The organism is Singulisphaera rosea (assembly GCF_054877945.1).
On sequence record NZ_JBTYIP020000033.1, the window covers coordinates 57672 to 113823 of the forward strand.

The 56152-nt window shown below is 64.9% G+C and carries 34 protein-coding genes (1 of these 34 running past the window's edge); 18 read left to right on the forward strand and 16 right to left on the reverse strand.

Features of this window, described 5'->3' with window-relative positions:
• The 3 genes from ACYOEI_RS34985 to ACYOEI_RS34995 all read left to right on the forward strand — a co-directional run.
• Positions 1-173, forward strand: the 3' portion of a protein-coding gene (locus ACYOEI_RS34985) for a fatty acid desaturase family protein (RefSeq protein ID WP_462854887.1). It extends 916 nt beyond the left edge of the window; the window shows 173 of its 1089 coding nt (coding positions 917-1089); the start codon falls outside the window, past its left edge; the stop codon is at positions 171-173.
• A 726-nt stretch (positions 174-899) separates the two neighbouring features.
• Positions 900-1415 (forward strand): type II secretion system protein, encoded by a 516-nt coding sequence (locus ACYOEI_RS34990; RefSeq protein ID WP_462854889.1) that lies wholly within the window; start codon positions 900-902, stop codon positions 1413-1415.
• 44 nt (positions 1416-1459) lie between these two features.
• Positions 1460-2086, forward strand: coding sequence for a hypothetical protein (locus ACYOEI_RS34995; protein ID WP_462854890.1), 627 nt, complete (start codon positions 1460-1462; stop codon positions 2084-2086).
• Between the two features lie 76 nt (positions 2087-2162).
• On the opposite strand, the gene ACYOEI_RS35000 is transcribed toward ACYOEI_RS34995, so the two are convergent.
• The 3 genes from ACYOEI_RS35000 to ACYOEI_RS35010 form a co-directional block, all read right to left on the reverse strand.
• The gene (locus ACYOEI_RS35000; RefSeq protein ID WP_462854891.1) at positions 2163-3461 is read right to left on the reverse strand and encodes an ExbD/TolR family protein; all 1299 of its coding nucleotides are present in this window, start codon (positions 3459-3461) and stop codon (positions 2163-2165) included.
• Between the two features lie 53 nt (positions 3462-3514).
• Positions 3515-3946 (reverse strand): ExbD/TolR family protein, encoded by a 432-nt coding sequence (locus tag ACYOEI_RS35005; RefSeq protein ID WP_462854893.1) that lies wholly within the window; start codon positions 3944-3946, stop codon positions 3515-3517.
• 134 nt (positions 3947-4080) lie between these two features.
• Positions 4081-4779 (reverse strand): MotA/TolQ/ExbB proton channel family protein, encoded by a 699-nt coding sequence (locus tag ACYOEI_RS35010; protein ID WP_462854894.1) that lies wholly within the window; start codon positions 4777-4779, stop codon positions 4081-4083.
• Between the two features lie 245 nt (positions 4780-5024).
• Between ACYOEI_RS35010 and ACYOEI_RS35015 the strand changes: the two genes are divergently transcribed.
• The gene (locus tag ACYOEI_RS35015) at positions 5025-5864 is read left to right on the forward strand and encodes a response regulator (RefSeq protein WP_462854895.1); all 840 of its coding nucleotides are present in this window, start codon (positions 5025-5027) and stop codon (positions 5862-5864) included.
• A 253-nt stretch (positions 5865-6117) separates the two neighbouring features.
• Here the strand turns inward: ACYOEI_RS35015 and eno are convergent, their stop codons facing one another.
• From eno to ACYOEI_RS35035, 4 genes are all read right to left on the reverse strand, one after another.
• Positions 6118-7392, reverse strand: a complete 1275-nt coding sequence (gene eno / locus ACYOEI_RS35020) for a phosphopyruvate hydratase (RefSeq protein WP_462854897.1) — start codon at positions 7390-7392, stop codon at positions 6118-6120.
• Between the two features lie 652 nt (positions 7393-8044).
• A complete protein-coding gene (locus ACYOEI_RS35025) occupies positions 8045-8845 on the reverse strand; it encodes a serine aminopeptidase domain-containing protein (RefSeq protein ID WP_462854898.1) in 801 nt (266 codons plus the stop codon).
• Positions 8846-8947: 102 nt separating this feature from the next.
• Complete coding sequence (locus ACYOEI_RS35030) at positions 8948-9898, reverse strand: DNA integrity scanning protein DisA nucleotide-binding domain protein (protein WP_462854899.1); 951 nt, start codon at positions 9896-9898, stop codon at positions 8948-8950.
• A 253-nt stretch (positions 9899-10151) separates the two neighbouring features.
• Complete coding sequence (locus ACYOEI_RS35035) at positions 10152-10991, reverse strand: hypothetical protein (protein ID WP_462854900.1); 840 nt, start codon at positions 10989-10991, stop codon at positions 10152-10154.
• 489 nt (positions 10992-11480) lie between these two features.
• Here ACYOEI_RS35035 and ACYOEI_RS35040 point away from each other — a divergent pair, with 489 nt between their 5' ends.
• Positions 11481-12452, forward strand: coding sequence for an aldo/keto reductase (locus tag ACYOEI_RS35040; protein ID WP_462854901.1), 972 nt, complete (start codon positions 11481-11483; stop codon positions 12450-12452).
• Positions 12453-12607: 155 nt separating this feature from the next.
• Here the strand turns inward: ACYOEI_RS35040 and ACYOEI_RS35045 are convergent, their stop codons facing one another.
• The 9 genes from ACYOEI_RS35045 to ACYOEI_RS35085 form a co-directional block, all read right to left on the reverse strand.
• A complete protein-coding gene (locus ACYOEI_RS35045) occupies positions 12608-13597 on the reverse strand; it encodes a M20/M25/M40 family metallo-hydrolase (RefSeq protein WP_462854902.1) in 990 nt (329 codons plus the stop codon).
• A 285-nt stretch (positions 13598-13882) separates the two neighbouring features.
• A complete protein-coding gene (locus ACYOEI_RS35050; RefSeq protein WP_462854904.1) occupies positions 13883-16714 on the reverse strand; it encodes a sigma-70 family RNA polymerase sigma factor in 2832 nt (943 codons plus the stop codon).
• Positions 16715-17018: 304 nt separating this feature from the next.
• The gene (locus ACYOEI_RS35055; protein ID WP_462854905.1) at positions 17019-20306 is read right to left on the reverse strand and encodes a serine/threonine-protein kinase; all 3288 of its coding nucleotides are present in this window, start codon (positions 20304-20306) and stop codon (positions 17019-17021) included.
• Positions 20307-20483: 177 nt separating this feature from the next.
• Positions 20484-21479, reverse strand: a complete 996-nt coding sequence (locus ACYOEI_RS35060) for an HAD family hydrolase (RefSeq protein WP_462854907.1) — start codon at positions 21477-21479, stop codon at positions 20484-20486.
• 97 nt (positions 21480-21576) lie between these two features.
• Positions 21577-23376, reverse strand: coding sequence for an arylsulfatase (locus tag ACYOEI_RS35065; protein WP_462854908.1), 1800 nt, complete (start codon positions 23374-23376; stop codon positions 21577-21579).
• A gap of 7 nt (positions 23377-23383) precedes the next feature.
• Positions 23384-24448: a formylglycine-generating enzyme family protein gene (locus ACYOEI_RS35070; protein WP_462854909.1), complete on the reverse strand. Its 1065-nt coding sequence runs from the start codon at positions 24446-24448 to the stop codon at positions 23384-23386.
• Positions 24449-24624: 176 nt separating this feature from the next.
• On the reverse strand, positions 24625-26451 hold the full coding sequence (locus ACYOEI_RS35075) for an ABC transporter permease subunit (protein ID WP_462854911.1): 1827 nt from the start codon (positions 26449-26451) through the stop codon (positions 24625-24627).
• 178 nt (positions 26452-26629) lie between these two features.
• Positions 26630-27763 (reverse strand): hypothetical protein, encoded by a 1134-nt coding sequence (locus tag ACYOEI_RS35080; protein ID WP_462854912.1) that lies wholly within the window; start codon positions 27761-27763, stop codon positions 26630-26632.
• 142 nt (positions 27764-27905) lie between these two features.
• Positions 27906-29762 carry a tetratricopeptide repeat protein gene (locus ACYOEI_RS35085; protein ID WP_462854914.1) on the reverse strand — a complete coding sequence of 619 codons (1857 nt, stop codon included), beginning with the start codon at positions 29760-29762 and terminating at the stop codon, positions 27906-27908.
• A 1580-nt stretch (positions 29763-31342) separates the two neighbouring features.
• Between ACYOEI_RS35085 and ACYOEI_RS35090 the strand changes: the two genes are divergently transcribed.
• The 13 genes from ACYOEI_RS35090 (at position 31343) to ACYOEI_RS35150 (ending at position 55982) form a co-directional block, all read left to right on the forward strand.
• A complete protein-coding gene (locus ACYOEI_RS35090; protein ID WP_462854916.1) occupies positions 31343-42193 on the forward strand; it encodes a putative Ig domain-containing protein in 10851 nt (3616 codons plus the stop codon).
• A 92-nt stretch (positions 42194-42285) separates the two neighbouring features.
• Positions 42286-42444: a transposase gene (locus ACYOEI_RS35095; RefSeq protein ID WP_462854917.1), complete on the forward strand. Its 159-nt coding sequence runs from the start codon at positions 42286-42288 to the stop codon at positions 42442-42444.
• Positions 42445-43116: 672 nt separating this feature from the next.
• Entirely contained in the window at positions 43117-44022 is a 906-nt protein-coding gene (locus ACYOEI_RS35100) for a hypothetical protein (RefSeq protein ID WP_462854918.1), read from the forward strand.
• A gap of 134 nt (positions 44023-44156) precedes the next feature.
• On the forward strand, positions 44157-45191 hold the full coding sequence (locus tag ACYOEI_RS35105; protein ID WP_462854920.1) for a transposase: 1035 nt from the start codon (positions 44157-44159) through the stop codon (positions 45189-45191).
• A 218-nt stretch (positions 45192-45409) separates the two neighbouring features.
• Positions 45410-45739 carry a hypothetical protein gene (locus ACYOEI_RS35110; protein ID WP_462854922.1) on the forward strand — a complete coding sequence of 110 codons (330 nt, stop codon included), beginning with the start codon at positions 45410-45412 and terminating at the stop codon, positions 45737-45739.
• Between the two features lie 119 nt (positions 45740-45858).
• The gene (locus ACYOEI_RS35115) at positions 45859-46077 is read left to right on the forward strand and encodes a hypothetical protein (RefSeq protein ID WP_462854923.1); all 219 of its coding nucleotides are present in this window, start codon (positions 45859-45861) and stop codon (positions 46075-46077) included.
• A gap of 819 nt (positions 46078-46896) precedes the next feature.
• Positions 46897-47412 (forward strand): hypothetical protein, encoded by a 516-nt coding sequence (locus tag ACYOEI_RS35120; RefSeq protein ID WP_462854925.1) that lies wholly within the window; start codon positions 46897-46899, stop codon positions 47410-47412.
• A gap of 1343 nt (positions 47413-48755) precedes the next feature.
• Positions 48756-49307 (forward strand): hypothetical protein, encoded by a 552-nt coding sequence (locus tag ACYOEI_RS35125; RefSeq protein WP_462854926.1) that lies wholly within the window; start codon positions 48756-48758, stop codon positions 49305-49307.
• Positions 49308-49425: 118 nt separating this feature from the next.
• A complete protein-coding gene (locus tag ACYOEI_RS35130; protein ID WP_462854928.1) occupies positions 49426-49683 on the forward strand; it encodes a hypothetical protein in 258 nt (85 codons plus the stop codon).
• 338 nt (positions 49684-50021) lie between these two features.
• A complete protein-coding gene (locus ACYOEI_RS35135; protein ID WP_462854930.1) occupies positions 50022-51185 on the forward strand; it encodes a DUF1559 family PulG-like putative transporter in 1164 nt (387 codons plus the stop codon).
• A gap of 241 nt (positions 51186-51426) precedes the next feature.
• A complete protein-coding gene (locus tag ACYOEI_RS35140; RefSeq protein WP_462854935.1) occupies positions 51427-52497 on the forward strand; it encodes a tetratricopeptide repeat protein in 1071 nt (356 codons plus the stop codon).
• A complete protein-coding gene (locus ACYOEI_RS35145) occupies positions 52494-53810 on the forward strand; it encodes a tetratricopeptide repeat protein (RefSeq protein WP_462854932.1) in 1317 nt (438 codons plus the stop codon). Before ACYOEI_RS35140 ends, ACYOEI_RS35145 begins: the two co-directional genes overlap by 4 nt.
• Before the next feature lie 87 nt (positions 53811-53897).
• Positions 53898-55982, forward strand: a complete 2085-nt coding sequence (locus ACYOEI_RS35150) for an RNA polymerase sigma factor (RefSeq protein WP_462854934.1) — start codon at positions 53898-53900, stop codon at positions 55980-55982.
• Positions 55983-56152: the final 170 nt, after the last annotated feature.

Here is a 56152-nt window from a genome sequence, read left to right on the forward strand (position 1 = left end):
TCTTCCCGAAGGTCTGCCACGTCCACTACCCGGCGCTCTCGCCGATCGTCGAGGAGACCTGCCGGGAGTTCGGCATCCCCTATCAGACCCACCCGACCGTCGCCCGCGCGGTAGTCTCCCACGTCCGTTGGCTCCGCCGGCTCGGCCGCCCGGAACCGGCCCTGGTCTCCTGACTACGTAGCCGACGACGACGTCGGCTGTTTCCTTGATTCATTCGGATTCGGGAGCCCCGCCACCAGGCTGGGTTCCCGAACGTCGAGTGGTTGGGGTCGAAGATGTCCCGGAGCCTCTCCTTATCGCCGTCCCTCACCTCGATGCCTCTGCAGGCGTAGCCCTTCTCTTAACAGTCGTTCACATTATCGATTTGATTTGCTTCCCGTAGCAATGCCGAGACGAAGGCGCAAGGTCGACGCGCGGGGTTCGCTTCGGCGAAACCGCCTGGAGCGGCTCGCGGTCGACTTGCACGGCCCGCATTCGGGTCCGAATCTCGAGGCCGACACCGATTGAGAAATGCTCGAACCTCGGCCGGGACACGGTCCTATGCCGATGTCGGGGGCTTTTCGCTATGGTCGCGGAGGACGCCGAAAAAAGCGGTTCCATCCTTGCGATGAAAGTTGGGACATCCGACACCGTAATGACGCTACTGTGAGGAGTGGGGTGAACGAGGCCGTTGCCCCGGCAACAGGGCTCGACTGGACGCCGTTCACCGACCGGCACCGACTTCGCAATGGTTGAGAGACCGGCCGGGATGGTCCCTGGCCCGGATTCGCCTCGACATGAGCCCGCCAAGGATTTCGTCCTTTGGCGGCCGGCACCACGACCTACCGTCATTGACGCGATTCTTTCGCACCCAACCCGCCGCCTTGCGCGACGGGCCTTCGTTAGGGGAGTGCCTTGATATGCGCACGCCGGACCTGGGACGCCGCCCGCGGCTGGGATTCACGCTCATCGAACTCTTGGTGGTGATCTCGATCATCGGCCTGCTCGTGGCCCTCCTGCTGCCGGCCGTGCAGAACGTCCGGGCGGCGGCGAACCGGACGCAGTGCCTCTCGCAGATGAAGCAGATCGGCCTGGCGCTCAATATGTACATGGATCTCAACAGCGATTACCTCCCGTATGCGGCCCAGATGCCGTCACTCACCCCGACCTATCCCAGCCTGAATACGGCGATCGGCCCGTTCATCGAGAGGAACGAGGGGGTCTTCCGTTGTCCGGTCGATAACAAGTATTTTCCTACCGAACGCATCAGCTATGAGTATCAGACGAGGCTTTACGGCAAGACTCGGGTGAGGCTCACGCGGAGGCGCCCCAGCTCGAACGTGCTCATCCTGTTCGACTACGACCCCTTCCACGGGCCGAACGGCGCCAAGTCGCGGAACGCGCTCTACCTCGATGGCCATGCCGTGCCGTACTGATCATCCCACCCCAAAACCAACCTTCGCCACCAGGAGATCAAGCGATGACGACCAGCACCAAACGCCGCCTGCAGGCCGTCGGCGTCTCCTCGGCCACCCTGTTCGGCCTCTTCTTCCTGTATCAGGCCCTCTTCGCCTCGACCAACGTCGACCAGGCCCGCCTCTTGGCCGAGCAGGTCCGCGACCTGGCCCCCGGTGAGGGCAAGGAGATCCGGGACCAGTTGAAGGCCAAGCTCGAGTCGCTCTCGCCATCGGAGCGCCGGCAGGTCTTCCAGGCGGGTCATAAGAAGATGCTGGAAGAATACTTCAAGCTCTCGCCCAAAGAGCAGATCGCCTACCTCGACAAGATGATCAAGAACGAGCGGGAGCGGCGGAAGAACTTCGCGAGGGCCCGAGCGGCCAACGCGAAGAAAGCCAATACGAAGACCGCCAACACCAAGAAGGCCAACACCAAGGGGGGGAACAACAACCTGGCCGGGAATAATGGCTTCGGTCGGGGGAACGGCGGGCCTGGCGGTGGCGGCCCGGGCGGCCGAGGAGGCAACATGTCGCCTGAACAGCGGGGGCAACAGCAGCGCAACCGGCTCGACCAGTCGTCTGCCACCGATCGCGGCCAAGAATCGGCGTTCCGGACCGCCATGCGTGACCGGCGGAGGCAGCTCGGGCTCTAACTTCCCAGAGAGAGTCGGGAAGGATTCACCACAAAGTGTGGTGAATCCTTCCCGACTTTTGCCGTCGTGGGTTGTCTCAACCCGGAGCGGCTTTCTTCGGGGCGGCGGCCGGGGCTTTCGCCGGCTCGTCGCCCGAGGGGCGGGCGATGGCGATGCCCAGGCCGATCTCGTTGGCCGCGTCGTAGGCGAGCACGGCGCTGCGGTGCGGGGTCACGAAGTCGGCGGTAAGCAGCATCGACTTGCGATGGGTCGCCTCGCGTGCGGAGCGAAGGCGCTCGACGATCTTGTCCATCTCGGCGGCGACCGGTTCGCGGTCGATCTTCATGGCGCCGGCGGGGTCGATCTCGACGAGGATGTAGTCGTCCTTCAACTCGTCGATGGTCTTCGACCGTCCCTGTGTGGCGGCTGCCGCGGGGCTGTCGGGGTTCGGCTTGGGGACCTCGAGGCTCTTGTAGAGCACGCTCGTCGCCGTGACGAGGAAGAAGAGCACGAGTTGGAAGGCGACGTCGACCATCGCCGCGAGGTCGAGCTCCTCGATGGTCTCGGCCGACCTCCGCGAGAGGGTGAACTCGGCCGCTTCCTCGTCTTCTTCCTGGGGATCGTACTCGTCCTCGGCGTCGTCCTCGGATTCGTCGTCCCCGAGGAGGATCGGCTCGTCGTCCTCGGGGAGGTCGCGGATAATCGGGAATCCCTCTTCCTCTTCATCCTCCTCGTCGAAGGCGTCGGGGAACGACGGTGGCTCGAAGTCCTCGATCGTGGGAGCGAGGTAGAGCGGCGGGGGAGGAGGTGCCTGCGGAGGAGATTTCGCGGCCGGGGGCGGGACTGGGGCTCGAGAGGGTTGAACCGGAGGCGTTTGCGAGGTGGGCCGAGGGTTTGGCGCCGGAGTCGGGGGCAGTGGAGACGCCCAGGACGGTAGCTCCTGGGACGGCGGCGCGGAGGGGAAGAGCGGCGGGGCAATCGGCTCCGGCTCCGCCAGTGGGGGCAGGGGCGACGCCCACGACGGCAGTTCCTGAGATGGCGGTGCGGAGAGAGGGGGCGTCGGAGGAGTCGGCTCCGGCTCCGCCAGTGGTGGCAGGGGCGATGCCCACGACGGCAGTTCCTGAGACGACTCGAAGGGCTGGGGCGGCGGAGGCGGTGCGGAGACCCGAGGTGGCGGAGGCGGCGTTGGCGCGCTCGGCTCGGGCTCGGGCACGGGTTCCGTGTCGAAGAGGGCCGGGAAGTCGCCGATCCGGGTCCAGGGGGTGGCGGTGCCGGCGGGCCGGATCAGGTCGTCGTCGTTGAGGTCCCCCTGGTCGAGGGCCGCTCGGACGTCGTCGGTGCTCAGAGATCGCTCGACTTCCAGGCGATCGGCGTGGAATACGTCCCAGGTGGCCAAAGTCTCGCCTCCGCGATCTTCTTGCCTCGGTCGGTCGGTCGGTCGGTCGAGTTTTAGTGAGGCGCCTCTTGGACGCCGATGTGGAGGGTGACGCCCTCGATCTCGGTCACCGTCGCGGCCAATTTCAGGACCTCGCCGTGAGCGACGCCGCCGTCGGCCTGGAGGACGACCTTGCGGCGCCCTTCCTTGATCCCATCGGCCACGGCCTTGCGGATCTGGTCGGGGCTCGCGGGGGGGCCGTCGCCGTTGCCGATCACCACCCGAGGCTCGCCGCCGGGCGCCTGGGGCTTCAGCATCGTCAGGAAGGTCGCGGCCGACTCCTCCACGCCGACCCCGTGTCGCGCCGGGGGGATGTCGACCTTCTCGCCCCCCGTCATCTGGACCGAGAAGAGCATGAAGGTCATGAGCTGGAAGACCACGTCGACCATCGGGGTCATGTCGATGTGCTCGTCGCGCTCTTCATTCGCTTGCCGGCGGAGGAGCATGGTCGAGGGTCCAGGGGCGGTTCGAGTCGTCCGGGCAGGCCCGACGGCGATTATATGCTCGGATGAGCATTAGCGAAATTCGCGTGATTTTGAGGGGCCGTGGTCTCGCGGCCCGCCGATTCGCGGGCGGGGCGTCAGCGGGGCAGGACGGCCCGATGGGTGCCGGAGCGGGAGCCGGGGCCGGAGCGTCGGGCCGGATCCTCGGTGGACTCGAGGATCTCGAGGAAGTCCTGGAGTTGGCGTTCGGTCCGGTCGCGGAGTCGACGGAGCTTGGCGTGGATGTCGTTTCCCGCGATCATCATCGGGGTGGCGATGAGGAGCCCGGCGCCGGTGGCCCAGAGCGCGAGGCTGATGTCGTTGGCCAGGGCGTTCGCGTTGACCTTCTCCGAGCCGCCGATCCGGCCGAACGCTCCGATCATGCTCGCCACCGTGCCGAGGAGGCCGAGCAGGGGGCCCATCCGCACGATCGTCGAGATCGAGGCGAGGCGGTTCTCCATCCCCGCGATGACCTCGGTATGGAACTCCATGACGAGGATTTGCTTGATCTTGGGAATCCCTTTGTCGCGATTCTTGAGCGCGACGGCCACGAGCTGCGCGAGCGCCGTGTGCCAGTAAGGGGGGCCCTGGGCGACCGCGGCGGCGGCATCGGATTTGCCCGCCTTTAAGAGCTCGCGGACTTGATCGAGGAAGTTCGGCGCACGCTGGCCGATTGACTTCTTGGCGAGGCTGCGGTACAGCAAGATCGCGTTGTAGACGCCCCAGACGGCGAGCAAGGCCAGGGCCGCGTAGATGACGTAGCCGAAGGCCTCGATGATCTTGATGGTCAGATCCATGGAAGGGTTCCAGGCGAACGACTCCGCGGAGCCGCACGGAAGTCCGGGGGACGAAGGGGAGGCCTGATCGTCCCCGAACGGGGCGAAGCCGAGAGTCATTATTTCGTGCCCGAGCCCCGTCTCGCAAGGGAGTCTTGGCCTAGGGCCGTCCAATGCCTTGCCAGGTGCCCGTCGGCGCGCGACAATGCGATAAAAGGGGCCGCCGGACGCGAACCGAATCGCCGTCACCCTCCGAGTCCTTGCCCATGCCGCGTACCGTGCTGATCGTCGACGATGAGCGCGACACCAATGAGATCCTGGCCACGCTGGTCCAGGCTCGCGACTTCGAGCCGATCCAGCTCTATACGGGCTCACAGGTCGCCGCCGCCGTCCGAGAGCATGCGCCTAGCGTGATCCTGCTCGACCTCATGCTGCCGGACATCGACGGGTTCGCGGTCTGCGACCAGCTCAAGCGCGATCGCGAGACCAACCTGATCCCGGTCATCATGGTCACGGCCTTGCATGACGCGAGCCATCGCGCCGCCGGCGTCCGCGTCGGGGCGAACGGCTACCTCACCAAGCCTTTTACCCCCGACCAGCTCTTCAAGGCGATCGACACCGCCCTGGCCTGGCGGCACGAACACGAAACCCTCGGCACCCACGGCGAGATCCGCTTCGATGTCCGGAGCGAGGCGGGCTACCTCCAGCAGGTCAACGACCTCCTGGCCGACCTCTACGCGCACACCCCCCTGACCGAGCGCCAGGTCAAGGACCTGAGGCAGGCCGTCATGGAGATGGGGGGCAACGCCATCGAGTGGGGTCACCGGAAGAACGCCGAGTTGGTCCTCCAGATCACCTATCGGATCGACCCCGACGCCGTGACCCTGATCATTCGCGACCAGGGGCCCGGCTTCAACCCCGGCAAGATCCCCCACGCCGCCTCCGAAGACGACCCCATCGGCCACCTCGACGTCCGCAACGAACTCGGCATTCGCGAAGGGGGCTTCGGCATCATGCTCGCCAAGGGCCTCGTCGACGAGTTCCACTACAACGACGTCGGGAACGAAGTCACGCTCATCAAGCGGTTTGAAAAGAAGATGGACTGAGGGGCCGTCCCGAGACCCGGTTTTTTCTGGAACCGGGTTTCTGACGCTTTCGAGCCGACAACCCCTCTCCGGATGTCGACGTGCTCACGTGTCATCTTGAAGGGTGGGCACCGCGCGAGCGGGGCAGGAGAGCCCCACCCACCGGGGGAGGGGTGGGAACGGTCCGGTGCGGATGTGGATCTCATCCAGGACCGTGGAAGAGACGCGGTCGAGCCGGTCGGGTGGGACCGGCTCGGCACTGCGTGGGTGGGGATTACTTGCCGTAGCGGGCGTTGGAGCCGAGCTCTTCCTCGATGCGGAGGAGCTGGTTGTACTTGGCGATGCGGTCCGAACGCGAGGCGCTGCCGGTCTTGATCTGGCCGGCGTTGGTGGCGACGGCGATGTCGGCGATCGTCGAGTCCTCGGTCTCGCCCGACCGGTGGCTGATGATGGCCGTGTAGCGGTTCCGCTGCGCGAGCTCGATCGCCTCGAAGGTTTCGGTCAGCGAGCCGATCTGGTTGACCTTCACGAGGATGCTGTTGCCGATCCCGCCGTCGATGCCGAGCTGGAGCCGTTTGGTGTTGGTGACGAACAGGTCGTCGCCGACGAGCTGCACGGTGTCGCCGATGGCCTCGGTCAGGAGCTTCCAGCCCTTCCAGTCGTCCTCGGCGCAGCCGTCCTCGATCGAGCGGATCGGGTACTGGCGGGCCCACGAGGCGAGGAACTCGACCATCTGCTCGGGGGTCTTCTTGGGCTGCTTCTCGTTCTCGAGGGTGTAGACGCCGTCCTTGAAGAACTCGGTGGAGGCGACGTCGAGCGCGAGGAAGACGTCCTTGCCGGCGCCATAGCCGGCCTTGTCGATCGCCTGGAGGATGACCTCGATGGCCTCCTCGTTGCTCTTGAGGTTGGGGGCGAAGCCCCCCTCGTCGCCGACGGATGTGTTCAGGCCTTTGGCCTTGAGCACCGCCTTGAGGTTGTGGAAGATCTCGGCGCCGCAGCGAAGAGCCTCGCGGAAGCTGGGGGCTCCGGAGGGGACGATCATGAACTCCTGAACATCGACGTTATTGTCGGCGTGGGCGCCGCCGTTGAGGATGTTCATGAGGGGCACGGGAAGGACCCGGGCGTTGGCGCCGCCGAGGTAGCGGTAGAGCGGGAGCTTGTGCGAGGCGGCGGCCGCCTTGGCGGCGGCGAGCGAGACGCCGAGGATCGCGTTGGCGCCGAGCTTGCCCTTGTTCTCGGTCCCGTCGGCGGCGAGCAGGGCGGCGTCGAGGCCGACCTGGTCGCTCGGGTCGCGGTCGATCGCGGCCTTGGCCAGGGCGGTGTTCACGTTCTGGACGGCCTGGGTCACGCCCTTGCCGAGATAGCGCTTCTTGTCGCCGTCGCGGAGCTCGACCGCCTCGTGGGCGCCGGTGCTGGCACCGGAGGGGACGGCCGCTCGGCCGATCGTCCCGTCGGCGAGGACGACATCGACCTCGACGGTCGGGTTGCCTCGGCTGTCCAGGATCTCTCGGCCTCGGACTGCGGCGATCGGGGCGGGGTGCGTACTCATCGTTGCGTCACGACTCCTCTCATCTCGGAGAGCGTATAAAGTAGAAGCCCAGGGTTTGTTCCGATCCGCAGGAGGGGCGGGTAAGCCCTCCCGAAGGATGGGAATTGCCGGCGGTCGCCTCCGGCGTTCGGTGTCGTACTCGGGCGCCGGCCCACGAAGAAGGGGGGGGAGGGGCCGCGGCTCACGACCTCCGTCGCCTTCGGATTCTCGGCAGCACCTCGACCTCCGGAGGATCCATCGATCCCGAAGGCTTTCGACGCGACGCCGGAGCGACGATTCGCCCCTTGTCCTATCAGTTTCCCGGTGCCGAGGTCAAGCCGGCAGGGGAGTGGTCTCGTCGAGTCGGCGAGAGGGACTCAAGCGCGAGGCGGTCCCGCCCCTCGGTGTTGGGGGGCAGGGTTAGTTGGCAGGCTCCTTGGAAAAGGGCGGAGACCGCCGCGCGTTGAAGCCTCACGGTGCCAGTTCTCGTGTCCACTCGGCCGAAACGGGAGAGCGGACGGGCCGGGGCCCTTCGACCGGGCCTCGGCCCATACGCTCTCAAGTCCCTGACCATGTCTTCAGGATGAGGAACCGGCCGTGATGGGCCGGATCTTGCTCTCGGGTGGTAGCCGGGGGTGTTTGCGTTGTCTTGGACACCGCTCACCCCGGGCCATTAGGTTATCGGCGCCTCGCGCGGCCAGCTTGACATCGAGCCCGATTCAACATCGGGAGGGTCGATGACCCGCAGGACCGGCACGACGTATTTCCTCAGGAAGGCCGGGATGTCCGGCCCGACGTGACCGCCGAGATAGCCGGTGCTTGCCATCTCCGTCCGCCATCGGACCTGCCGGAGTTTGGCATAACGGGCCCGCCCGGCGTCGTCGAGGTTGGGAGGCGGCCGGAAGCCGACCAGCCCCGCGCTGACGCTCTTGATCCGGTCGATCGTCCCGAAGACCTTCGTCCCCACCCCCAGGACGATGAGGTCCAGCGGGGACCAGAAGACGACCATCTCGCGGCGGACGGCGCCGAGGGCCCGCGACAGGTCGTAGCCCGGTGAAAGGGCCGGCGAGAGGAGGACCACGGCTTCGACCGTGTCTTCGGGTAAGAGCTCGAGGGCCTTGGCGACGACTCCCGTTCCGCCGGACTTGCCGACGAGGAAGACGGGGTCGCCAGGCCTCGACTCGCGGAATGCGGTCGCCGCCTCGGCGATCTGCCGGGCACGGCGGTCGCGGTTCTCGGTATTCGTCAGGTCGGCGTGCCAGTGGCCGAGCCCGTGCCCCCACGAGACGACCCGAACGGCGTACGGCACCTTCAGGGCGCCCATCACGTACCGGAGCCCCGTCCCGCAAAGGTCTAGCCCACCCACGCCGTCGGCCACCAGCACGAGCCCTCGCCCGTCACGCTCGGCCGAGAGGTCGGGCGGCTCACCGTAGAGGGACTGGAAGACACGCTTCACCAGCCAGGAGTAGAGCATGGGAATTCGACTTCGCTCGCGAGGATCGCGGTGGAGACGATCGACACGTGTCAATTCTAGGACGGAGCCCGGCAACTTCGAAGGGCCGTGCCCGCCTGAGGCTCAAGATCCCTTCTCCTGGCGATACGGCGCGGGCTCGCTCTCGGAGTCGTGCCATTTCATGGCGCGTGCGTGGCGCATCGGGGCGATCCGGAGGATGATCTCGCCCTTCTGAAACAGGCGGACGGTGCCGGTCGACTGGCTGACGACGACGGCCAGGGCGTTCGTGACGTTCGTGATCGCGGCGGCGGCCCAGTGGCGGGTGCCGAGTCCCTTGGGGAGGGTCAGCCCGGTATTCGGGGCGTCGATGATCCGGCAGGCGGCCTCGACGGTGCCGTCGCGGGCGACGACGAAGGCGCCGTCCATCTGGGCGATCTCCTTGATCGCCTCCCGGACGCGGGTGTCGCGGAGGTTGCGCTCCTTGCGCCGGTACCCCTTGAACGGGTCGAAGCCGAGGGCCCTGGCCTTGGCGAGGACGTTGCGGACGTCGCCGACGACGATCAGGGTGCCGACTGTTTTCCCCTCGCGCCCTTCTCGTCCGATCTCGACGGCGACGTCGACGACGGCCTTCAAGGTCTCGAACGGGACGGAGGTCTCCAGCGCCCGCAAGTCGCGCGAGCTGAGCCTTTCGAGGTGTTCGCCGAGCCGGACGACGGTCAACGAGTCGAGCGCCTCGGCCTCGAATCCGGCGTAGGCCACGATGACCCGGGCCCCCGCCGCGAGTTGGTCGTTGGCGACGGCCTCGATGAGCGCAAGCGTGATCCGCTCGGTGATGGCGGCGTCGGTGTCCTCGACCTCGATGGAGATCAGGCCCGCCTCGCGGATCGAGGCGAGCTGTCTATCGGAGGAGGCCGCGACCAGGATCCTGACGCCGTCGGCCAGGGAGGCGACCGATTCCCAGTCCATCGGCCCTTCGGGGAGGATCAGGACTCCCGTCGTCCCCAAACGTTCCGCAGCCTCGCAGGCCAATGCCAGGAGGGTCGTCGTCGCCTTGGTCAAGACGGTCGGCGTCACGGAGGGGGGCCTCGTTCGTCAGGGCGGTCGGCGGGGAGACGTGATCGGCCGGGAGCGTCGGCGTCTCGTCCGCGCACCCGACTCCCTTTGGCGATCGGCAGGACAACACTGTATGGGACGCGGCCGGGACGGGCAACGCCTGCTCGAAAATCTCGGAGGACCCCAGACGAAGCCGCCCCCATCCGAACGCTTCGGGCCAGGCGGTCCGGGGCGGTCGGGGGGGCGGATGTGAGTCGACGATCCCTCGGGCGGATTACTTCGGGGCGTCGGCCTTGGGCTCTTCCTTCGGGGCGTCAGCCTTGGGGGCATCGGCCTTGGGCTCTTCCTTCGGGGCGTCAGCCTTCGGGGCGTCGGCCTTGGGGGCGTCGGCCTTGGGCGCTTCGGGCTTGGCCTCTTCCTTCTTGGGCTCTTCCTTGGGCGCTTCGGGCTTGGCTTCTTCCTTCTTGGGCTCTTCCTTGGGCGCTTCGGGCTTCGGTTCTTCCTTCTTGGGCTCTTCCTTCTTGGGCTCTTCCTTCTTCATCTCCTCCTTCTTGGGCTCTTCCTTGGGCTTCACGGCGGGCGCCTTGGCATCGCGGACGGCCTTGATGTGGCGGGCCAGGATGCTCTTGCGCTCGTCGTAGAGGGCCTTGAGGCCGTTCGAGGGCGGGATGATGCGGACGTCCTTCTGCGGGACGATGTCGGCGAGCGTGCCGTGGTCGGTGAACCAGGCGCCGAAGACTTCGGGGCTGACGCCGGTGCGGGCCTTCAGGGCTTGCTCATCGTTGGCATACCCGAAGACCAGGATGTCGAGGATCGGCGGCGGGTCGATCGTGCTGTGGACGAGCCCGGCGTCCTGGGCGGCGACGATCGCCTCGGCGACGGCGTGTCGGGCGGCCTCGAGCTTGGCCTGGACTTCCGGCGGGATCGTCGGCGGGGCCGTGTCCGCCTTCGCCGGCTCGGCGGCCTTCGGGGCGTCGGCCTTGGGAGCCTCGGTCTTCGGGGCGTCGGCCTTGGCGGGCTCGGCCTTCGCCGCGTCCTGGGCATACATCTGGGTCGTCGCGGTCAGGCCGAGCAACGTCGACAGCGACAAGGCGATCATGGCGAAACGGCGCACCAGAGAATCTCCTTCCTCATTCGGGACGAATTCGCGAGGCTCGAACCTCGGATCCGTGGTCAAGGTTCGGGATTCGACGAGTCTAACGGCCGCCCGCCCCCCGTGCTAGTGTGCCTGCCGTCAAGTCCCGGCCGAAATTTCCGCGAAACGACGGAATCACCAGGAACGTTCGACCATCGATCTCGCTTCGCGACCTCAAGCGGCCGGGGGCGATGGTTGACTCGGTCGGCTCCTGTTAGACTCCTTGTTTGAAGGGTCGAACGCGAGGGGAGATTCCCGCTATTGCAGCGGACGAAGGGAGATGGACCTGGGATTCCACTGCGTCGCGGAGTCTCGTCGGGCCGGGAGGTCTCACGCCCGTTGGACCGCAAAATATGCCTTGCCATCCCCTGTCCCTATTTTTCTTCGTAACGACCCTGGCCTTGTCGTGGGAGCATCACCGGATTCCCACTGTGCTCCGCTCCCCGACCTGAATCGCGAGGACCGATCATGGATTTCTCCAGGCGACAGTTCCTCCAGGTGGCGGCCGCGGGGGCCGCGGTCGTCCCGGCGCTGGGGGCTGCGGACGGCGGGAAACTGCCGATGCGCAAGCTCGGCAAGACCGGTATCGAGGTCTCGATCCTTGGGTTCGGGTCCGGGAGCCGGTTCCTGATGTACAAGGAGGAGGACAAGGCTCTCGAGGCCCTGTCGAAGGCCCTGGACCTTGGCATCACGTACATCGACACCGCCCACTCGTACGGTGACGGCAAGAGCGAGGAGCGGATCGGCCGGCTCATGCCGGAGCGTCGTGAGCAGATCACCCTGGCGACGAAGCTCTCGGCGAGGACGGCCGACGACGCCAAACGGCAGATCGAGCTGAGCCTGAAGCGGTTGCAGACCGACCACCTCGACGTTCTCCACATCCACGCCCTGGCGGGCCTCGACGACCTGGCCGCCATCGAGAAGCCCGAGGGCATCCTCAAGGCGATTTACGAGGCCCGGGATCAGAAGGTCACGCGCGCCATCGGCATCACCTGCCACGCGTCCCCCGAGGCCCTGAAGGCGGCCCTCGAGCGGCACGACTTCGACTGCACGCAGATGGCCCTCAACGCCGCGATGGCCCGCATGGTCGACGGCCGAGGCGGGATGAAGGCGACCCCCATGGCCTCGGGAGGGTTCGAGGAGCTGGCCTTGCCGGTCGCCGTCCGGAAGGGGATGGGCGTGATCGCCATGAAGGTCTTCGGCCAGGATCAGATCATCGGCGCGGCCGCGATCGAGAAGCTCATCACGTATTCCCTGTCGCTGCCCGTCAGCCTGGCGAGCCTGGGCATGCCGAAGCCCGAGTTCATCGAGCGGAACATCGCCGTCGCCCGCGCCTTCTCCCCGATGTCCGATGCCGAACGCCGGCGGCTCTCCGACTCCATCGGGGCCGAGCCCAAGGTGTCTCTCGCCGAGTTCTTCCGGGATCACCAGGACGCCTGAGTTTCGTCGATCTCTGATCGGGCGGACTCTTCACCACAAAGGCACAAAGGGGAGAAACCCGAGAGAAAGAATTTGCACTCGGACCTTCTCCCGAATTCCTTTGTGGCTTTGTCGTGAATTTTGATTGTTGATTTATTTGTGATTTGTTGCAATGATTATGGGTTGTTGGTGGTCTTATTGGTCCGAGGGTGATAAGTCGGCCGGGGCATGACGAGCAGTCGGTTGAGGACGGCTTGGCTGAAGTCGACGACGGTCGCGAGGCCTTCGAAGTTGATCTTGTCGGCGGTGTCGGCCGGGGTGTGGCGATCGTCGTGTCCGCCGGTGCAGAGGTAGAGGACGGGGATGCCGGCCTTGAGGAACGGGGCGTGGTCGCTGTCGTCGGGGAGTTCGTCCCCGCCCAGGCGGAGGGTGACGTAGGGCTTCGCGTTGGCGAGGGCGAGGAGTTCGTCGAACTCGCGGGCGGTCTTGTTGCCGGCGACGCCGAGCTCGCCGCCGCGGAGTCGGCCGACCATGTCGAAGTTGAGCATGGCGACCGTGTCCCTGATCGGGAAGAGGGGGGCCGTCGAGGCGTAGTATCGGCTCCCGACGAGGCCGGCCTCCTCTTCGCCGAAGGCGATGAAGACGAGGCGACGGCGAGGGGATGGGCCCCGGCTCGAGGCGAAGCGGCGGGCGAGCTCGAGCATCGCCGACGTGCCCGACGCGTTGTCGTCGGCGCCTCGGTGGATTTGCCCTCGCCGAGATTCGCCACCCTGGTTGCCGCGGGGGCCGTAGCCGAGGTGGTCGTAGTGCGCGCCGACGATGATGGTCTCGTGCGCGAGGTCGCCCGAGCCTTCGACGACACCGACCACGTTGGACGCGGTGGTCCCGGCCGCCGGGAACGGCTGATCGTAACCGCCGCCCTGGCCGCCTCCTTTCAGCCCGATGCGGGAGAACTCCGTGCGCACATGCTGGGCCGCGAGCGCGAGGCCGGGCGTGGCGATCCCTCGACCTTCGAGCGTGTCCGACGCGAGGTAATAGACGTCGGCCTTCAGGCGCTCGACGGTGGCTTTGCCGGCGGGCGGCTCCGTGGCGAGGGCGTGCCCGACGAACGCGAGCCCGAGGCATGCGGCCGAGCCCAGGCCGATGGCAGCGACGATCCGATTCATGGTGACAACCGTCTCCGACGGCGGATGTGCAGGTCTTTCCCCGGGCGGACTCCGATCCGCCCGGACGACCCCGACGGGTCCCGATCCTACACTCGATCTCGGATGGAGGATATATCGGGGTGTCCGTCGGGGTTTGGTCAGACACTCAGAACCGGTCCCGAAACCTGTTTTTTCCTTAAAAAACGGGTTTCTGACGCGCTCGGCGCTGACAATCCTTGCGGGACGTCGGCGTCTACTCCCACGGAAACCCGTATTTTAAGAAAAAACAGATTTCGAGCCAGACACTCAACGAGAGGGAGCGTCGAGGACCCTTTCGAGAGCCTGCTCATAGAGCCGGACGACGATCCGGCCCATCTTCTCCTCGTCGATCGTCTTCTCGTCGAGGCCCAGGTCTTTCATGGCCGCCTGGGTGGCGGGGACGATGCTCGGGTCATTGGTCTTGAAGGCGACCTTGCCCTCGCGGTCGATGATCATGGCCGTGGGGTAGGGCCGAACGCCATAACGCTCGGCGGTCGCGCCGTCGAACTCGTCTCCAATTCCTTCGCCCTTGCGGTTGCGGTCGAGGGCGAAGACGAGAGAGGCATGGTTCAGCTCGAGGATCTTGCGGATGGTCGTTTCGTCCTCGGCGGGGGTGTGGATCGTGAGGAAGACGACGCCTCGGGCTTCGTACTTGGCCCGGACCGTCTCGAGGGCGGGGAGGGCCTTGACGCAGGGGCGGCACCAGACGCCCCAGAAGTCGAGGAAGACGACTTTGCCTCGGTAGTCGGCGAGAGCCCGAGGTCGGCCGTCGGACCAGGACTTCGTGTCCCAATCGGGCGCCATGGACCCGAGCGGGAGGGATTTGAGTCGAGGTCTGGTCGCTGCTGTCTCCTCGGCCGTCTTCGGCGTAGGGGCGGGGATCGGGTGGAGCTTGATCGAAAGCGGGCCGGAGTCGCGAAAGACCAGGTATTTGCCGCCGGCCACGAGCTTGCCGTAGCTGAAGTGGAAGGAGACCATCCCTACGGCCAAGTCGCGTACGGTGAATTGCCCCTTGGCGTCGGTCTTCGTGAACTGGCTCCGGCTCGCGTACGAACCGCCGGGCTCAACCCAGGCTCCGGGTAGGGGTTTCCCCTCAAGATCCACGACGGTCCCTTTGACCGTGATTCCGGGCGCGAGCTTGATCGGGCCGACGATGTGGGGTTCGTTGGCCGAAGGGGGCTTGAACGGGACCTGGGGCGTGTCGACCCCGGCGAACCCCTCCTTCGTCACCGCGAGCAGGATCGCGGGCGTCTTCCCGGTGGCTGTCGTTCGGAGGATCGAGCGGAGCCGGAATCGGCCCTGGGCGTCGGTAGTGGCCGAGTGCCTTGCGTCGCTCGACATCATGCTTCCCCCGTTCTCGCTTCCCCAGATCAGGGCGATCCTGGCCCCGTCGATCGGCTTGCCGGAAGTGTCGACGACCTGTCCGACAAGGTCGCCGACCGTGCTCGGGTCGTGTGCGGGGAGCTCGGCCCGGATGGTGAGTTTGCCTCCGTCGACGACGGGGCGAACTCGCCCTTTCTTCGGTTTCGAGAGGGTGGCCGTTTTCCCCTCGGTGTCGGTGAGGCGATACTGGGCCGAGGTGGGGGCGAGTTCTTCGACCGACTTCACGGAGTCGGTGCGGAACCCCGCCTCCCACTCGAGGAGAACCTGCACCCGTCCCATCTCTTCGGTCAGCTCCTCTCCGACGATGGCCGTCACCTTGCCCTTCTCGGTCGGCAGGGTGAGGTGGATTCGGTCGGAGTCGTCGGTCGTGCCCCGGAACTGGCCGGCCTCCGAGTACCCCAGGACGACGCCTCGGAACGGCTCCGGCTGATTGTCGCGATGGATGCGGAAGTTCCAGACGGTCCCCGGCCTGAGGACGTAGTCTTTGCGGAAGACCGGCGCACTATCGGAGACGGCGAACGACTCGATGGGGTCGAGGTCGCGGGGGGCCCAGTAGCCGGCGGGCGGCCTCAAGGTCCAGGCGCGGGCGTGGCCCGGCGGGAGGTCGATCCGGAACCGGCCATCTTCTCCGGAACGGACGGGCTGGAAGTTGGCGCGATAGTCGCGGTCCGAGTCCGCGAGCATGACGTCGAAGGTCGCTCCGCCGACCGGCCTGCCCGTCCGCTCCTCCGTCACGCTCCCCTCCATCCGGAAAGGTCGGGGTGTCTCCACCTTCGGCTCCTGCTCCTGGGCCGGGACGGCCGCCACCTGGCGGACCCGGGGGACTTGGGCGTTGGGTTCCTCGGCGAAGACCGACGCCCGCCAGGCCCAGAGCCCGGCCCCGATGGAGAGGGATGCCAATGTCACCACGACCAAATTTAGTTTATGTATCAACATGGATTTCAAGACCTCTCGTGTGAGTGGTTCGACGGTTGCCGAGGCCGCCCCGGCGGCGGCCAACGTGCCCGAGGCCGATCGGGTTGCGGTCCGAACCGTGGACGCCACGAGGGCCGCCGAGACCGCCGACCGAGGCGCGTGGCCCGCGACGAACAGTCCGGCCGGCTCCGCGAGCCCCCGGCGGGTTAGTCGGGACTGGAGCCGCTCTCGGGCGCGTTTCAGGCGGATGCTGAGCGTCCCCAGGGGGCAACCCAGCCGTTGCGCGGCGGCCTCGTAGGTCAGGCCCTGGAGGTAGCAGAGGATGACGGGGTCGCGATACTTGGCGGGCAGCTTCTCGACCTCGTCGATCAGCGCCGAGAGTCCGTCCGTCCCTTCGGACGGCCCGGTCTGGGTTGTTTTCAACTCCGCGGCCCTCCGCTCCAAGGTCCGACGCCTGGCGGCGTCGGCCCGCGCCCGGGCGGCGACGCGCCTCGCGACCCCGAACAACCAGCTCGCCAGCGAGTCTCGCCGACGCACCGACCTTGCCTTACGGGCCAGGACCAGGAAGGTGGCCTGGAACGCATCCTCCACGTCGTGACTCGCCCCCAGGGTGCCTCGGCAGACGTCGAGCACCAAGGGGCCGTGTCGGACCACCAGCGCCCCGAACGCCTGCTCGGATACCTCGCCGGGCTGCTCGAGGAACCGGTCGAGGAGCTGGGCGTCGGTCAAGCTCGTGGTCGACCCTCCTTCGAAAAGGGCCTGGATCGACCGAACGAAACTGTCATGGAGCCCACTCGTCATCCCGACGCCCTCCTCCTCACCCCGCCGATCGGTTGAGAATAGTGCCGAGAGCCGGGCCGGCGCTTTCATTCATTCCCGAAACCCAATCATTTCTTCAAAGCCGAGGTGGCTCATGACGTGAAATTGGTTTTGAAGATCTGTGCATGGGTGCCACGGGTTCCGTCTTCGGACCCCGTGTGGACCAGGCCCGGCCCAACGCCTCGATCCACGGGAGAGGCTCTAATGGACGCTCGGAAGTCTCGAATCGACGAGCCTTGCGAGCACCTCTATTTCGGGGCGGACACTCGGATCGGCGTGGGCCGTCTTACGGGCCGACCTGCTTGGGGTCGGCCCCGACGGCGCGGCCGGCGGTCTCCTCGGCGGCGAAATCGGAGGGGCGTGAGGTCGTTGAGAGGGCCGTCAGGTCGGTCATGAAACGGAGGGGAGGGGGGATGGGGTCGGTCTCGGCGCCGACCTTCGACCAGGACGCGAGATTGGTCGGCGCGTCGGGGAGCTCCGGCCCGCCTTCGCGCGAGGAGAGCACGAGCCAGGACTTGCCGCGCACGTCGTACTGGTTCCCCATGCCCGACCAGGCGAGGGCCTTGCGGTCGGGGGCGGATTCGGGAGGTTGGGACTCCCATGCGAGCAGGGTGTCGGCCATCGCGGCACACCCCCGGATCTCGACCTTGCAGGGGGCCTGGGGGGTGAAGTCGACCAGGTCGACGACGCCTTGGCCGTGGATCGTGCAGCGGTCCATCAGGAGGCGACGTCCGCCCCCGGAGGGGCCCCCCGGCAGGTGCCGGACCCGTAAGGCCCAGCCGGCGAGCAAGCCGTCGGGGCGGGGACGAACCATCATGCATTGCCGGACGGTTGTGGTCGAGCCGCCGAACGCCCCGATGTCCATGGCCTTGTCGAAGCCCTCGAACCAGCAGCCGGTCGCGGAGAACGTCCCCCCTTCGGCCACGATGGCCCGCGAGCCGGGCGCGTCGCCTGTTGCGAGGAAGGCGCAACGCTCGAGTCGAACGCTCGCCCCGGCGACGATGACCGGGGGGGCCTCCTTGTCCTTGGCCTGTCCCGCGTAGTGGGCCGCGAAGGTCACGCCGACCAGGGTCACCGGGGTCTCGGCCCCCGTCGAGAGGAAGGGGACGGTCCCCTTGATCTCGACCTCCAGGACCGGCCGGGTCCCCGGCTCGGCACGGATGTAGAGCGGCCCGCCGGAGGCTCGGAGCATCGCATCGGCGCCGGTGAGGCGGATCGGCTCCCGGTTGTTGAGGAGGACGTGGCCCTTGCTGCCGATCGCGCGTTGAATCGCGGCCTTAAGGCCGGGCTCGGTCGTGATCGTGCCGTCGGGGGCCTTGACCGAGAACGCCGGACCCTTGGGAACCTCGGGAGTGGCCACCACGTCGGCCTTTGCGGCGAGCTCCGTCCCTTCTTTGGTCGATGCGACGGCTGGGGCCTCACCCTCGCCATTTTCCGTGGCCTTCGGGTCGACTTCTCGCGTCGTCGAGGTGGCGTCGACGTCGGGCGGGGGCGTCGCGGACACCATGCGAGTCGGGAGGAACCTGGTCAGGACGCCGCTGGCGAAGAGCCCGCCCGCCACCAGGACGAGGCCGATGACGGAGCCGCCGAGGAGGACGCCACGGTTGAGCCCTTTGCGGGGACGCTCGGCCGCTGGCGAGGCCGAGGCCCTGGCGGTCGTAGGCGCGGCCTTGGGGGCGGTCTTCTTGGGCGAAACACCGGAGAGGGGTGGCTCGGGGCCGAAGTTGAGCGAGAGGCCGAGGCCCGAAACGTCGTCGGGAGCGGACGCCTCCTCGCCGATCGCCGTGAAATCGAGCGGAGAGGGCGCAGGGTCGGGGGAGGCTTGGGGCTTCGAAGGCGCAGGGGCCGTCGCGGGCACGGTGGGCTTCGGTTTGGCCTTCGGCTCCGAGGCCTCGAGGCGGGGCTTGGGCGCGGGCGAGGGCGCGGGCGGCGTCGCTTTGGGGCCGAGATTGATGGCGAGGCCGAGCCCGGACAGGTCTTCGCCCGACGAGGGCTCCTCCCCGAGATGCGAGAGGTCGGGGGCCTTCTCCGTTGTGAGTGCCGAGGCGGCGATCGGAGGGGGGGAAGTCGCCGGGGGCTTCGGGGGCGCCTTGGCTCTGGTGGGAGTAGTGGACGCCGGGGATACGTCGGCGACCGGGTTGGGCTTCGGCCGACTCGGACTGACCTTGGGCGAGGGCTCCGGAACTTCGGGGGACGGGACTTGGGAGGGCGGGGCCTTGGGGCCGGTGTCGATCGAGAGCTCGAAGCCGAGGCTGGGCAGATCCTCGCCCGAGGAGGCCTCGACGCCGATCCTGGAAAAGTCGGGGATGTCGCCCGGAAGCGAGTCCGGATTCGGTGCGAGATCGGGAGCGGCCGGGGGAGGGGATGCGGCGGCCTTCGCGTATGTTGGCGTCGCGGTGGAGGGGGACTGGGCTGCGAGGGTGACCGCCGATGTCGACGAGGTGGCCGCGGATTCGGCGGCGGGGACCGGGGTCATCGAACCGGACGTTACCGACCGCAGGTTCGAATCCGGGATGGTCGGCAACTCGAGCTTCGTGAGGTACGCCGCCGCCCGGTCATCGATGTAAGGCTCCAGCGCCTCGGCGAGCGCCAGGGGGTTCGGGTATCGGTCGTCCGGATCCTTGCGCATCATCGTCCGGACGACTTCGGCCAGGCCCTCGGGGACCGTCGGCACGATCGCCGTGATCGCCTCGGGCTCGAGCGACTGGTGGCCGTAGAGCTTCTCGGGGAGGCTGGGGTTCGGGAACGGCACTTGGCCGGCGAGCATGTGGTAGAAGGTGCAGCCGAGCGAGTAGATGTCGCTCCGGGTGTCCACCGAGTGCGAGTGCCGCGCCTGCTCGGGAGAGACGTAGTCGAAGGTGCCGACGGTGGCGCCGTCGCGGGTGACGTGGATGTCTTCCGCAAGGTCGATCGCCAGCCCGAGGTCGGTGAGCTTGGCCACCCCTTCGCCGGTCACGAGGATGTTGTAAGGGTTGACGTCGCGGTGGATCAGCCCTTTCTGCTGCGCGTGCTCGAGGCCGAGGGCGATCTGGCGGACCATCCTGGCGGCGAAGCTCGGCGCGATCGGCCCTTGCTCGGCGATCATCGCCCCGATGGTCCTCCCTTCGATGTACTCCATCACGAGGTAGCACTTGCCGTTCGAATCGCCCTCGTCGTAGATCCGTACGAGGTTCTCGTGCTGGAGCTGGGCGCCGACCCTTGCTTCTCGCTGGAAGCGGGTGATTGCGCGGGGGTTGTTCACCCGCTCTGGCGAGAGGATCTTGACCGCCACCCGGCGGTTCAGGCGCGAATCCTTGGCGAGATAGACGCGCCCCATCCCACCCTGGCCGATCAGGTCGAGGAGGACGTAGCGGTCGATCTTGAAGCCCGCCGAGCGGCCCGAGAGGAGCTGTTGCGCCTGCCAGAGGGTGACGAGGTTCGACTGGATGGCCTGCCGGGCGAGCCGGCGGTCGAGTTGGTCGAACCCCCGCTTCTCGGCGGGCAAGGCGTCCCAGCAGGCCTGCAACCCCTGGACGTCCATCAGCCCGCTCTGGAGCGCCACCCGCCAGAACCGTGACGCCTGGGGATCCACCATAGAGGCACCCTGGGGCTCGACTCGATCCGCTTCGGCCGGGTCCGGGCGGTCGGGCCGGTATGGAGGGGAGACGCGTTCATCCTATCACGGGCGCGGACGTGCGAACAAGCCCCGGACTTATTCCATGATAATGACACGTCTTCACGTGAATCTCGTCCCGCTCCGGGGCGATCCCGCTCACTCGCGTGCGGGGAAGATCGTCTTCCAGTCCCGTTTCATGTCGACGACGACCCAGCCCCGTCCGGGGGCCTCGGTGAGCGCGCGGTCGAGCCGGCCGAACGGAGACTTGCGGTCGTAGGCGAACTCACGGTCGGCGTCGGTGTGGTGGACGATCAGGCCCAGGCGAGGGCCGGGAGCGGTGCTCGTCCACTCGAGCATCTCGAAGTCGCCGTCGGAGTTGCCGAACGCCAGCAGCGGGCGTCGGCCGACCGCCTGGTGGATGCCGACGGGCTTGCCGGCATGGTCGTCGATGAAGTTGAGCTCGGGCAGGCGGACCAGGGCCGGCTTGCCGTCGCGGAGCTCGTACCGGGTCTTGATGCTGCTGCCGATCACCTGCTCGGGGGAGATGCCATAGACCTCCTTCGAGAGCGGGCGCATCAACTCGACCCCGCCCGCCGAGGCGATGTATGTTTTGAAGCCGTTGGCCCTCAGGTAGGCCATGAGCTCGATCATGGGCTGGTAGATGCATTCGGTGTAGGGCCGCCCGAGCTTCGGATGCTTCGCGGTCGACAGCCAGCCCTTGACGACGGCCGAGAACTCGTCGGTGGTCATGCCGGCGTGGGTGGCCATCACCAGCTCGAGCAGTCCCTTCTCGCCGGACGCGACGAGCCCCTTGAGGTCCCCCTCGAGGACGGACTTGAACGGGGCTCTCGTCTTCCATTCGGGATGCTTCGGGGCCAGGGCCTTCACGCGGTCGAGGGCGAAGGCGAGCTGCGTATACATCGGCTGCTCGACCCAGAGGGTGCCGTCGTTGTCGAAGACGGCGACTCGGTCCTCGGCCGGCACGAAGTCGGGCCCCCCTTCCCGGACGACCTTGGCGACGAAGCCGAGGAGGGACTGCTTGGTCTGGCCCTCGTTCCACGACGGCAAGGGGTCGTCGGCCCCCCTCGCGGCGGTGACGCCGAGCCCCGCGGCGCAGGCGACGGCGGCAAGCCAAGGGGCACGTAGGATCATGGTCGAATCCTCAAGAAGTCGGAGCAATCGGGCCGCCGCCGGACGAACCGGACCGGGCCGGGCCGGGCCGGGCCGGCGGCGGCCACGAGGGGGCGGGTTACTTGACGAGGCCCTGCCTGAGCTTCTCCATCGCCTGGTCGATGGTGAAGCTGGCCGCCCGCTGTCGGGGCGGGAACTCCTTGAACGACATCAGGAAGCTGCCCATGACGTCGGTCATCGGATAAAGAATGAATGCGTGATCGAGCATCCAGTCGTAATACGTGTTCGACGTGATGTCCGCCCGCTCGTACGGGTCGGCGTGCAGGTCGTAGAACAGGGGGAGGCGGAGCTTCGTGAACGGCTCGGCCCAGACCCGGAGGGTGCCGGGGGCACGCTGCTCGAGGAAGACGAACTTCCAGTTCAGGTAGCGGGCGGCGACGAGGTCGCCGTCGTCGTTGAAGTAGTAGAATCCCTTCCTCGCACTCCGCGGCTGCTCGCCCGTCAGGTAGGCCAGTTGGTTGACCCCGTCGAGGTGGACCTTGAAGTGCTTGCCGTCGGCGTCGTGACCCTTGAGCAGCTTCGCCTTGATGTCGGGCTCGCCGGCCACGGCGACCAAGGTGGGGAGCCAGTCCTGGCCGCTGAAGAGCTCGTTGGAGATCGTCCCGGGCTTGATCTTGCCCGGCCAGCGGATCATCGCCGGGACGCGGAAGGCACCCTCCCAGTTCGTGTTCTTCTCGCTCCGGAACGGCGTCATCGCCCCGTCCGGCCACGTGTTCATGTGCGGGCCGTTATCGGTCGTGTAGACCAGGAGGGTGTTGTCCGCGATCCCCAGGTCGTCGAGCGCCTTGAGGATGGCGCCGACGTGCCCGTCGTGTTCGACCATGCCGTCGGCGTATTCGGTCCGAGCGGTCAGCCCGGCCGGGCTCCGGCGGTCGGCCTTCACGTGCGTCCGCAGGTGCATCCGGGTGCTGTTGTACCAGCAGAAGAAAGGCGTGCCGGCCTTGGACTGGCGCGTGATGTAGTCGATGGCCGCCGCCGAAGTCTCGTCGTCGATCGTCTCCATCCGCTTCTTCGAGAGCGGGCCGGTGTCCTCGATCGTCTGCTTGCCGACCCGGCCAAATCGGGGGTCGACGGTCGCGTCGTCGCGGTCCGTCGCCTTGCACTTGAGCACCCCGCGCGGGCCGTACTTCTTGAGGAACTCGGGGTCTTTGGGGTAGTTCCTGAGCTCGGGCTCTTCCTCCGCGTTCAGGTGGTAGAGGTTCCCGAAGAACTCGTCGAACCCGTGGACGGTCGGCAGGTACTCGTTGCGGTCCCCCAGGTGGTTCTTGCCGAAGTGGCCCGTCGCGTAACCGAGCGGCTTGAGCAGTTCGGCGATCGTCGGGTCTTCCTTCTGGAGCCCGACCGTGGCGGCGGGCATGCCGACCTTGCTCAGGCCGGTGCGGAAGGTGCACTGCCCGGTGATGAACGTCGAGCGGCCGGCGGTGCAGCTCTGCTCGGCGTAGTAATCGGTGAAGATCATCCCTTCCCGGGCGATCCGGTCGATGTTAGGTGTGCGATACCCCATCACGCCCAGCGAGTAGGCGCTGACGTTCGTCTGGCCGATGTCGTCGCCGAAGATGACGAGGATGTTCGGCTTCTTCCCCTCGCGCGCGGACTCCGCCGCGACCGCCTCGTTGCGGGCCGCCAGGGCCAGGAGCGATCGCCTCGAGATGCCGGGCGGGGTACACTCCGTCGCGGTCGAGGCCGGCGTGTTCGTCCGCACCGAAGCCGGGGCCGGCGCAGGGGCCGCGACGGGGCGGTTGGGGGACGTCGCCCCGTTCGCGGGGCGGACCGTGCCCCGAGAGGCCGCCATCACCCCGAGAATTGCACCCAGGGCGATCATCGCCATCGACTTTATCCAGGGGCTCTTCGCGCTCATACTTCGCTCACCTCGCGGAATTCGTCGGGGAAAGGGCACAGCGAAATCCGACGTGCGACATGCCGGTGTCCGGGTTGCAGCCGTGGCGGGCGCTCGGGCGATACCGCGTGCAATACTCGTCGCTGCAGAGGAACGAACCGCCTCGCTGCACCCTCAGGGACCCGAACGGTCGGGCCGGGTCGACGCCCGAGTCCGGGCCCGAGGTGTTGATGACGATACCTTCGCCGGCGCGTCGGCGATAGAGGTCGGGCCGATACCAGTCGGCGCACCATTCCCAGACGTTCCCGGACATGTCGCGGAGCCCGTAGCCGTTGGCCGGGAACGAGCCCGTCGGCGCGGTGCGGGGATACCCATCGGCGGATGAACCGTTGTAGGGGAATTCCCCTTGCCAGATGTTTGCCTGCCAGTTTCCCTTGGATCCGGGCGGCGTGTCGCCCCAGGTGTAGGGCTTCTCGGCCAACCCCCCGCGGGCGGCGAACTCCCACTCGGCCTCGGTCGGCAACCGCTTCCCGGCCCACGTGGCATAGGCGGTCGCGTCGTCCCAGGAGACCTGCACGACCGGATGATCGTCGCGACCGTCGAGGCGGCTCCCCGGCCCCTCGGGATGCTTCCAGTCGGCGCCCGGGATCCACTGCCACCACCTCGAGAGGTCGTCGAGCGGCACCCGGCCCGTCGGCGGGGTGAAGACGAGCGAGCCGGCCACGAGGTTCTCCTTCGGCGGAGGCGGCGAGCCGGGGGGGAGCTGCGCCATGACCTCCTCGAGACTTGGCGCCTTCTCGGCGGTGGTCACGTAGCCGGTGGCCTCGACGAACGCGCGAAACTGGGCGTTGGTCACCTCGGCACGGTCCATCCAGAATCCGTCGACGAAGACCCGATGCGACGGCGTCTCCTCGGGCCGGGCGACCTCCGCGTCCGACCCCATCCGGAACTCACCCCCGGGGACCCAGGCCATGCCCGGCGGACCCTCCGGCGAGTGCCCGCGGTCCCCGTATCGTTTCCCCGCGTAGGCGACCGCGAAGGCGGCCACGCCCACGCCCAGCAGGAGGAGTCGTTGTCTCAGGGCCGTCGTCATTTTCTCGAGCTCGCGGACGACTGAGTTTGGTGTCCGCCCATTCTACAGAGATTTGAGTTTGGAGGCGGGGAGGATTCACCACAAAGGCACAAAGGGAAAACCTAATAAAGATCAAAATTGGATTCTAATCCTTTGTGTCCTTCGTGCCTTTGTGGTGAATCGTTTTGTAGTTCGATTCAGGACGGGGAGGGGAGCTGGGCTTCGGCCAGGCGGATCGCCGGCTTGGCGTTCGCTCGGGGGCGGTCGACGGCCCGGTCGAACGATCGGATCGCCGTCCAGGTCAGCAGGGCCGCGGCCGAGGCGTAGAGGATCAGGGAGTTGGAGTAGAGCAAAAGGACGTCGCGCGTGTTGCGTTGCCAATCGGTCCCGGCCCCGCCGTCGGGGGCGTTCCAGAGGAGCGCGACGTCGCGTCCCGAGAGTTGGGCCGCCCAGATGACCCTCGGCGTCGAGCCGGCCCAGAGCCAGACCGCGCCCTGGGCGGGCCCGATGAAGAAGAGGTAGCCGATGTTCAGGATGAGCAGGATGACGATCGTCCAGACGAGGGCGCGTGAGGTGCTCTTCGCCCGGAGCGAGAGGACGAGCCCGAGGGCGGCCACGAACCACGAGAAGACCGCGGTCGCCAGGAGCAGGGCGAGCCAGCCGACCGGGTGGATCGCGCCGGCGAGGAGGCCGACCGTCCACATCACGAAGAGTGCGAAGGCCAGTCGCCTCGGGCCCCAGAGGGCGCCCACGAGTTTGGCCCGGACGATCTCGGGGCCGGTCAGGAGCGTCGTCGTCAGGTTGGTCCAGGTGTCCTGCTCCCGCTCGCCCGAGATCGCCACCGCCCCGGCGCTCGCCACCCCGAGGATCCAGAGCACATAGACCAGGGTGCTCGACTCACGCAGGGCGTCGTTCAGGACCATTTGCGCGTTCGTCTGGCCCCAAGGGGGGGCCCACTGCGCGAACGCGGGCCAGGACGTGTCGAAGAGGTAGCAGCCCAGGAGCGTGCCGAGCACGAGGATCATCGGCTGGCTCGAGAGCCAGCTCAGGCCTCCGCCGGGGCTCGTGTATCGCTCCTTCCAGAGCATCGGGTCGTCGCCGATCTCCGGGCGCACCGGCGCGGACCTCGCTACCAGGACGACCGGTCGGCGGCGACGACGGCCCGCCCCGCTTCGCAGCGGCCTGAGGGCCGCGACCGCCGCGAGGAGGAAGAGCAGGCCCAGGATCGACTGGGTGATGATGATCGCGAATACGGTCTCTTCATTCGACTTCGTCTGCGCCGCGATCCAGGGCACCATCGCCGCGTACGGTTGATATCGGGTGATGTCGACCGAGTTCGTCATGAGCTGCCAGACGTGGAGGGGGTTGGTCATCAGCGCGTTGTCGTTGACCGGCTTGACCCAGGCCATCGGCCCCCCCATATACCCGGCGATGGGCTCGACCATGACGGGCCCGAAGAGCCAGACGGCGATCAGGCCATATGCCGTCAGGAGGGCCTCGCGCGGGCGGGGGACCAGGACCGAGACCAGGGTCGAAAGGCCGGCGACGAAAAGCGAAGTCGAGGCGGTTGCACCGTAAACGAAGAGGACGCTCTTCATGTCCAGCCCGCCGAAGAGCCCGATCATGCTGACGATCGGCAGGCCCGTCGCGATGAAGACGCCGACGTGCAGCAGTTGGGCCCCGAGCTTGCCCAGCACGATCCCAGAGCTCGACAGGCCGCTGGCGAGCATGTCGCGCAAGGTCTTCCGCTGGTGCGCCTCGGCGATCATCCCCGCCAGCAAGGCCGGGATCAGGCAGGTTAGCGCCAGCCCCTGGGCCGTCGCGAACGCGAGGAAGGTCGACTCCGCGAACCGGCCCATCTCGTGGAGCGATTGCAGCCGATATCCCCATTGCGCCTGTCGGACCTCATACTCGCGCCAGAGGGCGAGGAGCAGGAAGACCCCGAAGACGAATCGGGCCACGTAATAACGCGGCCGACGGGCCGTCGCGATCCGCTCGAAGTGGAAGACCGGTCCGAAGATCATGGTTGGCCGTCGCCCGAATTTGGAAATAGTCCGACGTCTGTCCGAAGACGTCAGGCTATCCGATCGGGCGATGGTGGGCAAGCGGGCTCGGCCGGAGATGGAGGCAACCGGAGCGAGCAGACGACCGGCCACGCCGAGGCCGCTCTTATTCTGGATCCCCGGACTTCGCGACGGACACTTATCGCAAGGTCCGGGTGTCTCGGAGGGCTTGCTTCGATTCGCCGACGTCCTCGACAATCCCGGTGACGGTCCGCCAACGCGGAGACTCGAGGTCGACCCAGCGAGTGGAGGCCGGGATCCGGCCTTCCCGACGAGAGGTGATGAGGTCCGCGAGCGCGGCGCTCAATTCGAGGGCCCCTCGGCGGTTGAGGTGGGTCGGGTCGAGGAAGGCCGAGCGGTCGTAGCCCGCGCGTCGGCCGTCGACCACCGTCACGTTCGGGTAGCGTTCCGAAATCGACCGGACGAAGCGGGTGAACGGCTCGTCGACCCCCAGGCGTTCTCGCCGGAGTTGCCAGTCGGGATCGGTCGGCGGGATCAGCCAGTAGATGGAGACCCCCTTCGCCGACGCCAGGTCGAAGAAGCGACGGAGGTAGGCGACGTTGACCGGGCGGGGGGACCATTTGCCGGGGGCGGTCGGCGAAGTCTCGACCGGAGGCGCTTCACGAGGGGCCTTGGCGACCACGTAGGCCCCGGAGTTCTTCCGCCAGTTGCGTCGGAGGGCCCGGCGTTCTTCCATCTCGGGCCGGTCCTCGCCCCGGAGTGCCGCGAGGACCTCGCCTCGGATCTCCAACCGGCCTTTATATGACGGGAGGAGCCACGCCAGGGTCGTCTTGACGACCAGGCCGAAGTCACACGTATTCCAGGCGAGGTCGAGGCCGTCGCGCGGGTCGACGAGGTCGGCCCAGTAGGGGGCACTCGACCGTGGCGCGGCCGCCAAAAGGTTCGAATGGAAGTCGACGATCACGGCGCCGGGCTTTCCCCCCGACTCGAGGACGCGCCTCAGGAGGAAGTAGCTGCTCGGTGCCTGGCCGCCGAAGACCGCGAGGTTGTACGCCGATCGCCCGGTCTGCCGCTCGAGGACGCGCGGGAGGATGCCGAGCTTGACCATGCTGTCGCCGAAGCAGACGACATCCGACCGGCCCGCCCAACCCCTCGCGGCGCGGTCGCCGAACCGCCACGAGTACGACATGTAGTCGGAATACTCGAGGGGATTGCGGGCGATGAATCCCTCGATGAGCACGACCAGCGCGATCATGCCGAGGAACGCCGAGGGAATTCGCCCCTGGCCCGGTTTCTGGGAATCACCGACCACAGGGCTGCCCTCCTTGGCCGGCCCGAGCTGACGCGAAGTGGCGGCCGTACAGGCGCCTTCGGGTCGCGCTTCTTCCTCGCTTCGATCCCCAATGGGACCTTTCCCGTTATCGGCCCGGCGGGTCCCGGTCGGCCAGGAAATGTCAGGGGCGGGCAGTCGAGGTCGAGGTCGAGGTCGAGACGTCCCGGCGGATGCGGATGTGGTGGTCGGTGAATGCGGAACGGGGGACCGCGTCCGTCACCCTCGGCATGTGGCAGTCCAGACAGCCCTTCTTCGAGTCGACGGGGCAGGAAGATCGGGCGGCCCTGTTTGCGGCCGCCGACGCCTTGGCATCGGCGGGGTGGCAGTTCAGGCATTTCGCCTCATACGCCTTCGGCCCGCTCTCGGCGTCGCGGTGAGGGTTATGGCAGGTCACGCAACTGAACGTGCCGTCCCCTTCGGTGTAGCAACGACTCCGAACGAAGCTCGGGGCCTGGAATCGGATGGAGCCCGGCGAATCGGGGGACGACGTCCCCGGCGCCTTGTGGCACTCGGCGCAGAGGGCGACGAGCTCGGACCCTTGGGCGAGTTTCGGCCGAGCGATGGCGAGTTCGGAGAAGGACCCGGCGATCGCGGCGAGGTGGTTCCCGCCGGGGCCATGGCAACGCTCGCAACCGATGCCCCGGTCGGCCGCCTCGGCGCGTCCCGCCGGCTCCTGCACGGCCCGGAAGTTGGTGGCGTGGCAATGCAAGCAGGCGCGGGTCGCCTCCGAGGAGATCGGCCGACCGACATAGCCAAGGTCGTCGGGAGGATGCTCAGGGTGCTCGATCGTCCGGTCCCAGTGCGGGGCGCCGGGGTATCGAGAGATCCGGAGCTCGCGCACCTGCCCGCGGTCATCCTTCGCCAGGAACGTCTGCCCCTGGTGGTTGGACCCGAGTGCGTAGGCCACCAACGCGTGATAGGCCCGGTCGCCGACGGTCGTGGTGACGTCGACGGCGTCGCCCTGCTTATGAAAGGTGTGGTGGACCCGAGTGTCGGCGGGGTCGGCGACCGTCTCGGACGGCCAGGGGAGGCTCCCCAACTCCGAGGTCTTCACCAGCGTCCGAGCGTGATGCCCCGACTGCTCCTGATACTCGGCCTTGTGGCACTCGGCGCATCGTGCCGAGCCGACGTAGGGGGAAGACTCGTGGAGCAGGGGAGTCTCCCGGCCGAATCCCCCGGCCGACTTGAGCACGGCCTCTGCCTCGGAAGTCTTGCCCTCTTGCAGGAACGCTCGACTCAAGAGCCAACGGCCTTCGAGGTCGGAAGCTTCGGCCGATCCCTGGAGCAAGGCCCTTGCCTCGGCCGGTTCACCGGCCTCGAGCCGGCAGCGTGCGAGGAGCCGACGGGCCGCCTCGGGCGACATCGCCGCGCCCGTGAGTCGGGGGTCGCGTCCCAGGGCTTCGGCGAGGGCCCTGGCCGCCCCCGCAGGGTCGAGGAGGTCGTGGCGGAGCCTCCCGAGCCGGACGGCGCCCCGGACCTCCCACCCCGGCCGTTTCGCCAGCCTCTCGGCCGCGGCGGTCGCCTCGAGGAGAGAACCGGTCTCCGTCCAGTACCTCGAGAGCTCGTCAAGCGTCTCGGCATGATCCGGGTCGGCGTCCCTGGCCGCCCCCAGCGCCGCGAGCGCCGGCCCGGTCTGCCCTCGGCGGAGCAGCCCTCGGCCCAGCAAGAACAGGTCCTCCGGCTCCAGGGCCGAGGCCCCCAGGCGTCGGTAGATCGACTCGGTCGACTCGTCTCGCCCTCGACGTGCCGAGGTCCTCGCGAGCAGCCGAAGTGCCTCGCGGTCGCCCGGGCTGCCCTTCAGCCTCGCGTGCGCCGCGTCGGCCGCCCCCTTCCAGTCGCCGCGTCCATACGCCTCGATCCCGCTCGCCAGCGGGTCCCGTCCGAAGCCTCGAAGCGCGAACAGTCCCGCGCCCGCCCCCACTCCCAACAGGGCGAGGACGAACCCGATTGTCCAGAACCTTCGGCCCCGATTCCCCACGGTGCGTGCCCCCGGCCGAGGGGGCGCATCGACATCTCGCTCGCCCTCCCAGGCGATCCATAGATAACCCAGTCATTGACCACACGGATAGGAAAAAATGATTTTTCGGAGTCGCGCGGCGTAGTAAAGCCTGTCTTTGCTGGGAGATGAATTCCGAGCCGGCTATGTCAGGCCAACGAAATTAAGGAAAATTTGCAAATTAGGTTTGAAAACAGTTCGTCGACCAATTAGCGTGCAACCGCCCGATCAAGATGCACCGGGAATTGAAACCGAGCGACGTCATGCTCTAAGGTTGCAGTCAGCGGCGAGCACGAGCAGACTTATCGGCATTCTTTCCCGAATCATCAAGAAGCCTTCTCGCCCAAGGATTTGGCCGGCACTCGAATCGTAGGCTTCTCACCTGACACCCGTATTCGGGACATGGGTGAGTAGGCTGGGGGTATAGTATATCCCAAAATTGCCTCTTTATATGAGGGAATTGCGGTCGGGCGAGGACAATCCCGACTGTATGAGAAATGAACGGAATCTTTGATCGGTCTGGACGACTAGAAGTATCCTGAGATTCACCATAGTTGGAAATAATATCGATGCGACGCCAAGGAATCCGCTCCGGTGCCGTGCCTCATCCGAGGAACTTCCGTGCATTTCGGCCGATCATGGAGGTCCAGGAGCGTCGCATCCTGCTCTCATCGGGTGACACGTTCGATCCTGCGCGTATCCCGTTGCATGATGGGCCACAGTCCGACAAGCCTCTGCCCCTCGGCCATAAACTTCTGGAAACGTCCTTCGAGCGGACTCTTAACGCGATCGAAAGCTCGCGGTTTACACTCACAAACATCACCGCAGCACGGCACAACTCGCTCGTGTCGGCTGAACGGAACCACGCGCATCAGACGGCGGTCTTCTGGGCCTCCTCGCACACTTCGATCTCCGAGATCGATTGGCTCCTGCGGATGGAGAGGCACGCGGGCCACAAGATGCCGATGCATCACCGGGGACATCGGGGCCAGCGGCCGGAACGATTTCCGTGGGGCGCTTGGACGGGCGTGGTGACTACTGACCCGGCGATGACCAGTCCATTATCCTCAAAACCTGGACTCGATTCGCATCCGTCGGCCGTCGTCTCTGGTGGGCCGAATACGGGGTCAGAAAATCTGTCTGGGGTAAAAGCCGAAAGCGTTGACGATTCGCTTACGGTAACTGGTGTTTCGATTGATATGACCGAGGGCCAAGGATTCTCCGGTACCGTTGGTACCATTTCCGGTATCTTGAATGCTTTCTCTAGTGCTGCTGCAGTCGAGATCCTTTGGGGCGACGGCTCAGTGAGTTCTCAGAGGGTCACGGACTTCACACCCGATGGCAATGGCCACGACGTTTACAATAGTGCCGTGATCACGTCTAGCCACGCTTATGCCGAGGCGGGCGCCTACACCATTTCCCTCTCAGTTACTCCCTATCGCGGACAAGCGACAGGTCCTTGGACAGGCACCAGTCTGGCCAATGTCGCCGACGCACCATTAATCGTCACGAGCACGCACGCGGACTTTTCCCTGAACGAAGAGCAATCGGTCTCTGGGACGTTGGCCACGTTCCAGGATCTTGCCGAGGTCCAGCCCACCGTTGACCCGCTCGATGTGAATGAGTATTCGGCGACGATCGACTGGGGCGATGGCACGATGACCGCCGGGACCCTCTCGCTCTCGGCGGGTGGGTATGTCACGATCTCGGGGACCTACAGTCACGGCTATGAGCCCGGGCGCTTTCGGATCACGGTGACGCTCCATGATGACGACGGGAGCACGGCGAGCGCCGTCATCGTGGCGGTGGTGACCGATCCGGCCGGCCCGGAGTTGGTCGTGCCGACCGGGATCATCAACGAGGTCGAAGGGCAACCCTTCAACGCCGCGCTGGCCTCGTTCCAGTTCACGCCTCCACTCGATCCCGATGACGGCCTGTACATTTCCAGCATCGACTGGGGCGACGGGACGCGATGGGGTGGTAATGGGGCCAGGTTGAACGACGATAGTAACTACATTTATCACGGGCAGCATACGTACGTAGAAGACGGCACCTATACGGTGACCCTGAAAGTGCAGACGGCGTCCGATGACGGGGAAGACGCTGGCGATTTGGATACCTATTACTATGTGACTGATACGATCATCGTCGCCGAGCCGACGCTGGGGCTGATCGGGGCCGGTACGTTGAACGCCGTCGAAGGCCAGTCCTTCACCGGCACGGTCGCCACGGTCGCCAATTCCGTCTTGTTGGGCCAGGATCCGGATTGCTCGGTCACCATCAACTGGGGAGACGGGAAGACGTCGCCGGGCTCGATCTCGGGGACGAGCATCGTCGGGACGCACACCTACGCCGAAGAAGCGACCTACGCGCCCAAGGTGACCGTCACCGACGACGGGCAGAGCGCCAGCGCGAGCGATACGATGGTCGTTACCGAACCGACCCTCACGCTCGTCGTGGGCGGGGGGAATGTCGGCACGATCAATGCAGGGATCGAGACCGCGTTCCCCGTCGCCACGCTCGTCGGCGCGACGCTCGACCCGTCCGTGCCCGACCCCGACATGACCGCGAAGATCCAGTGGGACGACGGTACGACGTCGGCGGGCCTCATCGTCGGGAACACCGTCTATGCTTGGGGGAACGTCCCCAACCTGTCCGCCGGTCCCCACACCATCACGGTGAGCATCTTCGACGACGGCGGCGGCCCGACGGCGACGTGGCCGTTTCCCGGCCCACCGGAGACTCCTCAACCGCCTCCTCCGGGATCGCTCAGCGGATCCGTCTTCGACAAGTTCATCGGGGCCGCGGGGGCGGGCGATTCGGGCCCGGCCGCGGTCGGGGTCGGCGGGGTGTCCGTCTCGCTCGTCAACCAGACGACCCTGGCGGTCGTCGCGACGACGACGACCGATTCCAAGGGCCTCTACACGTTCAATAACGTGGCCGCGGGGTCCTACCGGATTGTCGAGACTCATCCCACGGGATACCTCGATGAGAAGGCGGTCGTCGGGTCGGCAGGCGGGATGGCGGGATTCGGGCAGATCACCAACGTGACCCTGACCGGGTCGCCTCCTCCGGGCGCCTCGGGCTATAACTTCGCCGTGGATCGGCCTCCCACGATCACCTCGACGCCGGCCGTTACGACTCCCAGCAACAAGACCTATACCTACAATCCGACCGTCATCGATCCGGAGAATGACCCACTCCATTTCAAGCTCGTGACCGGCCCCAGTTGGATGTCCTTTGACCCGGGGTCGGGCCGGATGTCCGGAACCCCCACGAGCGGGGATGTCGGCAGCCAGAACGTCCAGTTCCAGGTTGACGACGGCCGGGGCGGCGTCGTGACCCAGTCGTTCACCCTGACGGTGGTCTCGACACCGCCCAACCAACCTCCGCTGTTCGTCTCGATTCCTGTCGTCGACGCCTACATCGGCACCCCCTACACGTATCAAGCGATCGCCACGGATCCCAACGGCGACGCCTTGACCTACACGATCACCACCGGTCCCGCTGGGTTGGCGATCCCCGACTCGGCCTCGGGCCTGGTCCAGTGGAACCCGACGCTCGCGCAGCTCGGGAACCAGCAGGTCACCGTGAAGGTCGACGACGGCAATGGGGGGACCGCCACGCAGACCTATACGGTCGTCGTCCACCCTACAGCCGGGGACCACCCGCCCGCGATCACTAGCGCCGCGATCACCTCCGTCGTCTCCGGGCAGCCCTACGAATACGACGTCACCGCCGTCGACCCGGACAACGACTCCCTGAGTTACTCCCTGACCACTTTCCCAACGGGCATGACGATCGATAGGATCGGGGGACAGATCACCTGGAGTACATCGGGCGTCGCCCTGGGGGCGTACAACGTCACGGTCCGGGTCGATGACGGTCACGGCCTCTTTGGTACGCAAAGCTTCGTTATCGCCGTCACCAACACGAACGAGATCCATGGCCACGTCTCCGCGGTCGTCGTCACGAACAACGGGGTGACGGCCCATACCTGGCAACCCCTGGTCCCCGGGCAGGTGAGCCTCTCGCCGATCAACACCGGGCTCTCCCAGCCGACCGGTATTGCCTATGACGAGAGCCTTAATTCGCTGATCGTCTCGGTCAACTCCAACACCGACGGTACGCCGAACAACTTCGCCCGGATTGCCAGCGATGGTTCGGCGTCTACCTTCTCGGACGTTCACGGGCTGACCGACGAGATCGAGATCGCCTCGGCGCGGTCGGGGAACCTCGGCGGCTTTACTCCGGGCGACCTCTTCACGGGGAATGGCGCCGACGGCCAGGTCTCGCGGATCACCGACAACGGCCAGACCCTCATCAAAGACTGGGTGACTCTCCCCGGCGAGGCCGGCTTGCTCCGTGGCGACCTCACGTTTGACACCACCGGCCTCTTCGGCTACCAGCTTATTGTCGTGACCACAACCGGCGGGATCTGGGAGGTCACCGCCCAGGGGACCGCCACCCATCTGGCGGACGTGGGCCACTTCCTCGAAGGTGTCGCCGTCCTCCCCAACGACCCCAACCGCTACGGGCCGCTTGCCGGTAAAATCGTCGCCACCGCCGAAATGCAGAAGGGGGTCTGGTCGATCGACACCCTGGGACATACCACCTACTACGACCTGGGGATCAGCGACCTCGAGACCCTCGATCTCATCCCCGCCAACTCGAACTTCTACGGCGTCAATCAGGGAAGTAACCTCTTCGGCGCCCCGGCTTCCGATTTCACGTCCATGGTCGGCGACATCCTCTTGGTCCAGGAGGATCGAAACGATTCGGGGGACGTCGAGAACAACAGCAGCGGAACTCCGCAGTCGCCGTCGGCCCTCTATCGCCTCTCGTGGGACGGCACGAAGTTGCGGACCGAGCCCATCATCCTCGCGAGCGGCTCGGCCCAGACCGGCCACTGGGAACACGTCACTTTCGCCCCCATGGGCCTGGGGCCGATCGACGACGCGCGTACCCCGTCGGTGCGCTGGAAGATGTATCTCGACCTGAACAACAACGGCCTGCTCGACACCAACGAGCCTACGGCAAGCTCCGATCGCAACGGGAATTACGTTTTCCGCAACGTCGCCTCCGGGACTTACACGCTGGCCGAACTCTCCCAGCCCGGGTGGAGCCTGGTCAAGCCCGTCCCGAGCACCTACACCATAACGCTGACGGGAGGGCAGGTCCGCACCGGCTACGATTTCCTCAACAGCCAGAACAACCCCCTCGGCGTCGACCAACTCCCCGCCTTCACGACGACCGCGCCGGCCACCGCGAATGTGGGCACCGCCTATATCTATACGAGCTATGCGGGTGACCTCGACCACGAGGCCATGAATTACAGCCTCACCGTCAAACCGGACGGGATGGAGGTCAATCCGCTCACGGGTGTTGTCACCTGGACGCCCACCCGAGATCAAATCGGAACCAATCAGGTGATTCTGCGCGTGGACGATGGCCGCGGAGGCGATGCTGTCCAGTCCTTCCAGATCACCGTCACCGACGAAAATTATCCTCCCACGATTACCACACTCCCCAGCAAAATCATCGTGGCTAATGGTGCGTATCAATATGCTGCCCATGCGACCGACCCGAATGGCGATTCTCTCACCTATACCTTCGATTCCTATCCTTCAGGAATGACGATCGATCATTCGACAGGGCTGATCACGTGGACCGCGACCACGTCACATGGCGTGATCCTCCGTGTTACAGACACCCATGGCGGCTATACTCTCCAGACGTTCTTCATCACAGTCGTTCCCGTCGACGAGCATCCCCCGGTCATCACTTCAAATAACCCGAGGACTTCGCTCCAGATCGGACGAACCTACGCATATCAGGTGCTGGCCTCCGACCCTGACGGCGATCCCCTCACCTACACGCTCGATACCCAACCGGCCGGGATGTCGATCAGCAGTACGGGCCTGATCACTTGGACCCCGACCGTCGCACAGTTCGGCGCGAATGCGGTGAGCCTGCACGTCTCCGATGGTCGGGGAGGGAGCGCACCCCAGAGCTTCACGATCAAGATCACGTCCCAGGGCAGCGATCAGCCCCCGAGCATTTCCTCGACGTCACCGCTCGCTGCCATCGTCGGCCAGACATACTCCTACGCGCTCACGGGGAGCGACCCCGACGGCGATCCGCTCGAGTGGAGCCTCGTCGCAGGGCCCGAAGGCATGAGCGTCAACCAAAACACCGGCGTCCTGACTTGGTCCCCCGTGACCAGTCAGATCGGCACCCAGACCGCCACGGTGAAGGTCGACGACGGGCAAGGCAAATCGGTGACCCAGACGTTCGGCATCAACGTCTATGGCGCCCTCCTCTCGCCGGTCATCACCTCGTCTCCCTCCACCGTCGCCAGCGTCGGCACGCCTTACGCCTATCAAGTGTTGGCGGCCGATCCCCAAGGATATCACCTCAAGTACTACCTCCTCACGGCGCCGGCGGGCATGGTCCTTTATCAGGACACGGGCCTGGTGTACTGGTCCACCCCCACGCCCGACCCCACCACCGGAGGGCCTCGGGACATCGTGATCCAGGTCACCGATGGTATCGGACCGGCCACGACGCAGGAGTTCAACCTCTTCGTCGCCAACAACCTCCCCCCCGCCTTCACGTCCACGCCCCCCCTCAACGCCGCCGTCGGGCGTGCCTATAGCTATACCGCAGTCGCGACCGATCCCAACGGCGACACTCCCCTGGTCTACTCGCTCGTCGGCCAGCCGTCGGGGATGTCGATCTCGAGCACCGGCGTCATCACGTGGACCCCGACGACGACGCCGAGCCAGGCCGGCACCTACACGATCACCGTCAAGGCCACCGACCCGAGCCTCTCCGTCGGGTCGCAGACCTTCACCCTGGTCGTCACCAACGACCACGCGCCCACGATCTCGTCGACGGTCCCCACGAACTCCATCATCGCGGGACAGACCTATAGCTACCAGCTCCAGGCGAGCGACGTCGATGGCGACCCGCTCACCTACAAGCTCCAGAACTACCCCACCTGGATGACCGTCACGCCCCAGGGCCTGATCACGGGCACGGCGCCCGGCAACCTCGCCACCACCGCCTACTCGAGCTTCAGCGTCATCGTCTCCGACCCCGCCGGGATGAGCGTGACCCAGAACCTCAACCTGGCCGTCCAGGCGGATACCCAGCCGCCGCAGAACACGACGGTGACGGCCCTGCCGGGTTGGACCGTCCCGGTGGGCGCCAAGGTCAACTTCCTGGTCTCGGCGACCGACAACGTCGCCGTCTCGTCGCTGACGCTCACCGTGAACGGCGCCGGGCTCGCGATCGACAGCCACAACGCCGCGAGCATGACCTTCACGACCGCCGGTAGCTATACCGTCGTCGCCACGGCCACCGATCCCGCGGGGAACTCGGGCACCTACACCAATACCCTGATCGTCTCCGCCCCGACCGGGCCGACTACCCCGATCGTCACGTTCAACTCCCTGCCGGACGAGTCGGTCGTCACCGCGCCGACCAAGGTGATGCCCAGCGGCGGGACGAACCTGGCGACCTACACCCTCTCCTACGCCCCGCTCGAGAGTTCGACCTTCACGACCATCGCGACGGGCACGGCCCCCTTGTCCGACGGCTCGCTCGGGACCTTCGACCCGACGATGCTCCCCGACGGCCCCTACACGCTCAAGCTCACCTCGACGGACACGAGCAGCCAGACGACCACGGTCAGCCGCACGATCAACGTCCAGGGCAAGCTCAAGCTCGGGAACTTCTCGCTCTCCTTCAACGACCTCAACCTCCCGTCACCCGGCCTCCCGATCACGATCACCCGCAGCTACGACACCCTCGACGCCTCGCGGACGGCCGACTTCGGCTACGGCTGGCGCTTCGACGAGCTCGATTCGAACCTCAAGGTGAGCATTTCTCAGACCGGATCCGAAGGGCAGGGGATCTTCGCCGGCTTCACGGCCGGGACCCACATTACCCTAACCCGTCCCGGCGCCGCCCCCGAAGGCTTCACCTTCGCCCCCACGCCTGACACCAACCTCGCGCTCTACGTCGGCGCCTCCGAAGAATACTTCCCGAACTTCATCCCCGACCCGGGCGTCACCGACACGCTAACGGTCCCGCAGATCGCGTTGATCGCGCTCGGAGACGGGACTTACATTGCCACCTCCGACGCGAATCTCGACCCCTACAACCCGGCCGACTCCGTTTTCGGTAGCGGTGCCTATACGCTCACGACCGTCTCGGGGCTCACGTACAGCATCAACGCCGCCAACGGCCGCTTCATCTCCGAGACCGACCGAGTTGGCAACACCTTGAACTTCTCGAACAGCGGGATCATCAGCAGCGGGCCGCAAGGTCAAATCTACCGCCAGGTCACGTTCACGCCCAACGGTTCCGGGCGAATCGGCACCATCACCGACCCCAACGGCAAGTCGATCACCTACACCTATTCCACCGCTGGCGACCTGAGCACCGTCACCGACCGACTCAGCAACGTGACGCAGTTCTTCTATGCGATGGGCCATCCACACGACATCGACCACGTCATCGATCCGCTAGGCCGCAAGGTGGCCCAGGTCTCCTACGGCACCGACGGTCGCGTGACAGTCATCACGGACGCTCTTGGCAACACCACCACGAATTCGAACAGCATCACCAGCCTCTCTGCGACAGAAACGCCGCCCGGTGGCGGGGGTTCCTCATCGGTCTCTTACGACAACCAAGGCAACCCCATCGGTGTGACGGACACCGCCGGCAATTCGAGCCAGGCGACCTACGTTAACAACCTTCTCGCCTCGCAAACCCAGGTCGTCAACGGCGTCGCCATCTCCTCCACGTATACCTACTACCCGAATGGGAGCATCGCGACCGTCACCGATCCCCTGAGCCACGTAACTCAGTTCACCGACAACGACTTCGGCCAACCAGAGACGGTGACGGATCCCCAGGGAAACACGACGACGATCGACTATTATCCCAATGGCCTCATTCAATCCGCAACGTCCCCCAAGGGGGTGACGACCTCGTGCGCCTACGACACTAGCGGCAACCTGAAGTCGCAGACGACCCCAAATGGGACGACGACCTATACCTACGACGCGCAAGGCAACCTGGCCACGACGACGGACCCCAGGGGGGTGACGACGGTCTACACTTACGACGGGAACGGCAACCAGAAGACGAGCCAGTGGACCTGGGTCGATCCCAACAATGCGGCCCACACTCAGGTCGTCAATACCGTCTTCACCTACGACTTCAACGACCGCCTCACGCAGACCGAACAAAGCGTCACGGATTCCGTCGCCGGCCTGATCTTCCACACGATTACCCAAGGTTTCTACGACCTGGATGGGCGCGTCTACAAGACGATCGACGAACTCGGGGGTGTGGCCCTCACGACCTATGATTCGAACGGGCGCGTCATCCAAACGACGAGCCCTGACAACAAGATCACAGACACCGTCTACGACGCCCAGGGACGAGTCCTGTGGACAGATGACCCCCATCTCCCAGGTCAGCCCACGAATGCGACGAAAACCCTCTATGACGCCGCCGGAAATGCCTCCGGCACGGAGCGCCACGCCGGGGTCGTCATTGCCATCAACAATCCGACCACGAACCCGACGAGTTCGCTCACGTCTGTGGGCACACTCCTCTCGTCGACGACCACGACTTATGACGCCGCCGGGCGCGTCACGCAAACCAAGGATGCCGCAACCCATGTCGTGACGTACAAATACGATGCCGCCGGCCATCAGATCGAGGTCGATGACGTTGCGGCCGGTGTCTCTCGCGCCACCAAGAGCAGCTACGATGCCGCCGGACGATTGATCGCCTCGACCGATGCACTGGGGTACGTTACTCACTACAGCTATGACAACGACGGGAACCTATTCCAGACCACCTACCCCGACAAGACCACGACGACCACGACCTACGACGCTAACGGACGAAAAGCGACCTCCGTGGATCAGAACGGCCTCGAGACCGACTACCATTACAATTCGTTCGGGGACTTGACGTCCGTCGTCCTCCCGGCTGTGATCGACCCCGCCACCGGCCTCTCGACGAAACCGACGTATACCTACGGATATGACAGCTATGGCAACCTCGTCAGCGTGACCGATCCCCTCAACCATACGACAACCTACAAGTACGATGCGCTTGGGAACAAGATCTCCGAGACCTTGCCCATGTCTCAGTCGGAGACCTGGGCCTACAACAGTCTCGGCCAACTCGCATCGACCGTCGACTTTGACGGTCAGACGATCGCCTATCAGTATGATACTTTAGGGCGTGTTCAGCAAAAGACCGAGTATCCACAAGGAGTCACAACGGCCTCGACGACGGTTACGTACACCTATGATACCGCCGATTCCAATGGCGATGGTGGACATTACGATACGGTCGTTTCAACCGCGGCGGGGACAACCACTTCGTACTTCGATGTGAACGGAAACCTCGTCAAGCTGACCTCCCCCCAGGGCACGATCAACTATACTTACAATCTCGCTACGGGACTCAAGACGGCGGTTACCACGACCAATACGGATACTCAATATGGCTATGACGATCTCGGCCGACTGAAGACCGTGACTGTGGACAAGCTCGATGGAATCTCGCTAGGCTCGCCTCTTGCCACCACCTACACATACGACCTCAATAACAACCTCATCACGACGAATCTCCCAAATGGAACCACTGAGACTCGTCAGTACGACCCGCTGAATCGGTTATCCTTCCTCAAGACCACCGATCCTTCGGCGGTTGTGATCTCGAGTTATCGCTATTCTCTCGACCTCAACGGCAATCGCCGAGTTGTCGTCGAGAACACTGGCCGGCGAGACGATTACACCTACGACGCCGATGGCCGGCTTGTTCAGGAGGCCATCACCCAAGACCCGGCCGCGGCCCGGGATCGAACCTTTACCTACACTTACGACCTCGCCGGCAACCGCGTCGCCAGCACCGACTCCGGGGCGCCTGCCAGTCAGCAGTCGCTGACGTACACCTATGACGCCAATGATCGCCTCTTGACTGTCACTGGCACCTCGGGCTACTCCCAGACCTACACTTACGACGCCAACGGGAGCACGAAGACAGTGACCGGCACCAGTGGCGCGGCGTCATCCACCTCGACCTGGGACCTGGAAGGCCACCTCGCCAGTTACGCGTCGGGCGGTGTCACCACGTCGTACACCTACGACGACGCGGGCAATCGCACAACAGAGACCACCGCCGGGTCGACGATGACGTTCCTGAACGACCCGAACCAAGCGTACGATCAGGTGCTCGAGGAATATACGGCGGGCGGTGTGCTCGCAGCGACCTACATACGGGGGCTGGACTTGCTCTTCCAAGACCGTACGACGGCGGGAGGTGGCACAGGGAAGTCGTTCTACGTGGTGGACGGACTTGGGAGCACCCGTGCGCTGACGAACTCTAGTGGGACGGTAACCGATACATACACGTACGAGGTTTACGGCGATCTGATCGGGCAGACGTGGGCGGCGACGGCAGCGACGCCGAACGAGTTCCTGTATGCAGGCTACCAGTTTGATGTGGCAATCGGCCAAGCTTATCTACGAGCACGTTACTATGACGAGGCCATCGGCGAGTTCGGTTCACGAGACACTTCTGATGGGTTGGTCTTTGATCCGATCACGCAAAACCACTACATTTACTCCGACTCCGATCCCGTGAACCGAGTGGATCCGTCCGGACACGATGGTGACTTCGTATCGCTCCAAGTCGGCATGGGAGAGAGCACAGCGATTGCGGGTCAACAGGCCCCTGCTGCTTTCCAGTCGTTCACAGCGATAGCAGGACTCGAGACGCAGGTCGCTTATCGAGCAATCCAGATTGCCGCGAATGCCGAGAATATCCTCTTCTACTCCGAATTCGGACTGTTGGCAACGTTGTTCGGTTTGGAGGTGTCGTCCGAATTACTCAGATATTCTGAACGTGGTATCACCGCACTCCTCAACAACACAGACCCAATCCCTGGAGGGCCTGACACAAAAAACATTGGCGAGTTTATGGAGCGGAAGTTTCAGGCTAATGGTACCGAGTACGAGACAATCGACGCTGTCGTCGATGAACCTGGAGGGCAAAGAGGAATCATCTCGCTTGGCTCGAAATATGGGGCCGATAGCGTGTCCGATGACCGCTATATTCAACGTGTTCTGGGCGAAGCCGAGAACAAAGCACGCAAGATTTCGACAGGACGTGTCTTTGTACCGAGGCCAGGGTTTTCCGCGGAACCCATCGAGCCCCAAAATGTCGGTGGTCGCCTCACCGTGATCGGAATTCCGGAAACACGGGCTAGAATTCTCACTAACCCTGCGTTTATAAGAGGACTGATGAACCTGCGAGCGACCATTCGGAACGTCCGTTTCGCGGTAGTCCCGATTCGTGGCTGGCGTCCGCGGTAAGAGTCTGTCCGAAAGGGGGAACAAGTTTGAATATGGCGATTGTGGCGACTGTATGAAATTCGCGATTATGCGGACAGCGTCGCTTCTGTCCAGTGGGATCTCGTCGAACCTTCCTTCCCCGAGAAGCCGGTGGAGGGCGGCCACGCAAGACCGACCCGCGGTACGTCCTCGACGCGACCTTGTACATCCTCCGTTATGGCTGCCAGTGGAGGTACATCCCCGGAGCCTTGCCCTCCAAGAACACCTTATAGCGCTACTCCAATTGCTGGCGACGCGTCGGGACGTTGGACCGAATCCACGACTCGTTTCGCCGGAAGTTCCGCCCGGAAGAGAAGCCCTACGAGCCCCACACTACGGTGAGCGTCGACAGCCAGCCGGTCTGTCGCGCGACCTTCGATGGAGATCAGCGGCGACGAGACAACCACAAGAACGTGAATGGGCGGAAACGCCATATCGTCGTGGATTAGCATGGGGTTGCTGTCGGCCGCGCGCGGCTGACGGCGGCCTCGATCGACGACGCGGCAGCCACGGACTTTTCACACGGTTTGGAGGGCCGTCCGGTGAGCTGGCTCACGCAAATGTTCGCGGACTTTGTACTCCAACTCTAATTTCTACAAATGGCTCGGCGAACATGCGAAATAGGAGTGGAGATCTTCCGCCGACCGAATGGGGAAATAGGATGGGTGAGATTACTGATCCCGTGGACTGTAGAGCAGACCTTTGCTTGGTTTACGAGATGCCGTCGGCCGAGCCTGGACCTGGAGAGGACCGTGCTGTTGTCGGAGTCATTCGTCAAGCTGGCGATGATCCAGTTGATGCTCCATCGCCTCGAGCGATCACATGACGATGCCGAGTTTCGTTATCTCAGAGCATCCAACTTTTGACCCCTTACGGGACAGACGCTAACTAAGAAGAAGGAAGCAATGAGCTTGATCAAGTTTGAGTTGTTTCAAGATGCTGATGCTCATGAGATGGCGATCTTGTACCATATGGTATGTGCGAGCGACAATTCGGCGCACTATGGCGAGATGATAAGGTTAACGGATGAGGAGTTTCGCCGACGAGGTTTGAATGTAATTCTTGGGATTCTGGACCGATCCCGTGTCGATTCTGAATTGCTTGTAACGACACATAGTGACAATATGGTATGGAGGAATTTATATAAGAAAAAGTTTAGATACAACAAAATTGATTTCTCTCGTGATTGTCGCCAGGCTACAATCACTACCATGCATTATGACGATCATTGGGATGTTGGCCCAATTTGTGGCGAACGCACTAATATTGGACTGGATATTGGGAGTGAGGAATTTGCGAAAACAGTCATGGATGCAATTGCGAAAAGCGAAGATTTTAAGTGGGTAGAGTCCGTTTTTGACGGTTGCCAGGCGATCTTTGACATTTACAGGAATAGTGGGAATGACGTTCTGACCTGGTTTGATTGGGTAAGGTTGAGCCTTCCGACGATTGAAGGCGATGTACTCACGGCATGGAACTATCCACGGTCGTTTCAGCGTGGTACATTGGCAGGTCAATTTCGGCAGTTAGCGGTGGAGAGTCTCCAGCAGTTTTCTCGACGCCAACGGAGACAGAACCTAAATCCTCGGCCTCGAGGATCCCAGGTGGCGGATACTGGGGCTTATGCTGAGCAACGTGTCGTGGTTTATCAACGGGAAGATCCGCGTCTGGTATTTATGCGGCCCTTCTTTTACGATCCTGATGATCTTAGCCAGATTGATTCCGGCTTGGAGTTCAGAATTCCCATCGATGCTGATGAGACGGTGTTCTTCCGTGTTTTCATGGATGCGATTTCGCATTGCGCATCGTGACTTAGAGAGTATTAAATCGCGGATTTCCGCAGCCCGAATTCAATGGAGCCGAAAGGAAAGGACATGCAGCGCAGTCTTGACGTCCCGCCTCGACGTCGCTACTGTGCTGATGATCACACCCAGGAGGTTCCCCGATGACGATGGCACGCGCCCATCTGGTCGATCCGGCCGTCACCCGTTGGTATCATTGCATCGCTCGCTGCGTCCGGCGCGCCTTCCTCCTGGGGGATCCTGAGCACGGCCGCAAGGACTGGATCGACCAACGGCTCAAGGAACTTGCGGAGATCTTTGCTGTCTCGGTCGCCGCGTTCTCGGTCATGGATAACCACCTCCACGTCCTCGTCCGCCTGGACCCCGACGTGGCCGGGGGCTGGTCCGATGAGGAGGTCGTCCGACGCTGGGGACGACTCTTCCCGCCGCGCGACCGATCCCGCAAGCCGCTGCCCGTCTCCGACGAGTGGGTCCGGGGACGCCTCGCCGACGCCGAGTGGGTGGCGAGCGCGCGGCGACGACTGCAAAGCCTCAGTTGGTTCATGAAGTGCCTGGAAGAGCCACTTGCAAGACTTGCGAATATCCAGGACCGATGTCGGGGGGCGTTCTTCGAGAGCCGCTTCAAGAGCGTGGGGATCCTCGATGAGGAGGCGCTCCTGGCGACCTGCGCCTACATCGACCTCAACCCGGTCGCGGCCGGCCTCGTCGATGTCCCCGAGGCGAGCCCGCACACCTCGATCAAGGAGCGCGTCGACCACGTCAAGGACCAGGAGCGGTGCGACGACCTCGCGGCATCGCGTCGGGGTAGCGTGGCGGGGTCGGAGGCGTCGTCGGGCCTGGAGGACGCGCTGTGGCTCTGCCCGGTCGAGGATCGTCGTCCGTTGGATTCGACTCGGGAAGGGATGCTGGAAGGGTTCCCGCTGGGAAGCTATCTGCTGCTGGTCGATTACACCTCGCGGCTGTTCCGGGAGGGTAAGGCGACGGTGGCCCGCGAGGTGTCCGAGATCCTCGAACGGTTGGGTTCGAGCGCGGAGACCTGGCGAGCGCGGCTCGAGGGCTTGAGGAAGGGCCGCGTGCTCGGGCGATTCCTGGCGTCGAGCCGATCTCGTCTCGCGGAGGTCGCGGCGTGCCTCGGCCTGGGCCGGGTGGCGAACCTCAATGGGTGTCCCGCCGACTGAGGTTCGACTCGAAGCCGTGCCCGGCCCATGTCATGATCGGTGGGGCCGCGTCCTGCGCCCCCGATTCGCGGGATCCCCGGCTCCTTTTTGATACGATCGTGTCGTCCTGGGCATCGGGCCTTCGAGCAGACAAATTGCGACTCGAGGGGCAGGGGAGTCGTACGTGATTCGACTCCGATAGCCCCTGGGGTCGTCGGTGCTTTGACATTCCGCTTTGCATGTCCTTGGCTTTCCCTTGGCTTTCCGCGTGTCTCGACGAGCGCAAGCCGGGGGTGTCGGGGAGGCGCTCTCATCGTGGTGTCGACCATCCTTGCCAAACGGCCCAGGTGATCGTGCATGCGATTGCGAAGGCGACGACCGAGAGGAAGATCGTGCTGTTCAAGAACCTGCCCACGAAGTCGAAAGGATTGTTTTCTTGGCGGATGGAAATTCTCGTCTGCGGTCGAGCCGCGTTCGGAAATGAGGGTTCGTTGGCCGCTGCCGGGGGAAGCAATCAATTATTCCAAAATTCACGATTTAAAAAAAGCAAAAAGCCCAACACTTTTTGAGTCCATGGTGCCTGGCCGGTCGCCGACGACCCCGCGGGGTGCGGGACGATTGCCCGTCTTGCGGAAAGTGGGTATCATCAAGATTTGAAAAAACAAAAATTCGGCCAAGGAGATCCCCCATGAGCAACGCCGACCGGCTCGCGGAGATCGTCAAACGCGCCCCGCACAGCTTCCAGTTGATCCGCGCGCAGAGCAGCCTCAAGCTCAGCGACGACGAATTCGCCACCATCATCCGGGACAATCCGAAACGGTTCGCGTCCGTCAGCTTCGTCAAGAAGACCGCCGATGGTAAGCCGATCAGCCCCGGTCGCCCCGGCGTCAAATTGATCGGCCCCTGAACAGAAAGCTAAGAACGGCCGAGTCGCGAGCGGCCGGCCCGCTCGTCCGCGCGCAACGGGGGCCACTCGAGGGCGTGCCGTACGTCTCGGGCGCCCCCCCGATCGACCCTGGGGAACGATTCACGATCCCGGCGGCACGAAGGTCGGCGGTTTTCCGCGGGACTACCGTAGAGCGGGGAGGTCATCGCGCGGAACGCGGCGTGCCGCACCGCCGTGTCCCGATCTCAACGCGACTTCATGTGCGGGTACGGCATTATTTAATTGTGGATTGTGAATATTTGGTGATTTTAAGAAGTGGTTTCTCGAAGCTTCGTTCGTTGAGAGAATCACGCCGCTCCCAACCCCTAGGCGATCACTCATCTCCACTGGGTTCGACCGTCGCATTCGACGGGCCGATCAGCGACAACCGCCGAGACGTCTCTGCTTCACGCTCGTAGACATCCACGACGGGATTCCCCCGCGGGAATGGTGCTCGGCGGCGGACGAATTGGGGCGGTCGAGGCCGTCACGCCGAAATCGCCCATCGCGACACGTCTCGCCGTCCTCCCCGACCTCTCTCTCCGCGAATTCCTCGCCACCAAGGCACCAGGAACTAGAACTTCGGAAGGAGGTCCGAGGGGGATTCATCCTCTCGGAGACCTCCCCTTTGTTCCTTGTTGTCTTCGTGGTGAAGACCCCGTGCGGTGGAGATCGGTGGGGATTGTCCAAGAACTTTGTCCGGCCACCCGAGACTTGGCGTTCTCGAATGTGGGCGAGAACGACAAAGTTTCTCGCGGGAAAACGACAAAACAGATAAACGCCTAAGATTAAATTAAATTAATGGGATGGCGGACCGGATCAGGATCAAGGGGCCGTCGCTCCTGCGGACCCACCTCGGTCTACGACTCGAATATTCGGTTCGTCGGCGGACTGGCGTTCGAGAATTTCCGGGCGAATTACTCGACGCAGGAAGAACGCGAGGATCGCCGCTACGGCGGCGCCGTGGCCGGGACCAACGTCTACCGCAAGTCGGGTGACGATTGGGTCGTGTTGTGGCAGCAAGAGACCCTGACGCCTCGGGTGAAGATCTCCCGGGAGAAGGTCAAGGGCGAGCACGTCTACTGGGGGTACGCCGAGGGGCATTTCAAGAAGCTCGACTCGCAGAACTGGGCCGAGGACTACCCCGGAAACCATTTCGAGTTCATCGAAGCCGGCCACACCGACGACTACGTGGAACTCTTCGACGATGGCCGACGATGCACGGTCCGGCTCTACGACAATCGCTGCGAGGTCCGGGGACCTTTCACGAACATGGAGTTCAAGGACTTCCATGACGGCGAGTGGGGCTCGGAGTGACCCCCACCCATCCGCACCGAGTCTCGAGATCATCGACCTGAGTCCTTGAAACCCGGACAGTCCCCCACACCGAGGCCCCCCCGGTCCCTCCCGACCGGCGGGGCCTCTGCCGTTTTCGAACACCGGATCGCCCTCATCCTAAAGGGGGACGATACATTCCGTGCGTCGCAAGTGTTGGTGTGGAATGCGTGCTGAACCAAGGTTTGACATTTCGTGGAGAGTGTATGGCCTGGGCGGGAGGCTCGAGAGGTCCATCGACCGTGTGGCCATGCCCCTGGAACACGTTCGAGGCGCGGGAGGGCTCTCACGGGTGACGAAACGGACTGAAGGCGAATCGTGCCGATTTGCCGAAACCTTGAGATTCGGACGTGCGAAAGAATGACAGATCCGTGATGACGGTGGAAATCGTGTCACACTTTTTCATTCATGATGAATAGCAGAGCCCTCGGAATGCCTCCGAGGAGGGTGGGGGGACTACCTCGGTTGGGGACGGCGGTGTCTTCGTCAATTCCTCAAGAAAGTTGGCCCTTGGTGATGCCGGTTGGTTGCCCTAATGGCTTGATCCGAATGCGGTTAGGGCGTCGTGGCTGAGGACTTCTCCCGCCCGGTGTTGCGGCGTGTGTTCCCGTTTGTAATGAGGAGACCGGTAACAACGTCGAAGAATGCACGGCTGAGGTGGCACTACCTTGGATGCATGTCAATCGTCGGTTGGAGTTGGCGGGTTTGCGAGAGACAGTCCACGCCCTCGGAGAGAGACGATGCTTGCATTTGTAGTGTGTCGAGACTCCTGCGGGAACTCTCGCGATCCTCGAATTTCGGGTCGCACCTTCGAGGGTGAGGTCTTCTTTGGTTTTTCTCCCGTTACCGCCTTTAGATTTCATCCCGATTTCCGTACCTTTTGAGTGCCGAAGTCTCCGGATCATCAGCACGATGACCTAAGGAGTCGCGGTGCGTGCATGCAAAAATGCCTCGTGAGATCGATTGGACGTTGATCGGGCAAGTAGGAAGATCTGCCGCGAGGCATTTCCAGAGTCCATGGCCCGTTCGTCGACCTCGATACGCAAAGACCTCCCCCCCGTCCGTTCCTTCGTGAAGTGCGCGCGGCGTTTCTGTGACCGTGTGTCTGGCTTTGAGGTGGCGGGTTGGACTGGTAGGCCCGTCGAGTGGCGGAGATTCGGGTGTGGGGGACCATAACGGGGCCCGCCATCGAAGGGATCGGAGGCGATGCTGGCCTCGGACTCTCCCGCCTCGGATCTCGAACGGCCCGGGAACGTCGTGGTTCCCCTCGCGAGTCTTCGAATGTCAAAGGGCCGATGATGAGCAAACCCTCCGCGGAGCCGTCGGTGGATCGACTCGAACGCCTGGAACAGACCGCCGCGCTCCTTGCCCAGCAGTTGAAGCAGGCGGAACGGAACCTGTCGGGATTGAAGTGGATCTTCTTCGGGATGATCCTGGTCATCGGCGTCGCGGTCACGCTCGCGGTCCAGGCCGGCATCATCCGGTTGGACGAGCTCGGCGCGTCGGTGTCGAAGACCGTGAATTCGCAGGAATACGGCCTCCACAACCGCGAAGGGAAGCGCGTCGTCCTCTCCGACTACGACAAGTTTGGGTATCCCAGCCTCGTCTTCATGGATATCAACCTGAACTACAAGATGGGCCTGAAGGTGTGGCCCTTGCCGGGCGGAGAGGGCATGCCCAGCCTCGTGTTCTACGACGGCTCCGGGCTGCGCGGGAACTTCCGGATGGAGGAGCAGGGCGAGATCGTCGTGAACCTCCTCGGCCAGAAGGGCAAGGGGGGGATCACCATGAAGGTGACCGAGGACGGCAACCCCAGCATGAAGTTCACCGACAAGTCCGGGAAGGTCCTCTTCGAAGCCCCGACCCCGACGAATTGACGGACGTCGAACGAGGGGCAAAGCCGGGCCTGAGGAACGGAAGCGCGTGGCGGATCGCCGCACCCTTCGACCCTCGATGTTGATGGTATCGCCCGATCATGGTGAGGATCCAAAGTTGATGAGCGACCGGACGTCTCGAATCGTGGCCTCGATCCGGACCATGCTGGTGGTCGGACTCTCGGTTTTGGCCGTGGGTTGCTTCCAGGAAGACAACGAACGCGAGTTCCTCAAGTCCGCCAAGCCTGGGGTCGACACGAGCATCCCCGGCGAGACTTATGCCCAGAAGAAGGCGCGGACGGTTCGTCGGACCGCAATCGATCGAAAGGCCGAGAAGCGGCGGAAGTCGATCGACGAAAAGAAAGCGCAAACCAAGTGAGGACTCGGTCCTCTTGGCGAGGTGAATGGTTCGGCGGGGCTCGAGATTCTTTGCTGGCTTTCGGCCGTTGGGGCTGATTCTTTATTTTATAAACATTAATAGAAGTTGACGCAATTCTGGCATCGTGAAGTTCGACTCTCGGGATTCGCGGGCCGAATTGTATCGGTTGGGATCACGAGTGACGCGAATTCGTGAGGTTAACGGTCGACGCACGCGACTCGTCTCGTTGCCCAACTCTCTGAAAGCGGCCGTAACCCTCTGACAGCGGCCGTAATCATCGTCCAGCTTCTTTCGTGTCTTTGTTGATTCGATCCCTTCGTTTTTCGGAGTTCGATGACATGAAATGCCATCGTGAACCTCGAGGTTTCACCCTGATCGAGCTGCTGGTGGTCATCGCCATCATCGCCGTCTTGATCGCGTTGCTCTTGCCGGCCGTGCAGTCGGCCCGCGAGGCGGCCCGTCGTGCCCAGTGCGTCAACAACCTCAAGCAGATCGGCCTGGGGGTCCACAATTACGTCAGTGCCAACGATGCGATCCCGCCGACGGCGACCATCGGCACCTCGACCCAGAACTATCAAGATCAAGGCGTGCTCTGCCGCATTTTGCCCTACATCGAGCAGCAGCCCGACTACAACTCCATCAACTTCAGTTACGGCGTACGTGCGGATGTGCCCGGGAATTTCAGCAACTGGAATGACCCTCCCATGGATGAGAACGCCTGGGCCGGCAAGTGGGGGCGGAGCAACGCGACAGCGAATATCACCTATGTCCAGAGCTTCCTTTGTCCGTCGGACGGCCACAACGGTGGCAACAATACTTTGTTTATGAGCGGTCAGCGTAAGCTGATCGGCACGACCAATTACTATTGGAATGTGGGCTTGTCGCGATTTTTTACTGGCGGGATCATTAACGGACCTTCATACTCGCCCGGGGCGATGGATCAAAACGCAAGTAAGCCAGGAATTGCCTGCGCCAACAGCGTCGTGACAATTGCGACGTTCCAAGATGGGACCAGCAACACGGCGATCATGAGCGAGTCGCTCCAGAGCTCCGAAGGACAACCTATCGACGGCCTCGGGATGGTCTATGATGGCCCCGCCTGGGATACGTATATCGGCAAGGGTACCCCTGATGCTCCCGCCGATTGGTTGGCCGCGCAGGATTGTCAGATGGGTACGACGGCCACCCTCGGGCAGGAATACTATTGGAAGGGTGAATTCGCTCTTTCTGGTGGGCACAACATCTATTCGCATACGCAGACTCCGAACCGTCGGTCGTGTTATTGGGTCAACGTGACCAGCTGGCCGCCCACATCGTCGCAGCAGGACTTCGCGGGCGGGACTCAAACGATGGTCTCCGCCAGCTCGCGACATCCCGGCGGGGTGAACGTGCTCTTCATGGACGGCTCGGTCCATTTCATCAAGAACTCGGTGAACTTCCGTCCCTGGTACGCCATCGCCACCCCGAGGGGCGGCGAGGTTGTCAGCGCCGACGCGTTCTGACGACATCGCTCTTGTCGACGGAGGGATCGGCTGACCGCGATCCCTCCGTCTCATCTCGTCACGTCCCGCCCTGCAACGAGTGGGGCGGAATTCGTCGCGCCGGGGAACTGGACGCGTTGAACTGAAGGCGTTCGACACCTTGTTGAATCAGCGATCGTCGTGCGATCCCGCGGCCCGCCCGGATCCCGTCCCGGGTGGGTCGCTCCGCGCGCGGCCCGGACGAGTTCGGGCGTGGTTGGTCGTGGGGCTCGTCGTGGCCGCCGGCGCCGTGAGGCTCGGCGTCTGGTTCGGGTCGAGGTTCGATCCGATCGGCAGGGCCCAGGCCGCCTACGATCGGGGCGAATTTCGGCCGGCCCTCGGGGCGGCCCGCGAATACCTCAAAACAAGGCCAAGTGACCCTCGGGCCTCGCTCATGGCGGCGCGATGCTCGAGTCGACTCGGCCTGACGCGGCAGGCCGAGCGTCATTACCTCAACGCCGGCTCCCTGGACCCCGACGACCTCAACGACCGCGGTTATGGGCTCGTGCTCCTGAACGAGCCGGAGGCCGCCGCCAAGCTCTTCGAAGAGGTCCTCGCCCGCAGGCCGAACGACGCCCTGGCCTTGAAGCGGCTCGCCGCGGTCCGGATGGGGCTCAAGCAGTGGCCGCAGGTCATCGCGCTGTCCGATCGCCTGCTTCTGATCCCTTCCGAGGAAGTCCCCGCGCGGACCATGGCCGGGATCGGTCACCACGAGGCCAAGCACTACAGCCAGGCTGTCGCGGAGTTTGGGCGGGTCCTCGAACTCGACCCAGGCTTGAAGACGATGCCCCTCCCCAAGGCTCTCTTCTGGAACCACTACGCGATGGACCTGATGGGCCTGGGCCGCTCGGCCGAGGCGCGAGGGTATCTGGAGCGGGCCCTCTCGGAGATCGCCGACGCGGGCCTGATGGAGCTGCTCGGCCTGAGCTACCACCTCGAAGGGGCGGCCGAGGAGGCCGAGCGTTGCTGGAACCGCGCCCTGGCGATGGATCCCGATAACGTCGACGCCCGCCTGGAACTCGGCCGCCTGGCGATGAGCCGGAGGCGCTGGGAGGAGGCGGTCCGCCTGCTCGAGCCGGTGGCGACCCGCTCCCCCGACTCCATGGAGGCCGCCTACAGCCTGAGCCGAGCCTATCAGCAACTGGGCAAGACGTCGGAGGCGGCCTTCTACCAAGGCCTGGCCGCCAAGATCCGCCAATCGAAGCCGAGCGTCGGGGGGATGGGGACGATGCCGATGCCCGAAGACCTCCCGGCCGCCCGCTCGTCCGCCAACCCCCGGAAGCCCACGCCATGAGCGATCTCCCGTCGAAGCCTCGCCGGACCTTGCTCCTCGCAATCCTGGGGGGCGTGGTCCTCGCCGGCGTCGTGGTCGGGGCCGGGTTCGCGATCTCGGCGGCTCGGCGTTCGCCGTCGCCGACCCTCGACGGGCTCTCACCGCTGCTTGATGCCGGCCGGTTCGACGAGGTTGAAGCGCGGGTCGATGCCTACTTGCAGGCCTTCCCCGACAGCATCCAGGCGAACATGCTGCTGGCCCAGGTTTCCCTCTCTCGGCGCGACCAGAAGCCGCAAAAGGCCCTCGAGTGCCTGAAGCGGGTCCGGAGCGCCGACCCGACGGTCGTTTCGATCGTCCGGCTCAACGAGGGGAAGGCGTATTCGGCAATGACGCGATACGACCAGGCCGAGGCATGTTGGCTCGAGGCCTTGCGGATCGATCCCCTGGTCCCCGAGGCCGGCTGGGCCCTGCTCGGGATCTATTACGTCCAGGACCGCATCGAGGACTCGCACCGGCTCGGTCTGGCGCTCCACGCGATCGAGCTCGACCCGCGCGACCGCGTGCAACTGCTCCTGGAGCTGATCCGCCAGGATACCCAGACGCTCGACATCAACTCGATGACGCCGATCCTCGAGCCGGTCGTCCGCCAGTATCCCGACGACCTCTACACGGGCATCGCCCTGGCCCGGACCCTCCTGAACAACAGCCGGACGGAGCAGGGGCTCCCGGTTCTCCGGCGCCTGGTCGCGCGGTATCCCGACAATCCCGTCGCCTGGAGCGCCCTCCTGCGTGGACTGGAGCTGGTCTACCTCCCCGACGAGCTTGGGAAAACCCTGGGCCAGCTCCCCAGGTCGTTGGCAGGCGACCCCCGGTTCGAGCGTTTCCGGGGGATCGTCGCGCAGACCCGTCGCGAATGGCCGGCCGCCGCCGACGCCTTCCTTCGTGCCTCGAAGGCTGAGCCGTCCGACTCGTTCGTCGTCTATCGCCTCAGCCGAGTGCTCAAGTCGCTGGGCCGGGCCGAGGAGTCCGAGCGGTTCGACCGCCAGTACCGGGTGATGGAGGAAGCCAAGCTCGAGTCCCCCGCACTCTACAAGGAAGCCAACGCCGACAAGACGCTCGGCAGCACTCCTCACGCCGACCTCTACCGGCGGATCGCCGACAACCGCGAGCGGCTGGGCCGTCGCGGGGAAGCGCTCGTCTGGTATCGCCTCGCCCTCGGCGACCAGCCCGAGGATTCGGTCAGCCTGGCCGCCGTCGATCGGCTCGGCGACGCCCCCTTGCCGACCCTCAAGGAAATCCTCGCCGCAGGTCCTCGTCCCCGGTCGGCTCCGTGACGACGGATTTCCGAAAATCCCGGGAACTGGCCGTCTCGTCGCGCCCTCAATAGGGCAAGGACACCACGAGGCGGGAGGCGGGACGCGATGACGGGCCGGATGAACAAGGAGACGCTCGGCTGGCTCGACGCCCTCGGCCGCGAGGGCTCGATCGCCGGGATGAGCGACGGGGAGTTGCTCGAGCGGTTCCTCGAGAAGACCGACGCCGGGGGCGAGGCGGCGTTCGAAGCCCTGGTCCGACGGCATGGGCCGAAGGTCTTGGCGGCTTGTCGGAGCATCCTGCCCGACCCTCACGACGCCGACGACGCCTTCCAGGCGACCTTCATCGTGCTGGCCCGCCGTGGGACGACGGTCCGCGACCGCGACCGCCTTGAGATGTGGCTCGGGCGGGTCGCGAGGCGCATCGCCTTGCGGGCCAGGCGCGACGCGTCGCGTCGCGAGGGTCTTGGGCGACGACGCGCCGTGGAGGCCATCGAGGCGGAGGTGGCACCTACCCAGGCAGGGCTCGTCACGGCCGAGGAGGCGTCACTGGTCCGCGCCGAGGTCGAGCGACTTCCGGAGTCCGACCGACTCCTGATGCGGCTGACCTACTGGCAGGGGAAGTCGTACGAGGAGGCGGCCGCCATGCTCTCCTGGCCGATCGGGACCGTCCGGAGCCGTCTCTCGAGGGCCCGAAGGCGGCTGCAAGGACGCCTGGCACGCCTCGGGCTGGCCCCGGTCGTGGCCTCGGCCGGCTCGGAGACCCTGGTGGAGGAGGCGTCGGCGTTGGCGGTTCCCGACGCGTTGGTCCTGCAAACGGTGCGTGCCGCTGGCGGACGTATGGGCGGAGTCTCGGCGGTCGCGGAGGCCGGGGCGGTCTCGGCTTCGGTGGCCGCGATGGTGGACGGGGAACTTGCCGTGCTCTCAGCACTCACCTGGAAGTCGGCCGCCGCGTGTTTGATCGTCGGCGGGAGCGTGACGGTCGCCGGCGTAGTCTCAAGTATCCCAAGATCGTCGCCCCCTCGACCTATTAAGGCGGTCGCGCCTCCGGTGTTCAAGGTGGCGAACGCCGCATCCGAGCCCAAGGCTGGCCCGATCGATCACGAGGCCTGGGCGAAGAAGCTGGCCGCCCTGAACGACGCCGAGTGGCGCGTGGCCTTCGCCGTCGGCGAGGAGTTGGCAGCGCTGCCTCCCAACGACGGCTTCGCCATCCTCGCGGAGAACTGGGAGAAGATCACCAAGTCCGGCTCCCGGCAGCAACTCCTCAAGGCCTGGGCTTTCGCCAGGCCCGATCCCCAGGGGCGTGGCCGACACCCCCGGCTCCTGGATGGGCTGGACCTGGGGATGCGCGACCGTTCCCCCGAGGTCCAGCAGTGGTCGATCAACTACCTGGGCGACGTCGCGTTCCGGGATTTCTCCGAGGACTTCGCGGCGTACAAGGCGTGGTACCAGGCGAACCGCGACAAACCCCTGCCCGAAGTCATCGCCGGGTCGGCCCGCCGGCTTGCGGCCGAGGCCGATCATGCGTCGAAGGCCGAGGCGCCGAAGCTCGCCGAATGGATCGCCCGGCATGCCGACCGCCTCCGCGAGGTCCCTGAGGCCCGCCGTGCCGCGCTCGACGCGGGGCTCTTGAAGACCCTCGAACGATGGTTGGTGACCGCGGAGGCCGGGGCCAGTCGGGAGGAGACCCAATTCGCCGCCAAGACCATCACCGCCATCGGGCTGCTCGGGCCGGGCGAGGCTGGACTCAGGCGCCTGGTGGTCCCCCGGCTTTCCGAAGACCGGCCGGTCGAGGTGAGGGTCGCGGCGGCCTCGGCGCTAGATAGTAAGGAGAACGCCTGGGCCCTCGACCTCTTGCTCGACAACCTCAAGGCCAGCCTGGACCGGGGCGATAAGGCCGTGAGAGTCGATACGTGGTCGGTGGCCGCCACGCTCGCGAGCATCGACGACCCGCGGGCCATCCCGACCATGATCGCGGTCATTGATGCCGACAACACGTATGACACCGTCTATGGCGTCGGCTACTTCGGCCTCGGCCGCCTGACCGGCGTCTCGTATGACGAGTCGCATGATGGCAAGTGGTGGCGCGGGTGGTGGGAGAAGAACAAGGAGAGGTATCCCGAAAACGTCCGGACGCTCAAGATCCCCAAGATCACCCCGAAGCCTCGCGCCGGGCGAGCCGCGGCACCCTAGCCCGGATATTTCATAGGCCCTCTGTATGCCGACGGGGGACGACGCATAAGCACACTCCTTCGTGTCGGATGGCTCTGCGGTCGGTGTCCGGCCCCGATGCGCATACCTTCCCCCTGACCCCCGTCGCAGGGGCCTCAATCGATCTCGCGTTTTTCTCGCGTCATCCCGTC

What these genes read in the sequence shown, in the direction of transcription:
- ACYOEI_RS35050 (WP_462854904.1), bottom strand. Translation starts at nt 16,714, where the DNA reads ATGACGAGTGGGCTCCATGACAGTTTCGTTCGGTCGATCCAGGCCCTT.
- ACYOEI_RS34990 (WP_462854889.1), top strand. Translation starts at nt 900, where the DNA reads ATGCGCACGCCGGACCTGGGACGCCGCCCGCGGCTGGGATTCACGCTC.
- ACYOEI_RS35015 (WP_462854895.1), top strand. Translation starts at nt 5,025, where the DNA reads ATGCCGCGTACCGTGCTGATCGTCGACGATGAGCGCGACACCAATGAG.
- ACYOEI_RS35130 (WP_462854928.1), top strand. Translation starts at nt 49,426, where the DNA reads ATGAGCGACCGGACGTCTCGAATCGTGGCCTCGATCCGGACCATGCTG.
- ACYOEI_RS35045 (WP_462854902.1), bottom strand. Translation starts at nt 13,597, where the DNA reads ATGAATCGGATCGTCGCTGCCATCGGCCTGGGCTCGGCCGCATGCCTC.
- ACYOEI_RS35040 (WP_462854901.1), top strand. Translation starts at nt 11,481, where the DNA reads ATGGATTTCTCCAGGCGACAGTTCCTCCAGGTGGCGGCCGCGGGGGCC.
- ACYOEI_RS35100 (WP_462854918.1), top strand. Translation starts at nt 43,117, where the DNA reads ATGAGCTTGATCAAGTTTGAGTTGTTTCAAGATGCTGATGCTCATGAG.
- ACYOEI_RS35075 (WP_462854911.1), bottom strand. Translation starts at nt 26,451, where the DNA reads ATGATCTTCGGACCGGTCTTCCACTTCGAGCGGATCGCGACGGCCCGT.
- ACYOEI_RS35150 (WP_462854934.1), top strand. Translation starts at nt 53,898, where the DNA reads ATGACGGGCCGGATGAACAAGGAGACGCTCGGCTGGCTCGACGCCCTC.
- ACYOEI_RS34995 (WP_462854890.1), top strand. Translation starts at nt 1,460, where the DNA reads ATGACGACCAGCACCAAACGCCGCCTGCAGGCCGTCGGCGTCTCCTCG.
- ACYOEI_RS35025 (WP_462854898.1), bottom strand. Translation starts at nt 8,845, where the DNA reads ATGCTCTACTCCTGGCTGGTGAAGCGTGTCTTCCAGTCCCTCTACGGT.
- ACYOEI_RS35070 (WP_462854909.1), bottom strand. Translation starts at nt 24,448, where the DNA reads ATGACGACGGCCCTGAGACAACGACTCCTCCTGCTGGGCGTGGGCGTG.
- ACYOEI_RS35115 (WP_462854923.1), top strand. Translation starts at nt 45,859, where the DNA reads ATGAGCAACGCCGACCGGCTCGCGGAGATCGTCAAACGCGCCCCGCAC.
- ACYOEI_RS35055 (WP_462854905.1), bottom strand. Translation starts at nt 20,306, where the DNA reads ATGGTGGATCCCCAGGCGTCACGGTTCTGGCGGGTGGCGCTCCAGAGC.
- ACYOEI_RS35060 (WP_462854907.1), bottom strand. Translation starts at nt 21,479, where the DNA reads ATGATCCTACGTGCCCCTTGGCTTGCCGCCGTCGCCTGCGCCGCGGGG.
- ACYOEI_RS35005 (WP_462854893.1), bottom strand. Translation starts at nt 3,946, where the DNA reads ATGCTCCTCCGCCGGCAAGCGAATGAAGAGCGCGACGAGCACATCGAC.
- ACYOEI_RS35110 (WP_462854922.1), top strand. Translation starts at nt 45,410, where the DNA reads ATGTCCTTGGCTTTCCCTTGGCTTTCCGCGTGTCTCGACGAGCGCAAG.
- eno (WP_462854897.1), bottom strand. Translation starts at nt 7,392, where the DNA reads ATGAGTACGCACCCCGCCCCGATCGCCGCAGTCCGAGGCCGAGAGATC.
- ACYOEI_RS35105 (WP_462854920.1), top strand. Translation starts at nt 44,157, where the DNA reads ATGACGATGGCACGCGCCCATCTGGTCGATCCGGCCGTCACCCGTTGG.
- ACYOEI_RS35120 (WP_462854925.1), top strand. Translation starts at nt 46,897, where the DNA reads ATGGGATGGCGGACCGGATCAGGATCAAGGGGCCGTCGCTCCTGCGGA.
- ACYOEI_RS35145 (WP_462854932.1), top strand. Translation starts at nt 52,494, where the DNA reads ATGAGCGATCTCCCGTCGAAGCCTCGCCGGACCTTGCTCCTCGCAATC.
- ACYOEI_RS35065 (WP_462854908.1), bottom strand. Translation starts at nt 23,376, where the DNA reads ATGAGCGCGAAGAGCCCCTGGATAAAGTCGATGGCGATGATCGCCCTG.
- ACYOEI_RS35135 (WP_462854930.1), top strand. Translation starts at nt 50,022, where the DNA reads ATGAAATGCCATCGTGAACCTCGAGGTTTCACCCTGATCGAGCTGCTG.
- ACYOEI_RS35010 (WP_462854894.1), bottom strand. Translation starts at nt 4,779, where the DNA reads ATGGATCTGACCATCAAGATCATCGAGGCCTTCGGCTACGTCATCTAC.